Source organism: Streptomyces roseolus, from assembly GCF_014649855.1.
Classification (GTDB): domain Bacteria; phylum Actinomycetota; class Actinomycetes; order Streptomycetales; family Streptomycetaceae; genus Streptomyces; species Streptomyces roseolus.
Genome location: NZ_BMTV01000015.1, coordinates 141,535 through 183,754, shown reverse-complemented (window position 1 = coordinate 183,754; position 42,220 = coordinate 141,535). Strand labels below are relative to the sequence as shown.

General features: G+C 73.2%; 38 protein-coding genes, 1 tRNA gene and 3 pseudogenes (1 of these 42 cut by a window edge). 19 read left to right on the top strand and 23 right to left on the bottom strand.

The genetic code is table 11. The features are described 5' to 3' along the window. Window positions 1-83: 83 nt before the first annotated feature. From IE245_RS19645 to IE245_RS19630, 4 genes are all read right to left on the bottom strand, one after another. Window positions 84-626, bottom strand: a complete 543-nt coding sequence (locus IE245_RS19645; RefSeq protein ID WP_189949317.1) for an RNA 2'-phosphotransferase — start codon at window positions 624-626, stop codon at window positions 84-86. 96 nt (window positions 627-722) lie between these two features. Further along, the gene (locus IE245_RS19640) at window positions 723-1,664 is read right to left on the bottom strand and encodes a MerR family transcriptional regulator (protein WP_189949315.1); all 942 of its coding nucleotides are present in this window, start codon (window positions 1,662-1,664) and stop codon (window positions 723-725) included. A gap of 89 nt (window positions 1,665-1,753) precedes the next feature. Then, entirely contained in the window at window positions 1,754-3,553 is a 1,800-nt protein-coding gene (locus IE245_RS19635) for an SDR family oxidoreductase (RefSeq protein WP_189949314.1), read from the bottom strand. After that, the gene (locus IE245_RS19630) at window positions 3,553-4,398 is read right to left on the bottom strand and encodes a M24 family metallopeptidase (protein WP_189949311.1); all 846 of its coding nucleotides are present in this window, start codon (window positions 4,396-4,398) and stop codon (window positions 3,553-3,555) included. The genes IE245_RS19635 and IE245_RS19630 overlap by 1 nt, the downstream gene beginning before the upstream one ends. A 248-nt stretch (window positions 4,399-4,646) precedes the next feature. Here IE245_RS19630 and IE245_RS19625 point away from each other — a divergent pair, with 248 nt between their 5' ends. Genes IE245_RS19625 through IE245_RS19610 form a run of 4 tightly spaced genes read left to right on the top strand, consistent with a single transcriptional unit; the run spans window position 4,647 to window position 8,208 of the window. Further along, entirely contained in the window at window positions 4,647-5,612 is a 966-nt protein-coding gene (locus tag IE245_RS19625; protein WP_189949354.1) for an ABC transporter ATP-binding protein, read from the top strand. Further along, window positions 5,609-6,511, top strand: a complete 903-nt coding sequence (locus tag IE245_RS19620) for an ABC transporter permease (protein ID WP_189949309.1) — start codon at window positions 5,609-5,611, stop codon at window positions 6,509-6,511. Before IE245_RS19625 ends, IE245_RS19620 begins: the two co-directional genes overlap by 4 nt. Window positions 6,512-6,560: 49 nt before the next feature. After that, a complete protein-coding gene (locus IE245_RS19615) occupies window positions 6,561-7,472 on the top strand; it encodes an ABC transporter ATP-binding protein (protein WP_189949307.1) in 912 nt (303 codons plus the stop codon). A 16-nt stretch (window positions 7,473-7,488) separates the two neighbouring features. Next, a complete protein-coding gene (locus IE245_RS19610; protein WP_189949305.1) occupies window positions 7,489-8,208 on the top strand; it encodes an ABC transporter permease in 720 nt (239 codons plus the stop codon). Between the two features lie 19 nt (window positions 8,209-8,227). Here IE245_RS19610 and IE245_RS19605 read toward each other — a convergent pair whose 3' ends face one another. Then, window positions 8,228-9,499, bottom strand: a complete 1,272-nt coding sequence (locus IE245_RS19605; protein ID WP_189949303.1) for a CynX/NimT family MFS transporter — start codon at window positions 9,497-9,499, stop codon at window positions 8,228-8,230. Further along, a complete protein-coding gene (locus IE245_RS19600) occupies window positions 9,496-10,194 on the bottom strand; it encodes a FadR/GntR family transcriptional regulator (protein ID WP_189949301.1) in 699 nt (232 codons plus the stop codon). The genes IE245_RS19605 and IE245_RS19600 overlap by 4 nt, the downstream gene beginning before the upstream one ends. A 157-nt stretch (window positions 10,195-10,351) precedes the next feature. Between IE245_RS19600 and lpdA the strand changes: the two genes are divergently transcribed. Continuing rightward, entirely contained in the window at window positions 10,352-11,755 is a 1,404-nt protein-coding gene (gene lpdA / locus IE245_RS19595; protein ID WP_189949299.1) for a dihydrolipoyl dehydrogenase, read from the top strand. A 107-nt stretch (window positions 11,756-11,862) separates the two neighbouring features. After that, entirely contained in the window at window positions 11,863-12,480 is a 618-nt protein-coding gene (locus IE245_RS19590; RefSeq protein ID WP_229851402.1) for a rhomboid-like protein, read from the top strand. A 142-nt stretch (window positions 12,481-12,622) separates the two neighbouring features. Here IE245_RS19590 and IE245_RS19585 read toward each other — a convergent pair whose 3' ends face one another. The 9 genes from IE245_RS19585 to IE245_RS19545 all read right to left on the bottom strand — a co-directional run bounded on the left by IE245_RS19585 (window position 12,623) and on the right by IE245_RS19545 (window position 22,505). Further along, window positions 12,623-13,429, bottom strand: coding sequence for an HAD family hydrolase (locus IE245_RS19585; RefSeq protein ID WP_189949295.1), 807 nt, complete (start codon window positions 13,427-13,429; stop codon window positions 12,623-12,625). After that, window positions 13,426-14,715, bottom strand: a complete 1,290-nt coding sequence (gene serS / locus IE245_RS19580) for a serine--tRNA ligase (protein WP_189949293.1) — start codon at window positions 14,713-14,715, stop codon at window positions 13,426-13,428. The genes IE245_RS19585 and serS overlap by 4 nt, the downstream gene beginning before the upstream one ends. Window positions 14,716-15,180: 465 nt before the next feature. Continuing rightward, window positions 15,181-16,116, bottom strand: a complete 936-nt coding sequence (gene pheA, locus IE245_RS19575; protein ID WP_189949290.1) for a prephenate dehydratase — start codon at window positions 16,114-16,116, stop codon at window positions 15,181-15,183. 93 nt (window positions 16,117-16,209) lie between these two features. Beyond that, window positions 16,210-17,532 carry an iron uptake transporter deferrochelatase/peroxidase subunit gene (gene efeB / locus IE245_RS19570; RefSeq protein ID WP_189949289.1) on the bottom strand — a complete coding sequence of 441 codons (1,323 nt, stop codon included), beginning with the start codon at window positions 17,530-17,532 and terminating at the stop codon, window positions 16,210-16,212. Next, complete coding sequence (locus IE245_RS19565) at window positions 17,533-19,506, bottom strand: copper resistance CopC/CopD family protein (RefSeq protein ID WP_189949287.1); 1,974 nt, start codon at window positions 19,504-19,506, stop codon at window positions 17,533-17,535. It abuts the gene before it with no gap. A gap of 21 nt (window positions 19,507-19,527) precedes the next feature. Further along, window positions 19,528-19,980, bottom strand: coding sequence for a copper chaperone PCu(A)C (locus tag IE245_RS19560; protein WP_189949285.1), 453 nt, complete (start codon window positions 19,978-19,980; stop codon window positions 19,528-19,530). After that, on the bottom strand, window positions 19,977-20,711 hold the full coding sequence (locus IE245_RS19555; RefSeq protein WP_189949282.1) for an SCO family protein: 735 nt from the start codon (window positions 20,709-20,711) through the stop codon (window positions 19,977-19,979). The genes IE245_RS19560 and IE245_RS19555 overlap by 4 nt, the downstream gene beginning before the upstream one ends. A 128-nt stretch (window positions 20,712-20,839) precedes the next feature. Next, complete coding sequence (locus IE245_RS19550; RefSeq protein ID WP_189949280.1) at window positions 20,840-21,589, bottom strand: YcnI family copper-binding membrane protein; 750 nt, start codon at window positions 21,587-21,589, stop codon at window positions 20,840-20,842. 142 nt (window positions 21,590-21,731) lie between these two features. Further along, entirely contained in the window at window positions 21,732-22,505 is a 774-nt protein-coding gene (locus IE245_RS19545) for a hypothetical protein (protein ID WP_189949278.1), read from the bottom strand. A 283-nt stretch (window positions 22,506-22,788) separates the two neighbouring features. Here IE245_RS19545 and IE245_RS19540 point away from each other — a divergent pair, with 283 nt between their 5' ends. After that, entirely contained in the window at window positions 22,789-23,238 is a 450-nt protein-coding gene (locus IE245_RS19540) for an ATP-binding protein (protein ID WP_189949277.1), read from the top strand. Window positions 23,239-23,286: 48 nt separating this feature from the next. Here IE245_RS19540 and IE245_RS19535 read toward each other — a convergent pair whose 3' ends face one another. Continuing rightward, window positions 23,287-24,744, bottom strand: a complete 1,458-nt coding sequence (locus IE245_RS19535; RefSeq protein ID WP_189949275.1) for an aminopeptidase P family protein — start codon at window positions 24,742-24,744, stop codon at window positions 23,287-23,289. A 125-nt stretch (window positions 24,745-24,869) separates the two neighbouring features. Further along, on the bottom strand, window positions 24,870-26,363 hold the full coding sequence (locus IE245_RS19530; RefSeq protein ID WP_189949273.1) for a PP2C family protein-serine/threonine phosphatase: 1,494 nt from the start codon (window positions 26,361-26,363) through the stop codon (window positions 24,870-24,872). Window positions 26,364-26,855: 492 nt separating this feature from the next. Between IE245_RS19530 and IE245_RS37125 the strand changes: the two genes are divergently transcribed. Both IE245_RS37125 and IE245_RS19515 read left to right on the top strand, forming a co-directional pair. Then, the gene (locus IE245_RS37125; protein WP_229851401.1) at window positions 26,856-27,725 is read left to right on the top strand and encodes a bifunctional DNA primase/polymerase; all 870 of its coding nucleotides are present in this window, start codon (window positions 26,856-26,858) and stop codon (window positions 27,723-27,725) included. A gap of 151 nt (window positions 27,726-27,876) precedes the next feature. After that, window positions 27,877-28,545 carry a hypothetical protein gene (locus IE245_RS19515; protein ID WP_189949271.1) on the top strand — a complete coding sequence of 223 codons (669 nt, stop codon included), beginning with the start codon at window positions 27,877-27,879 and terminating at the stop codon, window positions 28,543-28,545. 218 nt (window positions 28,546-28,763) lie between these two features. Here the strand turns inward: IE245_RS19515 and IE245_RS19510 are convergent, their stop codons facing one another. From IE245_RS19510 to IE245_RS19500, 3 genes are all read right to left on the bottom strand, one after another. Beyond that, entirely contained in the window at window positions 28,764-29,741 is a 978-nt protein-coding gene (locus tag IE245_RS19510) for a DUF5926 family protein (protein ID WP_189949269.1), read from the bottom strand. A gap of 493 nt (window positions 29,742-30,234) precedes the next feature. Beyond that, entirely contained in the window at window positions 30,235-30,828 is a 594-nt protein-coding gene (locus IE245_RS19505) for an ATP-binding protein (RefSeq protein WP_373305354.1), read from the bottom strand. Between the two features lie 90 nt (window positions 30,829-30,918). Further along, window positions 30,919-31,758 (bottom strand): glycerophosphodiester phosphodiesterase, encoded by an 840-nt coding sequence (locus tag IE245_RS19500; RefSeq protein WP_189949267.1) that lies wholly within the window; start codon window positions 31,756-31,758, stop codon window positions 30,919-30,921. Between the two features lie 187 nt (window positions 31,759-31,945). Between IE245_RS19500 and IE245_RS19495 the strand changes: the two genes are divergently transcribed. Continuing rightward, window positions 31,946-33,475, top strand: a complete 1,530-nt coding sequence (locus tag IE245_RS19495; protein WP_189949265.1) for a S1C family serine protease — start codon at window positions 31,946-31,948, stop codon at window positions 33,473-33,475. 267 nt (window positions 33,476-33,742) lie between these two features. Here IE245_RS19495 and IE245_RS19490 read toward each other — a convergent pair whose 3' ends face one another. Together IE245_RS19490 and IE245_RS19485 are read right to left on the bottom strand one after the other, a co-directional pair. After that, the gene (locus IE245_RS19490) at window positions 33,743-33,985 is read right to left on the bottom strand and encodes a hypothetical protein (RefSeq protein WP_189949263.1); all 243 of its coding nucleotides are present in this window, start codon (window positions 33,983-33,985) and stop codon (window positions 33,743-33,745) included. Window positions 33,986-33,997: 12 nt separating this feature from the next. Continuing rightward, the gene (locus IE245_RS19485; RefSeq protein ID WP_189949261.1) at window positions 33,998-34,384 is read right to left on the bottom strand and encodes an MHYT domain-containing protein; all 387 of its coding nucleotides are present in this window, start codon (window positions 34,382-34,384) and stop codon (window positions 33,998-34,000) included. A 281-nt stretch (window positions 34,385-34,665) separates the two neighbouring features. Here IE245_RS19485 and IE245_RS19480 point away from each other — a divergent pair. Continuing rightward, window positions 34,666-34,752 (top strand) — tRNA-Ser (locus IE245_RS19480). A 184-nt stretch (window positions 34,753-34,936) separates the two neighbouring features. Beyond that, window positions 34,937-35,341 carry a hypothetical protein gene (locus IE245_RS19475; protein WP_189949258.1) on the top strand — a complete coding sequence of 135 codons (405 nt, stop codon included), beginning with the start codon at window positions 34,937-34,939 and terminating at the stop codon, window positions 35,339-35,341. 75 nt (window positions 35,342-35,416) lie between these two features. Here IE245_RS19475 and IE245_RS19470 read toward each other — a convergent pair whose 3' ends face one another. Further along, window positions 35,417-36,844, bottom strand: coding sequence for a hypothetical protein (locus IE245_RS19470; RefSeq protein ID WP_189949256.1), 1,428 nt, complete (start codon window positions 36,842-36,844; stop codon window positions 35,417-35,419). A 411-nt stretch (window positions 36,845-37,255) separates the two neighbouring features. Between IE245_RS19470 and IE245_RS19465 the strand changes: the two genes are divergently transcribed. The 7 genes and pseudogenes from IE245_RS19465 to IE245_RS19440 form a co-directional block, all read left to right on the top strand. Further along, window positions 37,256-37,798 (top strand): O-acetyl-ADP-ribose deacetylase, encoded by a 543-nt coding sequence (locus tag IE245_RS19465; RefSeq protein WP_189949254.1) that lies wholly within the window; start codon window positions 37,256-37,258, stop codon window positions 37,796-37,798. A gap of 528 nt (window positions 37,799-38,326) precedes the next feature. Then, the gene (locus tag IE245_RS19460; protein ID WP_189949252.1) at window positions 38,327-38,632 is read left to right on the top strand and encodes a hypothetical protein; all 306 of its coding nucleotides are present in this window, start codon (window positions 38,327-38,329) and stop codon (window positions 38,630-38,632) included. Window positions 38,633-38,810: 178 nt separating this feature from the next. Continuing rightward, window positions 38,811-39,542 (top strand): annotated as a pseudogene (locus IE245_RS37120) (acyl-CoA dehydrogenase family protein); the annotation flags it as partial. Beyond that, window positions 39,519-40,335 (top strand): annotated as a pseudogene (locus tag IE245_RS19455) (acyl-CoA dehydrogenase family protein); the annotation flags it as partial. The pseudogenes IE245_RS37120 and IE245_RS19455, both read left to right, overlap by 24 nt. Beyond that, a complete protein-coding gene (locus IE245_RS19450; protein ID WP_189949250.1) occupies window positions 40,332-40,730 on the top strand; it encodes a hotdog family protein in 399 nt (132 codons plus the stop codon). The pseudogene IE245_RS19455 and the gene IE245_RS19450, both read left to right, overlap by 4 nt. Then, window positions 40,727-41,894: pseudogene (locus IE245_RS19445) on the top strand (lipid-transfer protein). The gene IE245_RS19450 and the pseudogene IE245_RS19445 overlap by 4 nt, the downstream one beginning before the upstream one ends. 276 nt (window positions 41,895-42,170) lie before the next feature. Further along, window positions 42,171-42,220 carry the 5' portion of a SigE family RNA polymerase sigma factor gene (locus IE245_RS19440; RefSeq protein WP_189949248.1) on the top strand. The gene runs 562 nt beyond the window's last position, so the window shows 50 of its 612 coding nt (coding positions 1-50); its start codon is at window positions 42,171-42,173; the stop codon falls past the right edge of the window.

The window sequence follows — 42,220 nt, the reverse complement described above, 5'->3', positions numbered from 1 at the left end:
GGCTCGGCGGCTCGGCGGCTCGGCGGCTCGGCGGCTCGGCGGCTCGGCGGCACAGTGCCCCGGGGGCTCGGTCGCTCTGCCGCTCAGTCGGGGAAGCGGATGAACTCCGCCGGTACGGCCGCCGTCAGCCAGACCCCGTTGGCGCTGACCCGGAACTCGTGGCCCGCCCGGTGCATCGCCCCCGCGTCGACGCTCAGCACCACCGGCCGGCCCCGCCGCGCCCCGACCCGGGTCGCCGTCTCGCGGTCGGGGGAGAGGTGGACGTCGTGGCGTGCCATGGACCGCAGCCCTTCCGCCCGGATCGCGGGCAGCCGGGCGGCGACCGTACCGTGGTAGAGGTACGCGGGCGGTTCGGCGACCGGCAGGGCGAGGTCGACGCTGATCGTGTGTCCCTGGTTGGCCCGGATCCGGGTGCCCTCGACGGCGAACCGCCGTTTGTCGTTGGAGGCGACCACGTGGTCCAGCTCCGCGCGGTCGATCGGGAAGCCGTGGGCGGCCGCGGCGGCGAGCAGCGCGTCGATCTCGGTCCAGCCGCGCGCGTCCAGGACCAGGCCGATCCGCTCCGGCTGGTGCCGCAGGTGTTTCGAGAGGTACTTCGACACCTTCACCGTGCGACGTTCGTCCATCGTTCTTCCCCGTTCAGGTTTGATCCACAGCCAACATGAGTTATCCACAAGCCAGTTGAGGATTCTGTGGACAACTGCCCTGGCAGATCAAGCGCTTTATTGAACAGTGGGGGAATTGAAGGCATTTATCGTCAATGTATCCAATGTCCTTTTGTTGACCTCGCGTTCGGTCGCGGCCGTCACGAAGGCCGCGACGGCCTCCGGGCCGACCAGGGCCTGTACGGCCCGGATCGTGTCTGCCGGGACTTGCACCGGACGTGGCTCGTCGTCCCTCGATGCCGGGCCCTCGGGCGAGAGGTGGATCTGGAGATGACGGGTCGCCAGAATCCGCATGGCGCGCGCCAGTTCGGCGTCCACCGTCTGCTGGGCGAGCGGTCGGAGCCGCCGGACCATCGTCGCCGCCTCGGCCGCGTCCGAGTCCGTCGGCGGACGGTGCTCCAGATAGCGGGCGAAGACGTGCTCGGTGGTGAACTCCAGGAAACGGGAAGCTATGTGCTCGACCTGCTCCCGAAGTTCCCTCAGGTGACCGGTGATCGCGGAGAGCGGCACCCCCGCCGCGTGCAACTCCACGGCCACCGCCAGCTCTTGGGGGCTGGGTACCAGGTACTCCTCGGCCTCCCGGCCCGGGATCCGCTCCAGGACGCCGAGCTCGACCGCCTCCCGCACGGCGTCCTCGTCGGGGTCGCCGCCGAAGCGGGCGTCGAGCTCCGCGCGGGTGATCCGGGCCGCCTCCTCGTCCGTCCAGGGCCCCTGGACCTCCGCGACGAGCCCGAGCACCCCGCCGAGCCCCCGGCCGGTGTCCCACGCGTCGAGGAGTTCCTTGATCGAGGCCAGGGTGTAGCCCCGGTCCAGGAGGTCGGCGATCTGGCGCAGCCGGGCCAGATGGCTGTCCCCGTAGACGTTCGCCCTGCCCCGCCGCTCCGGGCGGGGCAGCAGGCCGCGGTCCTGGTAGGCGCGGATGGTCCGGACCGTGGCCCCGCTGTGATGGGCGAGGTCCTCGATCCGGTACTCCGCTCGCACTGCTGACTGCTCGGACATCCCGCTCCCACCGGCCGATCGTTCCACCCCGCGCGGGGCCCCTGCTGCGAGGGATCGTACGACCGTCCACCCGCCCGGGCCCCCCGCCGTTATGCCGGCGGCTGCCAGCGGGCCAGGGCGCGCAGCGCGCCGGGAGCCAGCCGGGAGAGGGCGTGGGCGCCCCGGGCCTCCGGGGTGACCGGCACGACCGCCCGGTCGTGCAGCACCGCGTCCAGGATCGCGTCCGCCACCTTCTCCGGAGGGTAGTTCCGGAGCCCGTACAGTCGCGAGGCCTTCTGCTGCCGCCGCTTCTCCTCCGCCGCGTCCGTGACCCCGGCGAAGCGGGCGGTCGCGGTGATGTTGGTGTTGACGATCCCGGGGCAGATCGCGCTCACGCCGATGGACCGGTCCGCCAGTTCGGCCCGCAGGCACTCGCTGAGCATCAGCACCGCCGCCTTCGAGGTGCTGTACGCCGGCAGCGCCCGGGAGGGCTGGAAAGCCGCCGCCGAGGCGGTGTTGACGATGTGGCCGCCCTGGCCGCGCGCCACCATCTGCGCCCCGAACACCCGGCACCCGTGGATCACGCCCCACAGGTTGACGTCCAGGACCCGCTTCCACTCCTCGCCGGTCGTCTCGAAGAAGGAGCCGGTGAGGCCGATCCCCGCGTTGTTGACCAGGACGTCGACGACCCCGTACTCCTCTGCCACCCGCGCCGCCAGCTTCTCCATCGCCTGCTCGTCGGAGACGTCCACGGCCTCACCCCACGCCTCCGGGGCGCCGATCAGCCGTGCCATCTCGGCCGTCCTGGCCGCTCCCTCGGCGTCCCGGTCGACCGCGACGACCCGGGCCCCGGCCTCCGCGAAGGCGAAGGCGGTGGCCCGCCCGATGCCGCTGGCGGCGCCGGTGACCAGCACCAGCTGGCCGCCGAACCGCTCCGCGCGCTCCGGCTTCACTCCGCTCTTCGCGGTCGACGCCGCCACCGGCCGGGGTGCCCGTGCCTCCGGCTCCTCGTGGGTGCGGACGAAGTCCGTGATCCACGCCGCCAGCTGGTCGGGGCGGGTACGCGGTACCCAGTGCTTCGCGGGCAGGGTGCGCCGCGTGAGGTCCGGCACCCAGGTGCCCAGGTCGTCGTAGAGCCGCTCGGAGAGGAAGGCGTCGCCGGTCGGGGTGATCAGCTGCACGGGCGCGTGCGCGAAGGCGTCGGGGCGCGGCCGGGAGAGGCGCGCCCGGACGTTGTCCCGGTAGAGCCAGGCGCCGGTGGCCGCGTCGTGGGGCAGCGAGGCCGTGGGGTAGTCGCCGGCCGGGACCTTCTCCAGCCGCTCCAGGAGCTTCGGCCAGCGCCTGCCCAGGGGGCCGCGCCAGGCGAGCTCCGGCAGGACCGGGGTGTGCAGCATGTACACGTACCAGGACTTGGCGCCCTGGCCGAGGAGCTGTCCGACCCGGCGCGGGGTGGGGCGGGTCATCCGGCTCTTGATCCAGTGCCCGAAGTGGTCGAGCGACGGACCCGACATGGAGGTGAAGGAGGCGATCCTGCCCTCGGTCCGCGGCACGGTGACGAACTCCCACGACTGCACCGAGCCCCAGTCGTGCCCGACGAGGTGGACCGGCCGGTCCGGGCTGACCGCGTCGGCGACGGCGAGGAAGTCGTCGGTCAGCTTCTCCAGGGTGAAGCCGCCGCGCAGCGGTGCCGGCGCCGTCGAACGCCCGTGGCCCCGCACGTCGTACAGCACGACGTGGAACTCCTCGGCGAGCCGCACCGCGACCTCGGACCAGACCTCCTTCGAGTCCGGGTAGCCGTGCACCAGCAGCACCGTCGGCCGGTCGGCGTCGCCGAGCTCGGCGACGCACAGCTCGATCCCGCCCGTACGGACCCGGCGCTCACGCGCCCCCTCGAGTCCCGCGCCCGCCATCACACCGCTCCTTCGTTCCACCGCCGCACGTGCGGCAGGTCGTCGTCCAGCCAGAACGCGCTCTGCTCGGGGTCCCTGGAGTCGGTGACGACCAGGATCTCCTCGAACTTCGCGCCCGTACCCCGGAATCCGAGGTGCGGCTCGACCGCCCAGAGGCCCGGTGCGGGCGGGTGGTCGGAGAACTTGTAGGGGGACCACAGCGGCGACCAGCCGTCCCGGTGGCCGTGCACGGCGTCGCTCAGCAGGCCTTTGAGGGACTGGGTGCCGAAGCCGAACAGGGTGGGGGCGAACCGCCGCTCCTTCACCCGGTCGATCTTGTGGGCGATCACGCCGAAGGGATAGGCCCGGTGCCGGTTGGCGTATCCCTGGCGGACCATGAGCCGGTCCACGTCCTCGTATATCTCGCGCAGGCTGCGGCGCTCGCGCACCTCGCGGAGGATCAGCTCGCGGTGCTCGCGCAGATCGGCGAGGAGCTTGTCGTGCAGCGGGTTGAGCCCGAGGCAGCCGCTGTAGCCGATGTCGGCCGTGTACCCCTTGTGGACGGGCGCCATGTCAAGGATGAACGGCATCCCCGGCTCCAGGCGCTTGTCGGTGGGGAAGAACTGCAGCGGGATCTTGAAGTCGACGAAGGCGGTGCGGTCCCCGAACCAGGCGAAGGGACGGTGGAACCAGTCCTTCACCCCACGCTCGTACAGCCACTCGCGCTGCATCCGGGCCGCCTCGCGCTCGGTCACACCCGGCCTGAGCTGGGCCGCGACCGCTTCCGCGCAGGCGTAGGAGAGCTGCTGTACCTCCCTGAACCCCCGTAGTTCCGCGGTCAGTTCGCTTGCCACTGCTGAGGTCATGCCACCCGCCCGTCCCGTGTGAGCGCTTGGTCGCCCTACGCGTCCGTAACTTGACACCGATGAATGTGACAATGCCCGGCGGCTACGTCAAGGGGTGTGTACGAGACCCTGTGGAAAACTCCGTCCCCGAGACCGCGACGACTTTCGTCGCGACGCCTCTCGGGGTTCGTACGCCGGAAGTCGGAGAGGGATCGATCCGTAGGGCTGACGACGGCTGTGGCGCGCGCCACTACCGTCGAAGCGTGACTGTGATCGCCACCGAAAGCCTCAGCAAGCGGTTCCCCCGGGTGACCGCTCTCGACCGGCTCTCCCTGGACATCGGGCCCGGTGTGACCGGACTGGTGGGTGCCAACGGAGCCGGCAAGTCCACGATGATCAAGATCCTGCTCGGCCTCTCCCCCGCCACGGAGGGCCGCGCCGAGGTACTGGGCCTCGACGTCTCGACGCACGGCCCCGAGATCCGCGAGCGCGTCGGGTACATGCCCGAGCACGACTGCCTGCCGCCGGACGTCTCGGCCACCGAGTTCGTCGTCCACATGGCGCGGATGTCCGGCCTGCCGCCGACCGCCGCCCGCGAGCGGACGGCCGACACCCTGCGCCACGTCGGCCTGTACGAGGAGCGCTACCGCCCCATCGGCGGCTACTCGACCGGCATGAAGCAGCGGGTGAAGCTGGCCCAGGCCCTGGTCCACGACCCGAGGCTGGTCCTCCTCGACGAGCCGACCAACGGCCTCGACCCGGTCGGCCGCGACGAGATGCTCGGCCTGATCCGCCGCGTCTGGACCGACTTCGGCATCTCCGTGCTCGTCACCTCCCACCTCCTCGGCGAGCTGGAGCGGACCTGCGACCACGTCGTCGTCATCGACGGCGGCAAGCTGCTGCGGTCCAGCTCCACCAGCGACTTCACCCGCACCACCACGACCCTGGCGGTCGAGGTCACCGACTCCGACGCCCACCCGGACGGCACCGCCGCCCTCCGCGAGGCCCTCGTCGCCGCCGGCGTCACCCTCCACGCGGGCGTGGAGGACGGCCTGCCCGGCGCCGGGCACATCCTCCTCCTGGAGGCCCCCGGCGAGGAGACGTACGACCTGGTGCGCGACACCGTCGCCGGCCTCGGACTCGGCCTGGTCCGCATGGAGCAGCGCCGCCACCACATCGCCGAGGTCTTCCGTCCCGAGGCAGCCGCGCAGCACGAGGAGGTCAAGGCCCGATGAGCACCCCCGCCCCCGGGGCCGCCCCCGACACCACCCGGATCCACAACATCGGATACCGGTCCTACGACGGTCCGAGGCTCGGCCGCTCCTACGCCCGCCGCTCGCTCTTCTCGCAGTCCCTGCGCGGGGCGTACGGCCTGGGCCGCAGCGCCAAGTCGAAGGTGCTGCCGATGCTGCTCTTCGCGGTGATGTGCGCGCCCGCGCTGATCAGCGTGGCGATCTCGGTGTACATCAAGGCCGACAAGCTCCCCATGGAGTACACCCAGTACGCGGTCTACCTCCAGCTCGTCATCGCCGTCTACCTCGCCTCCCAGGCCCCGCAGTCGGTCTCCCGCGACCTCCGCTTCCGCACGGTGCCGTTGTACTTCTCGCGTCCCATCGAGCGCGTCGACTACGTGCTCGCCAAGTACGGGGCGATGGCCTCGGCGCTCTTCATCCTCACCGCCGCCCCGCTGGTGATCATGTGGATCGGCTCGATGCTGGCCAAGATGGACTTCGCCGAGCAGGCCAAGCTCTTCGGCCAGGGGCTCGTCTCCGTCGCGGTCCTCTCGGTGCTCTTCGGCGGCATCGGCCTGGTCATGGCCGCGCTCACCCCGCGCCGCGGCTTCGGCGTCGCCGCCGTGATCGCCGTCCTCACCATCTCCTACGGCGCGGTCTCCACCCTCCAGGGCATCTCCTACGCCACCGAGAACACCGACGCCATCGCCTGGCTCGGTCTCTTCTCGCCCCTCACCCTGATCATCGGCCTGCAGAACGCCTTCCTCGGCGCTCCCGCCTCCTTCCCCGGCGAGGTGCCGGTGGGGGCCGGGACCGGCGTGGTCTACCTCGTGGTGGTCCTCGGCCTCATCGCCGCCTGCTACGGCATCCTGATGGCCCGCTACCGGAAGGTCGGCCTGTGAGCGCCCTCCCGTCGCCCGCCACCACCCCTCTAAGGAATGGGCCGCGCCCATGAGCACTCTCACCATCGACCACGTCTCCCGCTGGTTCGGCAACGTCGTCGCCGTCAACGACGTCACGATGTCGATCGGCCCCGGCGTCACCGGCCTCCTCGGCCCCAACGGCGCCGGGAAGTCCACCCTCATCAACATGATGGGCGGCTTCCTCGACCCCTCCACGGGCAGCGTGACCCTGGACGGCGAGCCGGTCTGGCGCAACGAGTCGGTCTACCGCTCCATCGGCGTCGTCCCCGAGCGGGAGGCGATGTACGACTTCCTCACCGGCCGCGAGTTCGTGGTGGCCAACGCGGAGCTCCAGGGCCTCGGCGCGGCGGAGGCCCGGAAGGCCCTCGCGACCGTCGAGATGGAGCACGCGCAGGACCGGAAGATCGCCACGTACAGCAAGGGCATGCGGCAGCGCGTGAAGATGGCCTCGGCCCTCGTCCACGAGCCGTCCGTGCTGCTGCTCGACGAGCCGTTCAACGGCATGGACCCGCGCCAGCGGATGCAGCTCATGGAACTGCTGCGCCGGATGGGCGCCGAGGGCCGCACGGTCCTGTTCTCCTCGCACATCCTGGAGGAGGTCGAGCAGCTCGCCTCGCACATCGAGGTGATCGTCGCCGGCCGGCACGCCGCCTCCGGCGACTTCCGCCGGATCCGCCGCCTGATGACCGACCGGCCGCACCGCTATCTGATCCGCTCCAGCGACGACCGGGCGCTCGCCGCCGCGCTGATCGCCGACCCGTCCACGGCCGGCATCGAGGTCGACGTGGTGGAGGGCGGACTGCGGATCCAGGCCGTCGACTTCGGACGGTTCACCGAGCTGCTGCCACAGGTGGCACGCGCGCGTGGGATCCGGCTGCTGACGGTCTCGCCGTCCGACGAGTCCCTCGAATCCGTCTTCTCGTATCTCGTCGCGGCCTGAAAGGAGCACGACCCCGATGTACGACCCCACGGTCGCCCGGCTCACCTACCGGGCCCTCCTCGGCCGCCGCCGGGCGGCGATCCTGTTCCTGCTGCCCGGGCTGCTCCTGCTCATCGCCACGGCCGTCCGCGTCATCAACGGCGCGGACGACCAGGTCGCGGCCGACCTCCTCGGCGGCTTCGCGCTCGCCACGATGGTGCCGCTGATCGGCGTCATCGCGGGCACGGGCGCGATCGGCCCGGAGATCGACGACGGCTCGATCGTCTATCTGCTCTCCAAGCCGGTGAAGCGCCCGACGATCATCATGACCAAGCTGATCGTGGCCATCGCCGTGACCATGGCCTTCTCGGCCGTGCCCACCCTGATCGCCGGCTTCATCCTGAACGGCAACGGCCAGCAGGTCGCCGTCGCCTACACGGTCGCCGCGCTGGTCGCCTCCATCGCGTACAGCGCGCTCTTCCTGCTGCTCGGCACGATCAGCCGGCACGCCGTGGTGATCGGCCTCGTCTACGCCCTGGTCTGGGAGGCGCTCTTCGGCTCCCTGATCGCCGGCGCCCGCACCCTCAGCGTCCAGCAGTGGGCGCTGGCGCTCGCCGAGAAGGTCACCGGCGAGGGGCTGATCAGCTCGGACGTGGCCCTGCCGACGGCGGCGGTCCTCCTGGTCGCCGTCACCCTCGGCGCCACCTGGTTCGCCGGCCACAAGCTGCGCACGCTGACGCTGGCCGGCGAGGAGTAGGGCACCTCCGGGCGGAGCCTCAGACGGTGCGGTCGCGGGCGGCGAGCAGGCCGACGCCCGCGGCCGCCGCGCACACCCCGAGGACCAGCGCGATCGGCACCGTCCACGAGCCGGTCGCCTGGTGCAGGGCCCCGGCCGCGAGCGGACCGGCGGCGGCCAGCAGGTAGCCGACCGTCTGCGCCATCCCGGAGAGCCGGGCGGCCGTCGGGGCGTCCCCGGTCCGCAGCACGATCAGGGTCAGGGCGAGCCCCAGGGCCCCGCCCTGGCCGATGCCGAGGACCGCGGCCCAGAGCCAGGCTCCCTCGGCCGGGGCGACGAGCAGCCCCGCGTACCCGGCCGCGACCATCGCCGTCACCAGCACCACCAGGGGGCGCTGGCTGCGCCTGCGGCCCGCGAGCAGCGGCACCACGAAGGCCCCGGCGATCTGGATGAGGTTGTTGAAGGCGAAGACCACGCCGGCCTCGGAGCGGCTCATCCCGTGGTCGGTCAAGATCGTCGGCATCCAGGCGATGAGCACGTACGACCAGACCGACTGCAGGCCCATGAAGAGGGTCACCTGCCAGGCGAGCGCCGAGCGCCACACGCGCGTGGGCGCGGTGCCGGAGGCCGGGACGGCCCGTACCTCGTGCCCGGTACGGCCCCGGGCGATCAGCGCCTGCGGCAGCCAGCCCACCGCCGCCACGACGGCGAGCAGCGACCAGAAGCCGAGCGAGCCCTGCCAACCGCCGCCGAGGGCCTCCTCCAGGGGCACGGCCGCAGCCGCGGCGATCGTGGCCCCGGCGACCATGGCCCCCGTGTAGACGGAGGTCATCGCGGCCGCCCGGTCCGGGAAGTCCCGCTTGACGATCCCCGGCATCAGCACGTTGAGCAGGGCGATCGCGGTGCCGACCAGGACGCCGCCGCCGTACAGCGCCAGGACCGACGGCAGCAGGCGCGCCAGGATGCCGACGGCGAGCAGCAGCAGTGCGGCGAGGACGGTCCGTTCGGCGCCGAAGCGGCGGCCGAGCCACGGGGCGGCGAGCGCGCCGAGCCCCAGGAAGAGCACCGGGATCGACGTGATCAGGGAGCCGGCGGTCGAGGACAGGCCGAAGTGCCCGGCGATCTCGCCGACCAGCGGCGCCACGCTCGCCAGAGCGACCCGCATGTTGAGCGAGGCGAGCACGATGCCGACGAGCAGCAGCACCGGGTGGGCGAGCAGCGCCCGCCGGGCGGCCGTCCCCGCCGCGGAGGGCCGTACGTCCGCCTCGGCGTCGACGAGCACGCGCGCGTGGTCCGTCTCCGTGCCCCTCATGCCCGCGTCCCGTCGGCGCGCTCCGTCATGAGCGCCGCCACGGTCTCCGCCGGTATCCGCAGCAGCTCGCGGGCCTGCCGTTCGGCGGCGTCCGCGTCGCCCGCCTCGACGGCGGCGACCAGGGCCTCGTGGGCGTCGATGTCGACCGGCGGCATCGCGCGGTCGCCGAGCGCCTCGACGAGCACCTCGTGCACCTGGGTGGAGAAGAAGCGGTAGACCTCGATGAAGGCGGCGTTGTGGGTGGCGCCGACCACGGCGAGGTGGAAGGCGAGGTCGGCGTCCGCGTCCCGGTCGCCCTCCTCGCGGAGGGTGGTCAGGGCGGCGCGCAGCCGGAGCAGGTCGTGGGTGTCCCGCCGCTCCGCCGCCAGCCGGGCCGCCTCGGCCTCCAGGGCGGTCCGCACTTCCAGCACGTCCCGGGCGCCGGCGTGCCGGACCCCGCGCAGGACGGCGGCCGGGTCGGCGGTGGAGCGGACGAAGGTGCCGTTGCCCTGCCGGGACTCCAGGAGCCCGGCGTGGACGAGGACCCGGACCGCCTCCCGGACGGTGTTGCGGCCGACGCCGAGCTGCTGGGCGAGCTCGTGCTCGGTGGGGATGCGGTCGCCGACGGTCCACTCGCCCTCCGCGAGCTGGGCCCGCAGCTGTTCCACCGCGGAGTCCACCAGCGAGGTCCGCCCCGCCGCTCTCAGTGCCGCCATCCGTCCCGTACCTCCCGATCCGATCGATCACCCGGTTGCCCAGTCATCCTACAACTCGTCCACAGGTGTGGCGGATCTCCCCGGCCCTGCGCGGACGACCGGACTACTGTGGGCTCGTACGTGCACCGAACACCCTCACCACCTTCGGGAGTCAGTCATGTCAGACCGCTTCGACGTCGTCGTACTCGGAGCTGGCCCCGGCGGCTACGTCGCCGCCATCCGCGCCGCCCAGCTGGGCAAGCGGGTCGCGGTCGTCGAGGAGAAGTACTGGGGCGGTGTCTGCCTGAACGTCGGCTGCATCCCCACCAAGGCGCTGCTCCGCAACGCCGAACTGGCGCACATCTTCAACCACGAGGCCAAGACCTTCGGCATCAAGGTCGACGGCTCGGTGACCTTCGACTACGGCGACGCCTACCGCCGCAGCCGCTCGGTCGCGGACGGCCGCGTCAAGGGCGTCCACTTCCTGATGAAGAAGAACGGCATCACGGAGTTCGACGGCCGGGGCACCTTCCTCGACGCGAACACCCTCCAGGTGGCGAAGGCCGACGGCACCACGCAGACGATCACCTTCGACAACTGCATCATCGCCACCGGTGCCAGCCCGCGCCTGCTGCCCGGCACCGCGCTGAGCGACCGCGTCGTCTCGTACGAGCAGCAGATCCTCGCCGAGGACGCCCCGAAGTCGATCATCATCGCCGGCGCCGGCGCGATCGGCATCGAGTTCGCGTACGTGCTGAACAACTACGGCACCAAGGTCACCATCGTCGAGTTCCTCGACCGGATGGCCCCGCTGGAGGACGAGGAGGTGTCGAAGGAGCTGGCGAAGCAGTACCGCAAGCTCGGCATCGACGTCCTCACCTCGACCCGCGTCGACGCCATCGACGAGTCCGGCCCGCAGGTCCGCGTCACCGTCACCGGCAAGGACGGCGCCAGCAAGGTCCTGGAGGCCGACAAGGTCCTCCAGGCCATCGGCTTCGCGCCGAACGTCACCGGCTACGGCCTGGAGGCCGCCGGTGTCGCCCTCACCGAGCGCGGCGCCATCGACGTGGACGGCCGCAGCCGCACCTCGGTCCCGCACATCTACGCCATCGGCGACGTCACCGCGAAGCTGATGCTCGCGCACACCGCCGAGGCCATGGGCGTCATCGCCGCCGAGACCATCGCGGGTGCCGAGACCATGGAGCTCGACTACGCGATGATCCCGCGCGCGACCTACTGCCAGCCGCAGATCGCCAGCTTCGGCTACACCGAGGCGCAGGCCCGTGAGAAGGGCTACGACGTCAAGGTCGCCAAGTTCCCCTTCATGGCGAACGGCAAGGCGCACGGCCTCGGCGACTCCACCGGCTTCGTCAAGATCGTCGCCGACGCCAAGTACGGCGAGATCGTCGGCGCCCACCTGATCGGCCCGGACGTCACCGAGCTGCTGCCCGAGCTGACCCTGGCCCAGCAGTGGGACCTCACCGTCCACGAGGTCGCGCGGAACGTCCACGCCCACCCGACCCTGGGCGAGGCCGTCAAGGAAGCGATCCACGGCATCGCCGGCCACATGATCAACTTCTGAGGCCCCGCCGGGCCTCACCGGGCCCGGCGGTCCCGGGTGATAGGCACGGACAGGTGCCGAGCGAAACCACTCCGGGTGGCGAACCGTCCCGACCGATCAGGTCGTGGGTGCGTTCGTCACCCGGTACGCATCTCTGGCTCGCGGTCATCGCGATCACCAGCCTCGTCCTCGCCCTCTCGCCCGACGGCTTCGAGACCTATCTGCTGCACCGCAACAGCAGCAACCTCCACCAGCTCGCCCGTCACCCGGTCCGCGCCCTGCTCGGCAGCGCCCTCTGGATCCAGGATCCGGCCGCACTGGCCTTCTACGTGCTCCTCTTCGAGCTCTTCCACGCCCCCGTGGAGCGCTGGCTGGGCACGCCCAAGTGGCTCTTCACGGTGGCCACCGCCCACATCGCCGCCACACTCGTCAGCCAGCAGGTCGTCCTCTACGCGATCACCCACCACGACGTGCCCCGCAGCATGGCGCACGTCGTCGACATCGGCGTCAGCTACGGCCTCGCCGCCTCCGCGGGGATCCTCGCCCACCGCGTCCCCCGGCCCTGGCGATGGCTCTACCTCACCGCCGTCGTGGTCTTCTTCCTCGTCCCGCTGCTCACGGACCGCACCTTCACCGACCTCGGGCACGCCCTCTCGCTCGCCATCGGCCTCGCCTGCCACCCGCTCACCCGGCACCCGGCGCACGGAAAACCGTTCGCGGACGAACGCCCGCCCGGCGCACACTAGTTGTGCGGGGGAAACGGGGGATCCCCCGGTGGCGGCCGCTTCGAGCGCGCGGATCTCCGGTCCGCGCGGGCCGCGACCGACGAAGGCCCGCTCCCTCAAGGAGCGGGCCTTCGTACGGAGTTCCCGGTGGTACGGACGCGGATCAGCCCGCCAGCAGTCGCTCCAGGACGACCGCGATGCCGTCCTCCTCGTTGGAGTCGGTCACCTCGTCCGCGACCGCCCGCAGCTCCTCGTGCGCGTTGCCCATCGCGACTCCGTGCGCGGCCCAGCCGAACATCGGGATGTCGTTGGGCATGTCGCCGAAGGCGATGGTCTCCGCCGCCTTCACGCCCAGCCGGCGCGCCGCCAGCGACAGGCCGGTGGCCTTGCTCAGGCCGAGCGGCAGGATCTCCACGATCCCCGGGCCCGCCATGACCACGTCGACGAGGCCGCCGACGGTGGCGCGCGCGACGGCCGTCAGCTCGTCGTCGCCCAGCGTCGGGTGCTGGAGGTAGAGCTTGGTGAGCGGCGCCGCCCACACCTCGGCCGGGTCCTCGTACGGCACGTACGGCAGCGGGCCCTCCTGGGCCCGGTAGCCGGGGCCCACCAGGACCTCGCCCTCCAGGCCGTCCCGGCTCGCGGCCAGAGCCAGCGGACCGATCTCCGCCTCGATCTTGGACAGCGCGAGTCCGGCGAGCTGCCGGTCCAGGGTGAGGGAGGTCAGCAGCCGGTGCTCGCCGGCGTGGTAGACCTGCGCGCCCTGGCCGCACACCGCGATGCCCTCGTAGCCGAGGTCGTCGAGGATGTGACGGGTCCAGGGCACCGCCCGGCCGGTGACGACGATGTGCGCGGCGCCCGCCGCCGTCACCGCGGCGAGTGCCTCCCGGGTGCGGTCCGAGACGGACTCGTCGGCCCGCAGCAGCGTGCCGTCGAGGTCCGTCGCGACCAAGCGGTAGGGGAAGGCGCTCACTTGGCGATCGGCTCCAGGACCTCGCGCCCGCCCAGGTACGGCCGGAGGACCTCCGGGACGCGCACCGAACCGTCGGCGAGCTGGTGGTTCTCCAGGATGGCGACGATGGTGCGCGGGACGGCGCACAGCGTGCCGTTCAGCGTGGCGAGCGGCTGGACGGTCTTCTTTCCGCCCTGCTCCTCGCGCATGCGGACCGAGAGGCGGCGGGCCTGGAAGCCGTCGCAGTTGGACGCCGAGGTCAGCTCGCGGTACTTGCCCTGGGTGGGGATCCACGCCTCGCAGTCGAACTTGCGGGAGGCGGAGGCGCCGAGGTCGCCGGTGGCGACGTCGATGACCTGGAAGGGCAGCTCCAGGGAGGTGAGCCACTGCTTCTCCCAGTCCAGGAGTCGCTTGTGCTCGTTCTCCGCGTCCTCGGGCGCGACGTACGAGAACATCTCGACCTTGTCGAACTGGTGGACGCGGAAGATGCCGCGGGTGTCCTTGCCGTACGTGCCGGCCTCGCGGCGGAAGCAGGGCGAGAAGCCCGCGTACCGCAGCGGCAGCTTGTCGGCGTCGATGATCTCGTCCATGTGGTACGCGGCGAGCGGGACCTCGGAGGTGCCGACCAGGTAGTAGTCGTCCTTCTCCAGGTGGTACACGTTCTCCGCGGCCTGGCCGAGGAAGCCGGTGCCCTCCATGGCGCGCGGGCGGACCAGCGCGGGGGTGAGCATCGGGATGAAGCCGGCCTCGGTGGCCTGCGCGATGGCGGCGTTGACCAGCGCGAGCTCCAGGAGCGCGCCGACGCCGGTCAGGTAGTAGAAGCGCGAGCCGGAGACCTTGGCGCCGCGCTCGACGTCGATGGCGCCCAGCGCCTCGCCGAGCTCCAGGTGGTCCTTGGGCGCGAAGCCCTCGGCGGCGAAGTCGCGGATGGTGCCGTGCGTCTCCAGGACGACGAAGTCCTCCTCGCCGCCGACCGGCACGTCCTCGTGGACGATGTTGCCGAGCCGGAGGAGGAGCGCACGGGCCGTCTCGTCGGCCTCGTTCTGCTCGGCCTCGGCGGCCTTGACGTCGGTCTTGAGCTGTTCGGCGCGCTGGAGGAGCTCGGCGCGCTCCTCGGGGGTGGCCTTGGGGATCAGCTTTCCGAGCGCCTTCTGCTCGGAACGGAGCTCGTCGAAGCGGACGCCGGACGACCTGCGCCGCTCATCGGCGGAGAGCAGGGCGTCGACGAGGCCGACGTCCTCTCCACGGGCGCGCTGGGAGGCGCGAACACGGTCGGGGTCCTCACGGAGCAGGCGAAGGTCAATCACCCCACCAGGCTACCGGTGTGTGCTCGCGCGCCCTCACCGGATAAAAGAGGGCGTGTTGATATGCCCGAATTGAGGGTCTTGGTGAGGTCCTGGGAATTCCCGGGAATCGAGTTATCCACAGGGTGTGAGGAAGTTCTGTGGATTCAGGCCCCGCTGCCTCCGAATTGCGTGATCAAACGCGATTCTCCCACTCATTTCGAGGGGAATCCCTCCCTCTGAAGAGTGAGTGGCCTGGGCCCGTTCTGACGTGGACAACGGCGGGGCCTGTGGATGGAGTCCACGCGCGCGAGGGGTGATGAGGGTGATTTGTCGACCTTGTCGGGAGCAGGTGTCGACTTGTCCCCAGCTTGCGCACCAAGCCTGTGGATAAGTGAGGGGGAAACCAAAAAATATGCAGGTAGGACTAACAGTGCCTACCTGTGGACGAACGAGCGCACCCACCGCGCCGTTCGGTCACTATCGCGGTCAGGCCCTTCCGTCCTGGGCCCTCGCCAGCCAGTCGGAGGCAGCCGTGAACTCTTCGTCCGAGGTCCCCCGCCGCAGCGGCCTGACGTCCGCGCGGGAGGCGCCCGCCCGCGGATACGAGCCGAGGAAGCGCACCTCGGGGCAGATCCGCTTCAGACCCATCAGCGCCTCGGCGACGCGCCGGTCCGAGACATGGCCCTCGGCGTCGACGGCGAAGCAGTAGTTCCCGATCCCCGCCCCCGTCGGCCGGGACTGGATCAGCATCAGGTTCACCCCACGCACCGCGAACTCCTGGAGGAGTTCCAGAAGGGCACCCGGATGATCGTCACCCAGCCACAGCACCACCGAGGTCTTGTCCGCGCCGGTCGGCGCCGCCGGCCGGGCGGGGCGGCCCACGAGCACGAACCGCGTCTCCGCGTTCTCCGCGTCGTGGATCTCCTTGACCAGTGCCTCCAGGCCGTACGTCGCCGCCGCGAACTCACCCGCGAAGGCCGCGTCGAACCGCCCCTCCTGCACCAGCCGGGCACCGTCCGCGTTGGACGCCGCCGATTCCCACACCGCCTCCGGGAGGTGCTTGCGCAGCCACTTGCGCACCTGCGGCTGGGCCACCGGATGGCCCGTGACCGTCTTGACGTCCGACAGCGCGGTCCCGGGCCGCACGAGCAGCGCGAAGGAGATCGGCAGCAGCACCTCGCGGTAGATCATCAGCCGCTCGCCGGAGGCCAGCTCGTCGAGGGTCGCCGTCACCCCGCCCTCGACCGAGTTCTCGATCGGGACGAGCGCGGCGGCCGCCTCCCCGTTCCGCACGGCGTCGAGCGCGGCCGGGACCGAGACCATGGGGACGAGTTCCCGCGTCGCCGCCTCGGGCAGGCTCCGCAGCGCGGCCTCCGTGAACGTGCCTTCGGGGCCGAGGTAGGTGTACCGAGTGGCGGACATACCGTCACCCTAATGCGCCTCGGCGCCCTGCCCCGCCCCGTCTCAGCCCTCGACCCGCACCGGGCCCCGGCCGCCGGGCCCCTCGGGCCGGCCTCAGGACTCCAGCAGCCGCTGGCCGACGTACTCGCCCTCGGCCGCCCCGCCCGGTACGGCGTAGAGACCGCTCGACTCGTGCCGGATGAAGGGCGACAGCGCGTCGCCCCGGTCGAGCTTCCGCTGCACCGGTACGAAGCCGCGCAGCGGGTCGGCCTGCCAGCAGATGAAAAGGAGGCCGGCGTCCGGGGCGCCGTCCGCGCCGATCCCGTCGTGGAAGGAGAAGGGACGGCGCAGCATGGCCGCACCGCCGTTCTGTTCGGGGGCGGAGATCCGGGCGTGGGCGTTGCCGGGGATGACCGGCTTCCCGTCCGGGCCCAGCTTGTCCAGGTCCAGCGGAGTCGTCTCCGAGCCGCCCGAGAGCGGCGCCCCGTCCGCCTTGCGGCGGCCGATGACCTGCTCCTGCTTCTCCCGCGCCAGCCCCTCCCAGTCGTCCAGGAGCATCCGGATCCGCCGCACGACCGCGTAGGAGCCGCCCGCCATCCAGTCCTGCGCGCCGGTCGCCCCGATCGGGACGAAGATCCGCCGGTCGAAGTCGGGGTCGGTGGTCTTCGGATTGTTGGTGCCGTCGACCTGCCCCATCAGGTTCCGGGCCGTCATCGGGCGCGCGGTCGCCCCGGCGGAGCGGTTGAAGCCGTTCATCTGCCAGCGGACCCGGGCCGCGTCCCCGGCGTCCTTCTGGATCGCGCGCAGCGCGTGGAAGGCGACCAGGGCGTCGTCCGCCCCGATCTGCACCCACAGATCGCCTTCCGAGCGCTTCGGGTCGACCGCGTCGGAGGAGAAGGCGGGCAGCGGGTCGAGCTGCGCCGGGCGCCGGGCGGCGAGCCCGGTCCGGTCGAAGAAGGTGCGGCCGAAGCCGAAGGTGACCGTGAGGGAGGACGGGCCCGCGTCCAGCGCGATCCCGGTGTCCTCGGGCGGGGCTTCCCCCGCCATCAGCGTCCGCGCCGTCGCCGACCAGCGACGCAGCAGCGCGGCGGCCTCCCGGCGCCCGGCGCCCGGCACGAGGTCGAAGGCGACCAGATGGCCCCGCGACTGGAGCGGGGTGGTGATCCCGGGCTGATGCCTCCCGTGGAACCCCACCTCGGTGGCGCCCACCGAGGCGAGGGCGCGGGAGCCGCCCGCTCCGGGCACGGCGGTGCCGTCCTTCGAGACGGCCGTCGCGATGCCGGCGCCGCCGGCGGCGCCGATCACCAGGCCGGCCGCGCCCGCCGCGCCGACGGTGCCGAGCAGCCGGCGCCGGGAGATGTCGAGGTGGCCGCTGTCGGTGCCGGGGGCGGGGGCACCATCGGGCGCGGGGCCGGTCACGGGGTTGCTCACGGTCATTCAGCCGATCTTGACGTTCTTCTCGATGGTGGTCTGGTCGATCTCGGACGTACGGACCGTCACCTGGATCCGCCATTCGCCGGGCAGCGGGAGCTGGACGCCGCTCGCGCTCCAGTGCCCGGTCTGGATCCGGTCGGGGGCGACGGGCAGCGGGCCGACGCCCTTCTCCTCCAGGGTGAGGTTCACCTTGATCTCGGGGACGTCCAGCGGCTTGCCGTTGGGGCGCTCCACGAAGAGGTGCAGGGCGTTGGCGCCGGTGCGGCCCGGGTCGAGGCTGAGCCGGACGACGCCCTCGCCGTCCACGCCGCCGGTGTCGAAGGGGAGGCGGATGTCGACCGGGCGGTCGGGCACCGCGGCCGAGCCGGCCGTCGTCCCGCCGTTCCGGGCGGCCTCCTCCTCGGTGCGGCCGGGTTCGGTGGAGGTGAGGACGGTGGTCACGGCGAGCAGGACGACGGCCACGGCGGCCTCGGTGACCACCGAGCGGCGCAGTCCGGTCCGCTCGGGGTCCGCGTCCCGCTCCTTCTTCCGCCGGGCGGTGGCCACGGCGGCCCGCTGCCGGGCGAGCTGGGCCGCCCGCTCGGGATCCGGCCCGTCCTCGGGAGCGGACCCCTCCGTGCCGCTCCCCTCCGTGCCCGTCTCGTCCGTGCCCGTCTCCTCCTGACGGTCCTCCTCCGCGGGCTCCTCCTGAAGGTGCTGCTCACGCTCCTCTCCCTCGGCCCGCGTCACCGTCCGTTCCGCCAGGCGACGGGTCCAGCGGCGGGATATCCAGGCGATGCCGACGAGGACGGCCATCAGACCGATCTTCACCAGGAGCAGCTGCCCGTACCGGGTGCCGGTGAGCGCCGACCAGGAGCCGACCTGGCGCCAGGACTGGTAGAGGCCGGTGGCCACCAGGGCGGCGACCGAGACGAAGGCGACCCGGGAGAAGCGCTCGACGGCCGCGCGCTCCACGGAGGGCGTCCGGTAGAGGGCGACGAGCAGGGTGGTGAGGCCGCCGAGCCACGCGGCGACCGCCAGCAGGTGCAGGATGTCGACCGGCATGGCGATGCCGGGCTGGATGCCGGTGGAGGCGTGCTCGGCGAGCGCCCAGGTGCCGGCGATGCCCGCGGCGACCACGGTGCCGCCGAGGCCCAGGCCGAAGGCGAGGTCCTTGCGCTCCTTGGGGTCGGTGCGCCGGGCGTACGCGCCGAAGAGGACGGCGACGAAGAGCGCCGCAGCCCCGAGCAGCAGCAGCCGGGAGGTGAGCGCGGCCCCGGTCTTGGTCTGGAGCACGGCCTGGAGCCCGGCCAGGTCGAAGACGTCGGCGAGCCGGCCGGAGCCGGTGTACGGGCCGCGCAGCAGCAGCATGACCAGGGTGGCGCCGGTGAGGGTCAGCCAGCCCCGGACCACGGTCCGCTGCACGGGCCGGACGCCCGCGCCGCGCGGCCAGCACAGCAGCACGAAGGCGCCGCCGCCGACGAGGACGGCGAAGCCCGCGTACGACAGATAGCGCGCGATCCCGTAGAGGGCGCCGACGACCCCGCCGCCGACCGACTGCTCGGGCAGCGCGACCGAGGTGGCGGAGGGGGCGCCGATGGAGAAGGTGAAGGCACCGGCGATGGGGTGGCTGTCGGCGGAGACGGTCTGCCAGGCGACGGTGTAGGTGCCGTCCGGCAGACCGGCCCGCAGGGCCACGCCGTACTTGACGACGGCGCCGCTGCACAGGTCGATGATCTCGCCGGTGTCGGCGCGCCGGCCCGAGGGGTCGAGGACCCGGATCGAGTCGGCGCTCATCGCGACCTGTTCCGAGAAGGTGAGGCCGACCTCCTTGGGGGCGGTGGCGACCACCGCCCCGTCGCCGGGGTCGCTCCCGGTCAGCGCCGCGTGCGCGGAGGCGGGGGCGGCGCCGGCGAGGAGCACGCCCAGGAGCGCGGCCGCGAGGACGAGCAGCCGGGCCAGGGCGCTGCCGAGGCGGGGGGCGGTGGTTGTCGTCACTGTGTCACTCCGTCAACGAGCTCAGTGCTGCTGCGGGTTGTGGTTGGTGGCCTCGACGGGCAGCTCGACCGTGATCGGGTCGGCCTTCTCGAAGTGCAGCTCGACGCTGACCTTCTCGCCCTGCTTCGGCTTCTTCTTCAGCTCCATGAACATGAGGTGGTTGCCGCCCCGGGCCAGCTTCAGCTCCCCGTTGGCGGGGATGTCGAAGGCCTTCACCATCTGCATCTTCTGGTTCTTCGTCTCGTGCATCGTGACGTCGTCCGAGAGCGGGCTGGTGACCGAGGTGAGCTTGTCGGCGGTGTCGCCGGCGTTCTCGATGGTGAGGAAGCCGCCGGCCATGTCCGTCACGGGCTGGGGCATGTACGCGCCGCTGACCTTCAGCTCGGGCTTTCCGCCGTCGGACGAGCACCCGGCGAGCGCGAGGGCGGCGGCGAGCGCCACGGAGGCGGACAGGGCGGTGGTGCGGCGGGTCACGGGTTCTCCCCCTTGATGATCTTCGGCAGGTCCTTGGCGTAGTCGTCGACGGTGGCGTCCTCCCCGTACAGGACATAGCCCTGGTCGGTGGTGGGGGAGAAGGCGACGACCTGGGCGCCGTGCATGGAGACGACGGTGCCGTCCTTCTCCTTCTTCGGCGGGTCGATGCCGATGCCGATCGAGCGGGCGCCCGCCTGGATCGTCGCGAAGTCGCCGGTGAGCCCGGTGAAGGACGGGTCGCCGAAGCCCGGCAGCCACTTGGCCAGCGAGGCGGCCGTGTCCCGCTCGGGATCGGTGGTGACGAAGACGACCTGGAGCTTGTCCTGGTCGGCCTTGGGGAGCTGCTTCTTGGCGATGGCGATGTTGCTCATCGTCAGCGGGCACACGTCGGGGCAGTTGGTGTAGCCGAAGTAGATGAGCGTCGGCTTGCCCTTGGTGCGCTCGCGCAGGTCGTAACGCTCGCCCTTGGTGTCGGTGAGCACGAGGTCGGGCTTGGTGAAGGGCCGGTCGAGGACGGTGGCGGCCCGGGCCTTCTCGGTGACGCCCTCGATCTGGGCGACCCCGGAGGACGAGGCGTCCTTCGGGTCGTCGCCGCCGAGGCCGACCGCGGCGGTGATGCCGAGGGCGGCGACGATCGCGACGGCGGCGACGATCAGCGGGGTGCGCCGTCCGGGGCGGCCTGTGGTGCCGTCCCCGCCGCTCTGCGACGGGGACGTCTTCTCTGTGGACATGCGGTGAGTGTCTTTCGGAGTACGGGAGGTGCGGATCTGGCCGGCTGTGCCCGGCACGCCGGGATGCCGGGCACACCAGGCGTACCAGGTGTGCCGCGGCGTGCCGGGCATGCCGGCCGGGGTGTGCCTCAGGCCGAGCGGCGGCGGCCGGCGAGGACGCCGAAGGCGACGCCGGCGATGCCGACGAGAATGCCGATGACGCCGAGGACACGGGCCGTGGTGTCGCTGGAGGAGGCGGATGCGGTCTCGGTGTGGGCGCCGGCCCCGTCCTCGTGGCCGGCCTTCGCGTCCGCCGCGGCGGAGGACGGGGCGGCGGGCGTGGCGCCGCCGCCGTGGTGGTCGGCGCCGGCGGCCGAGAGCTTCAGGACCGGGGCCGGGTTCTGCGGCTCCTCGGAGCCCTTCTGCTCCTCGATCCAGCGCACGACCTCGTCGTTGTCGTAGGTCTGGACGGCCTTGAGGACGAGCTGGTCGGCGTCCTCCGGCAGCTGGCCGAGGGAGAGCGGGAACTGCTGGAACTGGCCGGGGCCGATCTTCGAGCCGTCCGCGGTCCAGGTCACCTTGGAGACGGCCTCGTTGATCTGCTTGCCGTGCAGCGTCAGCGGCTTGTCCAGCTTGGCCTTGGTGACCTCGGCCTTCCAGCCGGGGACCGGCTGCGGCATGACGGAGGCGAGCGGGTGGTCGAGCGGGAAGCTGACCTCCAGCTTCACGGTGGAGGCGTTGTCGCGCTCGTTCGGGACCTTGATGTTCACGGTCGCGTAGCCGCCCTTGGCGGCCTCGCCCTGGGGCTGCACGCTCACGTGGGCGAAGGCCGTGCCCGACAGGAGGACGACGGAGGCCGCGGCGGTGCCGGCGGCGAGGGCGACGCGGGACAGGTTCATGGAAGACACTCCGGCTCGGTGGAGGGGCCCTGGCGGGCCCGCGAGAGAAGGCGGTCCGGTCCGGCGGCCCGCGGCGCCACGGGCGGACCCGGGCGGAGGGGCGCGGACGGGCGCGGCCCCGCTCCCCGTGGAGCGGACCGCGTCAGGCTGCGAGGACGCAGGCGGCGGCCGGCGGGCCGCGGCGGATCACCGAGTGCTGGAGTGCCCCGGCCACCGGCGGCGGCGGGGAGTCGAGGGCGGTGCGGAGCAGGCCGCGGGGACCGGCCGGGGCCAGCGCCGCCAGGCCGGCGAGCAGGGCCCGGACGAGGCGGAGCGCGGCGCGCAGGGAGCGTACGGGGACGGCCTCGGCGAGTTCGCCGGCGCGCTGCTCGGAGAGCTCGACGAGCCGGACCAGGGCCAGGTCGCCCCGGCGCAGCAGCCAGCCGGCCACCAAGGCGGCGAGCAGGTGCCCGAGGGCCATGGGCAGGCCGGGCAGCAGCGCGTCGGCGGGTGCGGCCCCGTGCGCGCCCGCGTGGGCGGACGCGGCGGCCGGGTCGATCCCGGCCCGGCTGAGGATCCCGGCGGCGTCGCCGGGGGTGAGGTTGGCCGCGCCCGAGCCGCAGACGAGCTTGGCCGCCATGCGGACGAGCGCGTCGTCGGCCTGGGCGCTCAGCGCGAGCTGCCGCTGTCCGAGGCCGAAGAGGAGGTGGAGCCCTAGCTGTCCGCCCGCCAGGGTGGCGACGACGAAGCCGAGCGAGCGCTCGCGCCCGGTGAGCAGGACCGTGACCCCGAAGACGCCGAGGAAGCCGGCGAGGAGGGTCCACAGGGCGATGCCCGCGCAGGCGGCGAGGGCGTGTCCCAGCGCGGACAGCACGACGCAGACCGCGGTGAACACCGCGGCCCTCAGCAGCCGTGGAGCGAGCGCGGGGGCAGACATGGCGGCCCCATCATCGCACCAGGGCCCCCGCCCGCAGGAGGCAGGTCCGCAAGGTCGGTCTTGGGGGTGTTCGGTAGGACATGCGCCGGGAGGTGCGCCGGCGGACGTGCCGGGCGGTACGCCGGGACGCGCCGCGGCAGCCGGGGGACCGGGCCGGACATACACCGGGGCCCGGCCCCCTCGCTTCCGCCGAACGGGCGCTCTTGACGCTTCCGGGCGCTTACGGACCGCCGCGCGCGGCAATAGCTAGGGGTATGTCGAGCCGCTGCCGGGAGGCTGGAGCATGAGCATCTGGTGGTCACTCCATCTGCGGCGCGAGGCCGCGAGCGTGCCGCTCGCCCGGCGCCTGTTCCTCGGCACCATGGAGACGGCCGGGGTCGATCCCGACGTCTCCTACGAGCTGTCGGTCGCCCTGACCGAGGCGTGTGCCAACGCGGTCGAGCACGGTGGCGGCACCGCCGCGGGCCGGGCCTCGGAGGCGTACCGGGTGACGGCCTTCCTCGACGGCGAGACCTGCCGCATCGAGGTCGCCGACGCGGGCCCGGGCTTCCCCGGGTCGCCGCCGGCGCCCGCCCGGGCCGCCCGGCCGGACGCCGAGAGCGGCCGCGGCCTGCGCCTGATCGAGGAGCTCTCGGACCACGTCCACTTCGGCCGCTCGGGCCGGGGCGGCGCGGTGGTCAGCTTCGACAAGATCCTGAAGTGGAAGGACAGCCCGTCCCTCCTGCTGGCCTGAACCGTGAGAAGGGCCCCTCGAAAGGGGCCCTTCCCCCGTGCGGCGGCGTCAGCCCTTCAGGCCGGCCATCCACGCCTCGACCTCGTCGGACCGGCGGGGCAGCTGGTCCGAGAGGTTCCGGTTGCCGTCCTCCGTGACGAGGATGTCGTCCTCGATCCGGACGCCGATGCCGCGGTACTCCTCCGGCACGGTCAGGTCGTCGGCCTGGAAGTAGAGCCCCGGCTCGACGGTCAGGCACATGCCCGGCTCCAGGGTGGTGTCGACGTACGCCTCGGTACGCGCGGCGGCGCAGTCGTGGACGTCCATGCCGAGCATGTGGCCGGTGCCGTGCAGGGTCCAGCGGCGCTGGAGGCCCAGCTCCAGGACGCGGTCGGCCGGGCCCTCGACGAGGCCCCACTCGACGAGCTTCTCGGCGAGCACCCGCTGGGCGGCGTCGTGGAAGTCGCGGTAGGCGGCGCCGGGCTTCACCGCGGCGATGCCCGCCTCCTGCGCCTCGTACACGGCGTCGTAGATCTTGCGCTGGACGTCGGTGTACCGGCCGTTGATCGGCAGGGTGCGGGTGACGTCCGCGGTGTAGAGCTCGGTGGTCTCGACGCCGGCGTCGAGCAGGAGCAGGTCGCCGGAGCGGACGGCGCCGTCGTTGCGGACCCAGTGGAGGGTGCAGGCGTGCGGGCCGGCGGCGGCGATGGTGCCGTAGCCGACGTCGTTGCCCTCGACGCGGGCGCGGAGGAAGAAGGTGCCCTCGATGTAGCGCTCGCTGGTGGCCTCGGCCTTGTCGAGGACCTTCACGACGTCCTCGAAGCCGCGGGCGGTGGCGGCGCAGGCCTTCTCCAGCTCGGCGATCTCGAAGTCGTCCTTGACGAGCCGGGCCTCGGAGAGGAAGACCCGCAGCTCCTCGTCGCGCTCGGCGGTGACCTTGTCGGTGAGGGCGGCCTCGATGCCGGCGTCGTGACCGCGCACGGCGCGGACCGGGCCGGTGGCCTCGGCGAGGGCGGCGGCCAGCTCGCGGACGTCCTTCGCCGGAAGGCCGAGCAGCTGCTCCGCCTCGGCGAGGGAGTGGCGGCGGCCGACCCACAGCTCGCCCATGCCGTCGAGCCAGAACTCGCCGTTCTCACGGTTCGAGCGGGGCAGCAGGTAGATCGTGGCGTCGTGGCCGGTCGCGGTCGGCTCCAGGACGAGGACGCCGTCGTGGGTCTGGTCGCCGGTGAGGTACGCGTACTCGGTGGAGGCGCGGAAGCTGTACTCGGTGTCGTTCGACCGGGTCTTCAGGTTGCCCGCCGGGATCACCAGGCGCTCGCCCGGGAAGCGGGCGGAGAGCGCGGCGCGCCGGGCGGCGGTCCGCTCGGCCTGCGGGATCGGCGCGAGGCCGGTCAGCTCCGTGTCGGCCCAGCCGGACTTCATGCTCTCGGCGAGCTCGTCGGAAACGCCTTGGTACAGGCCGTTCTTCCGCTGCTTGATCGGCTCCTCGGCCTCGTCCGGGGTCTCCGGAGTGAGCTCTTCGGCCACGGGTCTGCCTCCTCTTGGTACGACACTGAACCCCCTCCATCGTACGGTCGTACGGAAGGGGGCCCAGGGCCGGAAGGCCCGTTACCGCGCGGTCACCGGTGCGATCGCACCGGTGACCGGTGCGCTCAGTCGAAGCGGGCGGCGAGCAGCACCACGTCCTCGCCCTCCACCGCCGGGTCGAGCCCGTCCGGGAGCACGGTCCGCAGGACGTGGTCGGCGATTGCGCCAGGATCGTCCCGGTCCGTCCGGGAAACGCTCGCGGCGGCGGCGTGGAGCCGGGCGAAGGCGCGGTCGACGGGGTCGCCGGTACGCCGCAGCAGCCCGTCCGTGTACAGCAGCACCGTTTCTCCTGGTGCGGGGGACAGCTCCACGCTGGGCGCCTCCCAGCAGGAGAGCATCCCGAGCGGGGCGGAGAGGGAGGTCTCCACGTACTCGGTGCGGCGCTCGCCGATCAGCAGCGGCGGGGCGTGGCCGGCACCGGCCAGGACGAGACGGCGGCGGGCCGGCTCGGCGTAGGCGAAAAGGGCGGTGGCCGAGCGGGCCGGCTCGGTGAGCCGGAGTAGCAGCTCCAGGTCGGAGAGGACGGCGACCGGGTCCTCCCCCTCCATCACCGCGTACGCGCGCAGCGAGGCGCGCAGCCGTCCCATCGCGGCCAGCGCGCTGGGGCCGGTGCCGGAGACGGAGCCGACGGAGAGCCCGAGGGCGCCCTCGGGCAGCGGCAGGGCGTCGTACCAGTCGCCGCCGCCCCGGGGGCCGGTGCCGTGACGGGCGGCGAGGCGGACTCCGGGGACGCGGGGGAGCCGGCTCGGGAGCAGTTCCTCGGCGACGGTGGAGACCTGGACGCGGGCGCGCTCGACCTGGAGGAGGCGGCCGAGGTGCTCGGTGGCGAAGCGGCCGTAGAGGCCGATGAGGTGGCGCTGCCGGTCGGTGGGGGCGGCCGGCTCGTCGTAGAGCCAGACGACGGCGCCGAGCCGGCCGGCCTCCTCGGTGGCGAGGGGGAGGGCGTAGCTGGCGGCGTAGCCGAGGCGTGCGGCCACCTCGCGGTGGCGGGGGTCGAGGCCTTCCTCGGTGCGGACGTCGTGGATGGCGATGGGCTCCGGGACGCGGCCCGGATCCGACGGGTCGGGGAGCCCGTCGAGGAGGCGGCCGTAGCCGGTGGCGCCGCGGGGGACGGTCTCGATGGTGCCGAGGTCGGCGTGGGCGAGGCCGAGGCCGATGGTGGTGGCGGGGCCGAGGCCGTCGGCGGGCTCGAGGACGGCCATGCCGCGGCGGGCGCCGACGAGGGCGGCTCCCGCACCGAGGAGTTCGTGGAGGGCCTCGTCGAGGGCCGCGGTCCTGATGAGCCGCTCGGTGAGTTCGTGGAGGGTGGTGAGGTCGGAGACCCAGCCGGCCAGGCGGTCCGTGATCAGGGCGCCGGGCGCGGGAGTCGCGTCGACGGGCGCCGCGGCGGCGGGGACGCCCGCGAGGGGCGCCTTAGTGTGCGGGGGCGCGGGAACTGTGGAGTCGATTCCGGCCACTTTCGGAAGGTGCTGCTGCAGGTGTTTCGGCAGGTGCGGGGAGCTCATCTCGGTCGGCTTTCCGACCGGTGCGTTTGACGCCATGGCATCGCAAACCCCCATGTCATATTGCGCCGCTCGATGTCTCCACATGTACACGCACCCGAGGAGCGATGTCCAGCATCGTCCCCATGGGACTTGTGGTGTCCAGGTGGCGTCCGGCGAGCTCGTGCACAGGGGTTGAAGTGGGCTGGAAGTTGGCCGAAAATTGCCCCCGGTGTGCACCATTTGCGGTCGACTGGCGTCGTTTGAAAGCGCGTCATTCTGAGCGTGTGGGGTACGTAATCGATGACAGGCAGGGGCAGTTGACGGCGCCCCGGGATCGAGAAGCGGAACCCCGGCGTCGTACGTGCCGCAGGCCGCAGTCCCACCCCCGCGTGGCGGGGATCGTTCTGAACCGGCTTCGACCTGACTGTGACCCGGCCCCGTTCCGGCCGGCCCCGCCCCCGAGCGGGGCGACGCACCGCCGACGCTGTACGCGCTGATACGCACGGTGAAGAGATCTGCACGTGGTGTGATGTGGATTCGGCGTTCAACGGAAAGGAACGAGCGCTCATGCGCGAGATCCTCGGAAGGCGACGCAGGCTCCGGTTCCGGCGCAAGGAGAGGACCGCACGGCAGGACGCGGCGGTCACCTTCGCGGTCGAGTGGGACTGGCCCGTTCTGCCGGGAGTGGGCCTGGCGGAGCCCGCCGGCAGGGCGAAGACCTCCGTCCGCGGCGGCCTGCGGGCCGTCTCCGGCGCGTCCAGAGCGGAGCGGTCCGGCGCGGGCCGTGCGGAGAAGTCCGGTGACGGTCGTGCGGCGGGCCGTGCGGAGAAGCCCGGTACCGCTGGCGTGGTGGGCCGTGCGGAGAAGCCCGGTGACGGGCGTACGGCCGAGCGGTCCGGCGGCGCCGGGCCGGTGTGCGCCTGTCCCGACCCGGAGTGCGTGGTCCCCGGCGCCCACCCCTTCGACCCGGGCCTGCTGGCCGCCACCACCGACGAGCGGATGATCCGCTGGTGGTGGACCCGGCGCCCGGACGCCCCCGTCCTGCTGGCCACCGGCGGCCGCGCCCCCTGCGCGGTGAGCCTGCCGGCGCCCGCGGGCGCCCGTGCCCTGCGGGAGCTCGACGCGATGGGCATGCGGCTCGGCCCGGTGGTGGCGACGCCGACCCGCTGGTCGATCCTGGTCGCCCCGTACGGCCTCGAACGGCTCGGCGAGCTGCTGTACGCGAAGGACAGCGTGCCCAGCTCGCTGCGGTTCCACGGAGAGGGCGGCTATCTGCTGATGCCGCCGTCCACGGCGGGCACCGGGCGGGTCCGCTGGGAGCGGGAGCCGCTCGCCGGCTCGGCCCGCCCCTGGCTGCCGGACGTGGAGGCGGTCGTCGACGCCCTGGTCGCGGCGAGCACGGCCACCCCCGGCGGCGGAAGCCGGCTCGCCTACTGACCGTTCACCCGAACGGGTGCGTCCCGGGCCGACGCGTACGGGAATCCGGCGCGCGGCCCGCCGGGGGCCCGTCCGGCGCGGGTAGGTTCGGCCCACCGTCCGTGATCGTTCCCGGCCCGGGACCGGTCCCCGAACAGAGCAGGTGGGTCGCATGAGTCGGCTGGGTCCGGCGCACCTCCGCATGGCCGGCCTCGGCACCGTCGTCGCGATCGCCGTCCTCGTCCCGCCGGCCGCCACGGCGGGCCGGCCGGACGAAGCACCGCCGTCGACGTCCCGCGCTCCGGCGCACCACGCTCCCGACGGCCGGGCGCCGGCGGGCGACGCCAAGCCGGGCGGCGTGGCCGGAGAGCTCCTGGGCGAACTGGGGCTCGGCGGGGAGGAGCGGACCGGCGAGAGCGCGCGGCCCGTCGCCCCGAAGGAGGCGCCCCCGTCGGCGAGCGCCGCCGCAGAGGCCGCCGGGACGCCCGAGCGGGTCAGCCGCTGCGGTCCCGAAGTCGCCTCCCCCGAGGGCGTCGAGGCACAGACCTGCGTCCTGTCCGAGGGCCCGGACGTCTGGGCGCGCACCTACTACCGCAATGCCACCGGCCGCGAGATCGACGCGATTCTGACCCTCATGGCGCCCGGGGGCCGGACGGTCCAGGTGCGGTGCCCGGTCCCCGCGCGGGACGAGCCGGGCACCTGCGAGACCCCGAGGGAGCCGGGCACGGGCGCCGCTCGCGCGCATACGGCGGTGGCGGAATTCGCGGGGAAGGAAGAAGGCGGCGGGGCGCCGCTGCTGCTCCGCTCGGGCAGCAACACGGCCGAGGACGAAGCGAGTTGAGCAACCGCCACGGCGCGACGGCGGGGCGGGCATGGAAACGCCCGGTCGCTGGCGACGGGGGATGCACCAGCGACCGGGCTCCCAGAACGGTAACAAGAGATCTGCGGTTCGCAAATTCGATCTCGGTTATTCGGACAGGGATTTACCGCTCCGTAGGTTCCGCTGTGGCGGAAGTCACCGACTGATCGGTCTGTCAGTCACCGATACCACCTGGGGTATCAGCTGAGAGTGACCTGACGGTTCGTGAGGCCGCCGCGGGCACGACGCTCCTCGGCGGTGAGCGGGGTCTCCACGGCGAGCGCCTCGGCCAGTCGCCCGGCGAACTCGGCGGCGGGCTTCTCGCACTGCTCGGCGGTCATCGCCGACGGCAGGTCCCACACCGGGACCATCAGGCCGTGGGCGCGGAAGGAGCCGACGAGACGGGTGTCGGGGCCGAGCGAGGTGGCGCCGGCGACCTGGAGGCGGGCGAGCGCGTCGAGGAGCTTCTCCTCGGGGTGCGGCATGACCCAGCGCAGGTGGTTCTTGTCCGGGGTCTCGCACCAGTAGGCGGCGTCGACCGAGGCCAGCTTCTCCGTCGGGATCGCGGCGGCGTTGGCCCGCTCCAGGGAGGCGGCGACCTCGGGGTCGGCGCCGTCCGCCGACGCGGGGATCCAGAACTCGAAGCCCGTGTGGACCTCGGGCTCGAAGGGCGCGTCCGTGTCGAGCAGGTCCTGGAGGCGCGGGCCCTCGGGCTCGACGCGGCGCGGCGGCACCGGGTTGCCGGGCGCGGTCTCCAGCGCGCGCTGGAGGGTGTCGGCGAGGTCGCGGGACAGGTCGCCGGAGGTGCCGTCGTTCTGCAGGGCGAGCAGGACGGAGCCGTCGTCGCGGCGGAGCGCGGGCCAGGCCATCGGCAGGACCGTCGCCAGCGTCACCGACGGGACGCCCTCGGGCAGTCCGCCCTTGAGGGTGAGCGGCACGGTGGCGGCGGGCACCAGCTCGCGCAGCGCGACCAGGTCGCACTCGCCGGGCAGGCCCTCGAAGGGGCGCTGGACGTGCTCGGTCGCGGCGTGCGCGGCGGCCCGGCCGTGGCACGCCTTGTAGCGGCGGCCCGAACCGCACGGGCACGGCTCGCGCGCGCCGACGACCGGGATCTCCCCGTTCGTGACCTGTGCCTGGCCGCTCTTGCCGGCCTTCGTCTGGGGGCGCTTCTTGGCCATGGTGTGGCTTTCTCCCGATCGCGGTGCTGTGTCGGGCGCGAGCCTAGCCGTCCGGACGCCGCCGCAAGCCCAGCCGTGCCCTGACCACCCGGCATATCGGATGCGGTCCCCGCCCCCGGGCCGGCTACGGGCTCCGCCGGGGAGGGAGCCGGTTCGGAGCCGCCCCCGGGGCCGTAGCCGTGAACCGGCCGGAAACGCACCCCTCGCCCCCGCCCGCACCGGCGGACCGGAACGGGGGCCCGGTGCACGCCCGCCGACAGACCCGGACGGCGGCGCGGCGGCAGACCGGGCCGACGGTCCGCGGAGCGACCAGGACGGCGGTCCGTGGGCAGACCAGGGCGGCGGCCCATGGAGCGACCAGGGCGGCGGCTCCGTCGACGGACCGACCGGTGGCTCCGTCGGCGGATCCGACCGGCGGTCCCGCCGACAGGTCGGCAGTGGCCGCCCGAGGCGGCTGTCCGAGTGGCCGCCCGTCCGCCCGGGGGCCGTCGCCTCAGTCCAGGTCGTCGTAGGCGTCGAGGAGGTCGAAGCCGGAGCCTCCGGTGCCGACCCGGGTCGCGAAGTCCTCGCGGCGGTGGCCCTCCGTGACGATCACCCAGACCGTGACCTCACCCGTCGCGCTGTCGCGCACGCCCCAGTCCTGGGCCAGGGCGCCGATGATGTTGAGCCCGCGTCCGCCGCGTGCCGTGACCGAGGGCGTCGACGGGACGGGTCTCGTGGGACCGCCTCCGTCCGTGACCTCGACCGTCAGCCCGCCCGACGGATCGAGCCGCCAGGCCGCCAGCACGTCGCCCTCACCCCGGTCCGCCCGGCCCAGCGGCCTGCCGTGCCGGTAGGCGTTGCTGAGCAGTTCGGACAGGATCAGGACAGCGTCGTCGACGACCGATTCCGACACCCCGCTGCGGTACAGCTCGTCCCGCATCCGGTGTCGCGCTTCCCCCACGCCCGCAGGGCCATGGGGTACGGCCATGCTCGACGACGTGGGCACCTTCTGTGCCACCACCAACGCCACCCCCGAGACCTCCTTCGCCCCACGCCATCGTGTGGATGCCCCGGTGACCACGTCCGGAAACCGCCTGTTCCGGATGGGGTGGAGCACAAGTGACGATCGCGTACGCGCCGAACGCGCCGGTGCACTCCCCCCGACCGCCCCCGGCGGGGCGTCCGGTGCCGTGGTTCAGGCGCGCCCGAGGTGTTCGAGGACGGCCTTGGGCCGGTTGGTGATGATCGCGTCGACGCCGAGGCGCAGGCAGAGTTCGACGTCCTCAGGGTCGTCCACGGTCCAGACGTGGACCTGGTGGCCGGCCTTCTGCAGGCGCAGGATGACGGCCGGATGGTGGCGGACGATCCGGATGGAGGGACCGGCCACGCGCGCGCCCGCGGGGAGGCGCCCGTCGCGGAGCCGGGGGGTGACGAACTGGGTGAGCGAGACGGTCGGGAGCGTCGGAGCGGCGGCGCTGATCCGGTGCAGGGAGCGGGCCGAGAAGCTCATGATCCGCACCGGGGACTCCTCGGCCGCCACGGGCGCGTGCAGGCCGAAACGCTTCAGGAGCGCGAGGAGCCGGTCCTCGACCTGGCCCGCCCACCGGGTGGGGTGTTTGGTCTCGATGGCGAGCTCGACCCGCCGGCCCGCGTCGGAGACCAGCTCCAGGAGCCGCTCCAGGGTGAGGACCGAGGTGTGCTCGGGGTCGCCCCAGTCGGGGAGCTCGGCGGGCGCGCCGGAGTCCTCGCGCTCCTTGAACCTCTTCCAGGCGCCGAAGTCCAGCGCGGAGAGGTCGGCGAGTTCGAGCGTGGAGACGGCGCCGCGGCCGTTCGAGGTACGGTCGACGCGGCGGTCGTGGACGCAGACCAGGTGCCCGTCGGCCGTGAGCCGTACGTCGCACTCCAGGGCGTCGGCGCCGTCCTCGATGGCCTTCACGTAGGCGGCCAGGGTGTGTTCCGGCGCGTCCTCCGAGGCTCCTCGGTGGGCGACGACCTGGACGGGGCCGGGGTGCGGTTGCTGCCGTGCGTGGGTCACCGCGTCATGGTGCCATTGGCAAGGCGGACGGGGCACACCGGACCTGTCCGTTCTGTGCGGATATAAAGAAGGGGGCGCGTTCGCACAGCTCCGCCTTACCGCGGCCTGACGCCTGGTGGGAAAAGCTGTGCCCAGCACCCTGGAGCGACCGTCACCGTCCCCACGCCGTGAACGAGGAGAGCGAGCTGTGAGCACCGAGAACGAGGGCACCGAGGTTCCGGCGGACCCGACTGCCCCGTCCGCCCCCGCCACGCCGCCCGCCCCCGCCACCCCGCCGCCCGCCGCGCAGCCGGCCGCGCAGGCTCCGCACCAGCAGCACCAGCAGCACCAGCAGCCCCAGGAGTCCCCGCAGCCCGCGGCGCCGGCCGGCGCGGACGCGACGACCCGGATCCAGCCGCCGGTCCCGCCCGCGCCTCCGGCCTCCGTGCCCGCGCCTCCGGCCGCCGCGCCCTCGGCGGCGGCCGGTGCCCCCGCTCCCCCGTACGCGCCCGTGCACGCCCCCGAGCACGCGGCGGCGGCCGCCGGGGGCGGCGGCTGGCCGCCGGCGCCTCCGGCCGTTCCGTCCTGGGGCGAGCCGGTCCCGGCCCCGCCCGCGCCGCGCAAGCGCACCGGCGGGCTCGTCGCCGCCGTCCTGGCGGCGGCGCTCGTCGCCGGCGGCATCGGCGGCGGCATCGGGTACTGGGCGGCCCAGAGCGAGGACGGCGGCCCGGCGTCCACGACCGTCTCCTCCGGCGAGGCCCCCGCCTCCTTCAAGCGGGAGCCGGGCACGGTCGCGGCGGTCGCCGCGAAGGCGCTGCCGAGCGTGGTCACCATCCAGGCCAAGTCGGGCGGCGTGCAGGGCGAGGGCGGCACCGGTACCGGTTTCGTCTACGACCAGGAAGGCCACATCGTCACCAACAACCACGTGGTGGCGTCGGCGGCGGAGGGCGGCACGCTCTCCGCGACCTTCTCGGACGGGCGGGCGTACGACGCCGAGGTCGTCGGCCGGGCCGAGGGCTACGACGTGGCCGTGATCAAGCTCAAGAAGGCCCCGGAGGGGCTGAAGCCGCTGCCGCTGGGCGACTCGGACAAGGTGGCGGTCGGCGACTCGACGATCGCGATCGGCGCGCCCTTCGGTCTCTCCAACACGGTGACGACCGGCATCATCAGCGCCAAGAACCGCCCGGTGGCCTCGGGCGACGGCGGCGGCAGCAACTCGTACATGAGCGCTCTGCAGACGGACGCCTCGATCAACCCCGGCAACTCGGGCGGTCCGCTCCTCGACGCGGCCGGCGCGGTGATCGGCATCAACTCGGCGATCCAGTCCACCGGCGGCGGCTACGGCCAGTCGCAGGCGGGCTCCATCGGCCTCGGCTTCGCGATCCCGGTGAACCAGGCGAAGACGGTGGCCGAGCAGCTGATCAAGACCGGCAAGCCGGTCTACCCGGTGATCGGCGCGACCGTGAACATGAACGACAAGGGCGAGGGCGCGCGGATCGCCGAGCAGGGCGCGGGCGGCACGGAGGCGGTGACGCCGAGCGGCCCGGCGGCCAAGGCGGGCCTGCGGCCCGGCGACGTCATCACGGCCTTCGGCGACCACCCCATCGACAGCGGCCCGTCGCTCATCAGCGAGATCTGGACGCACAAGCCGGGCGACTCCGTGGAGATCACCTACGAGCGCGACGGCAGGACGGCGACGACGACGGTGGTCCTCGGCGAGCGCACCGGCGACAGTTGACGCACGCGCGCGTAGGGGCACGGAAACGGCGCCGGGGAGCACCCCGGCGCCGTTTCCGTGCCCCTCGGGCTCAGCGGCTCCGGCTCTCCCGGCTGCGGCTTCCGGCCGGGGCTTCCGGCGCCGATGCCGACGCCCCGGTCGTCGTCGGCGTCCAGGCCGCTCCGGAGGTCGCCGATGTCGATGCGCGGAGCCGGCCGACGGGCTCGTCCTCGCCCGGGGTGAGCATCGGGTCGAGCACGACGACGGCGGCGGCCAGGACGAGGAAGGTCAGCGGGCGACGAGCAGCGACCGCACGTCGAGGGCGGAGGAGCCGTCGCCCGCGGTGGCGTGGGCGCCGAGGGCGACCGTGACGCCGAGGGCGGCCGTGCCGGTGTCGTGCACGCCGGTCACGGCGATGCCCATGATCACGCCGGCCCCGAGGCCGGCGAGGAAGCCGCGGACCGAGACGGCGGCCCAGAGGGCGGCGGTCGCGGCGACGACGGCGATGAGGACGGAGAAGCGCGACGACACCGGGCCGGCACGTCACGGACCGTTCATCCGCATGGCGGCCGTGCCCAGGTAGTGCGTGCCCGCCACGCCGAGGCCGGTGAAGAGGCCGGCGGCGAGCAGCGGGACCGGCCGCGCGCCGCGGCAGCCCACGGTGAAGACGCCGGCGCCGACGACGAGCGTCGCCACGAGCAGGCTGAGGAAGGTCAGCGTGCCGTCGTGCGAGATGTCCGTCTCGCTCACCTGGAAGCCGGGCATCGCGATGAAGCGCATGGTCCAGATCCCGCACCCGATCGACGCCGCCCCGAGCGCCGGCCACCCGGGCCTCCGGGTCCGCCCGGTCGCGAGCGACCGCACGGTGCGGCGCGGCCCCGGCGCGCTGCCCAGGCAGGCCGTCACCTGGCCCGCGAGTGGCGTGGCCATGCCATAACTGAACCCGTCGATCGTGCCCTGCGCCCTGCGACCCTCTGTTCTTCTCGAGAAACGTGGAGATGCCGTGGAGGGGACTCCGACCCGGCGATCGCGGCGGCCTCCAGGCACCTACGGCATGACGGCGACATGACGGCGGCATTCCGGGCATATCGGACAACCCCTTGCGAACCCCCTGCGACCCCCCGCGAACCCCCCACCCCGTCCTGCGGCCCGCCGCCCCCTCCCCCACCCGGTACGCTGTAGCCGCTCCGCCCCAAACGGTCCGGAGCGAGGGTGGGTTGCCCGAGCGGCCTAAGGGAACGGTCTTGAAAACCGTCGAGGCAGCGATGTCTCCGTGGGTTCAAATCCCACACCCACCGCTCAACAGAGGGCCCCCGACCGGAAGATCCGGCCGGGGGCCCTCGCGTGTGGCGAACACCGCGGCGCACCCCAGCCCCCCGTGGCCCCCCGTGGTCACCCGGTCGTCCCGGCGCATGAGGGGCGCGCGGCCGGAAGTCCTAGGATCCGCCGGGAGAGAAGAGCGCGGCGTGATCGGGGTACTTCATGGAGGAAGACGAAGCGCGGTACGTCCGCTTCCAGGGCACGGAACGGCACGAGCGGGGGCACTTCCCCGGAGTCTTCGTGCTCGCGAACGAGCTTGCGGCACAGGGCAGGTTGACCGACGAGCAGTACCGCTTCTGGAGAACGAACAGCGACTGGTACGACACCCGCTACCCCAACCCGACGCATGCTGATCCACGGGTGTACGACCCCGCGGTGAACCCTGGTGCCGTCGCCTGGTTCAAGAAGTCTGCTGTCGACCTCATCGGGCGGGTGGACGGGTACCTGGAGCTCCTGGCCGCGCACGGGGTGGAGTGCCTGCGGCTGGAGTCCTCGAACCCCGGCCGGATCATCTATGAGGACGAGCACCAGATCGTGGTCGTGCCCGCGGGGGCGAGCACCGGTTGATCCGGGCGGAGCCGGTCGGCCCGCCTCCCGCCCCGCCGCTCTCCCGGCGCCACACCCACCGGCCGGGCCGGCGGGTCAGGGGTGAGGGTGGCTGCGGGCCTGCGGGCTGTTCAGGCAGAGGGCGATGTTGCGGACCGCGGCGGTGAGTTCCTCGATCACCCGGGCCGCCTGCTCCGCGTTGTGGAAGACCGGCGGAGACGTGAGGGAGCGGCTCAGTTCCTCCGCGGCCCGCACGGCGGGCGCGGTGTCCGGGACGGTCATCGGGGCGGAAGACGGCGCGGGCGCGGCCGCCTGAGCGGTGTGGGAGGCCTGAGCGGTGTGGGCGACCTGGACGCTCTGGGCGGCCTGGGCGGCCTGGGCGGGCGATGGGGCCGAGGGGTACGGGTCGGGCTCCGGGCGGTAGTCGTCGAAGGCGGGCGAGAAGGCTCCGGAACCGGTGACCAGGGAGGAGTGCGCCTCCTCCTGGGGGTACGGCGCCGGGGACCCCTGGCCGTGCGGCGCCCCCATGGACCCTTGGCCGTGTGCGGAGGGGGCTCCCTGCCCGTGCGCCGGCGGAACTCCCTGGCTGTGCGCCGCCATCGGCGCCTGGCCGTGAGGGGCCACGGGATTCTGGCCGTGCGGTGCCATCGGCGCCTGGCCGTGGGGTGCCGTGGGGTTCTGGCCGTGGGGTGCCATCGGCGTCTGGCCGTGGGGGGCCGCGGGGTTCTGTCCGTGCGCGGTCACGAGGGCGGAGGCCGGGTCCTGGTCGGCACGGGGCTGGGGCAGGAAGAAGTGGTCGAAGCCGGGGAAGGCCGGGGTGGGCGGGTGCGCGGCGGGCTGGGGGTGCGCGGCCTGCCACTGGGCCCGGTAGAGGGCCACCTGGTCCTCGCAGGCGGCCCGGGCGTGGAAGACGGCGGTGTCCTCCCCCAGGTCCGGGTACCAGAGGTTGGGGCCGGGGAAGCGTACGGTCCGCATGCGCGGCTTGATCAGCTCGGCGCACCCCATGCAGCAGCCCTCCGGCACGATGAGCGGGATGCCGCCGCTCTGCTCCGGGAGGCGGGGGCCGCCCTCGGGGCTGTACTCCCCGTGGCGGCAGGGCGGCAGCTCGCCGCAGGACCGGCAGACGGCGTAGTGCTCGGGAAGGACCCGCCAGTCCTGGCTGGCGGGGGCGCACCAGTGCTTCGGCGCGGAGCGGGGCAGGTTGTCGTCGCGGAGGACGAGGACCACCGGGCGCTTGTAGAAGCCGGCCCGGTCGGAAGCCGGCTTGACCGGCTGGTTGTTGACCCGCCGCAGTTCGTTGGCGTGCCACCACAGTTCCATGTGGTCGCGCCACGCCTTCTCGTAGGCCTCCGGCCAGTGGTCGTTGGGGTAGCCGGTGATCTCCAGGACGCGCCACGCCCGCCGGTCGAGCACGACGATGGCGTCGGCCCGCAGCCGCAGATGGGTCCCCTCGTCCCCCTCGTCCGGCCAGTCGTGGCGGCCGATGAGGGTGGGCTGGTCCGGGAGCCACCTGCGAATCTGCATGACACGCTCCTAGGCGACGAGACGGCGTGGTTTCAACTGGGGCAGTAGGTGAAATTCTGGATAATTTAGGCGCGGGTGTGGGGTTAGACACGCGCTTTTCTCTTTCTGATTCAGAGCGAAAACACCCGTTGGACCGGCCATTTCGTTCTTCCCGCCGGGCGGGGGCCGTGGAAGCCGGTCCCGGGGCCGGTGGCTTCGGACCCGGTGCGACGGGGGCCGCAACACCCACTCGTACGTGTGACATCACTTCCTTCACATTGGCTCGTAGGTATGCATTGCCCCCGGTCCCCGCCGTTCCGAGGCCCGGGAAGGGGCCCGCGGACCCGCGGAGTGGGGTAAAAGCGGCTGCCCGCTCCGGCCGCGAGCCGTGAGGATGGGCGGTCCGAAGTCCCAGGAGCCGAGGAGGGCGACGTGGTGCGGATCGTGTTGGTGCGGGGGGACATCACCGAGGTGGCGGTGGACGCGGTGGTCAACGCCGCGAACTCCTCGCTGCTCGGGGGCGGAGGAGTCGACGGTGCCATCCACCGGAGGGGCGGGCCGGAGATCCTCGCCGCCTGCCGGGAACCGCGCCGCTCGCACTACGGCAAGGGCCTGCCGACCGGGCGGGCGGTGGCGACCACGGCCGGCCGGCTGCCGGCGCGGCACGTGATCCACACCGTGGGACCGGTCTGGTCGCAGGGCGAGGACCGGTCGGAGCTGCTGGCCTCCTGCTACCGGGAGTCCCTGCGGGTGGCGGACGAACTGGGTGACCGTACGGTCGCCTTCCCGGCCGTCTCCACGGGCGTCTACGGCTGGCCGCTCGGGGACGGCGCGCGGATCGCGATCGAGGCCGTGCGGGCGGCGGACACCGAGGTCGAGGAGGTGCGGTTCGTGCTCTTCGACGCGACCGCGTACGCCGCTTTCGAGGCGGCGGTCGGGGACGCGGGCGGGGACGCGGTCGGGGAGGCGGGCTGAGCCGGGGGCGCGGGCGGGACCGTGGACGGAGAAGGAGAAGGAGAAGGAGAGGGGGAGGGGAACGGAAGACGGAAACCGGGAGTCGGGGGCGCCGGGACGCGGGGGAGACGGGTGCTTCTGAGCGGAGGCTTCGGCTCGAAATCCCTTTCCCCGACAGCGAGGCGCGTTCGAGCGGTGTGGGGCGCCGCGGGTGCTCCCGGTCCGGTTTGTCGGGGGTTCTGACGGAACGCTTCCTCCCTTGCGGCGCAACGGATCCGGGGTGATTTCGCGGGCGCCGTCCGCTGTGAGCTGGGGGTTTCTCGGCGACGAAGGGTTTATCGGCTTGTCCTCACGCTTGCGGGGGAATCGGGCGCTCCGGGGTGGTTCGCCGGGGATTCGGTGGGCAACTCTGGATTCGCGACGTCGAGCAGTAGAGCGACCGGGGCGGTAGGCCAACTTCCCAGGTCAGGGCCGGAGTTCACGGCCCGCTTTCAGCAGAACCGCATTTCCGTGCACAGCAGACTGGCTTCAGTTCCCGGAGGAACAGACATGGCAAGCATCCGTACCGCCCGCATCGCCGCCGCCGTCGTGGCCCTGCCGCTCGCCGCAGCCCTCTTCGGCGGCGTGGCGCAGGCCGACAACGGCGGTTTCGCGGACGACGGATCGAACACGAGCGTCGCCACGATCATCGGCAGCGGCGTGGGTGGCGACAACAACGGCAACTCCACCACCACGCAGCAGGTGGCGACCGGCTCCGGTGCCTCCAACCAGAACAACACGGCGAGCGTGAACGGCTCCGCCTTCACCCACATCTCGCAGGCGAACAACACGGTCAACTTCCTCCCGTGGTGGTGACCGGTCCACGGGCCCGGCCCGAGGGGGCGTGACCGCGGTGTGAACGGCGGCCCGCGCGACGGCACTTCGGTGCCGCTCGCGCGGGCCGCCTCGCCGTTTCGGCCGGGGTGTCTTGACAGGGCGAAGCGACTTGACGGACAGTCAGAAACCTTCGTCGTCCCCTCCGGGAGGCCGTCCCGTGCACCTCGCCCCGACCGAGCGGCAGCTCCGGCTGTGCGCCGAACTCCGCGCGTACTTCCGCGAGACGATGCCCGACGGGCCGCCGCCCGCGAGCGACGGCGCCGCGCAGCGCCGGCTGCTGCGGAGGATCGGCGCCGACGGTCTCCTGGGCCTCGGCCGGCCGGAGGAGTACGGCGGCCAGGGCCGCGGCGCCGACGAGCAGTTCGTCTTCTTCGACGAGGCGTACCGGGCCGGCGCGCCCGTCTCGATGGTCACGCTCAACACGGTGGGACCCACCCTCATGCGGTACGGCACCGAGGAGCAGAAGGCCGCCCTCCTGCCGGGGATCCTGCGCGGGGAGTGCGTCTTCGCGATCGGCTGCAGCGAGCCCGAGGCCGGTACGGACCTGGCCTCGCTGCGGACCCGGGCGGTCCGCGGCGGCGACACCCGGGTCGTCGACGGGCAGAAGGTCTTCACCTCCAACGCGCAGAACGCCGAATGGATCTGGCTCGCCTGCCGCACCGACCCCGAGGCGCCCCCGCACCGGGGCATCTCCCTCCTCCTCGTCCCCACCGACGCCCCGGGGTTCTCCTGGACCCCGATCGAGACCGTCGGCGGGCTCACCACCACCGCGACCCACTACGACGGGATCCGGGCCCCGGCCGGGAACCTCGTCGGGGAGGAGAACGGCGGCTGGGGGCTGATCACCGAACAGCTCAACCACGAACGGGTCGCGCTCGCCGCGACCGGGGCGTACGGGATCCTCGCCGTCGCCCGGCACGGCACCGAGGAGCAGCGCGCCCGTCTCCTGCCGGGGCTGCGGGACGGGACCGTCGTCGCGACGGGCGCCTTCCCCGCCACCGGCGCGGTCACGGCGCGCGCCGGGCGGCTCACCGGGACCGTCGGCCGGGTGCCGTGGCTGCGGGACGCCACCCACCTCCTCGTTCCGGACGCGTACCGGACGCTGTGGCTGGTGCGGACCGAGGACGCCGCCGCCGTCGAACCGGTCGAACTGACCGCTCCCTGGTCGGCGGAGCGGCCGGTGCTCGACGGGACGCCCGCCGAGCGGCTGGGGGACGGGACGGGACCGGAGGCGTACGAGGACGTGCTCCCCGCCGCCCGACCGCCTTCGCCGGTCTCCAGGCGGGCGTCTGCGCCGGTTCGCTGGCCCGGGCCGTCGCGTACACCTCCGTGCGGGAGCAGTCCGGGTGGCCGCTCGCCACCCGGCAGGCGGTCCAACTGCGCGCGGCCGACGCCCACATGGACACCGAGCCATCCGGGTCACCGCCCACGAGGCGGCCTGGCGGTCCGACGCCGGCCTCGACAGCGCCGCGGCGGCGCTGACCGCCGCCTGGTGGGCCCCGGAGGCCGGCAAGCGGGTCGTGCACAGCGGCCAGCACCTGCACGGCGGGACGGGTGCCGACCTCGACCACCCCGTCCACCGGCACTTCCCGTGGGGTCGGCAGCTCGACGCCTACCTGGGCCACGGCACCGCGCTCCTCGCCGAACTCGGCGACGTGCTCGCGGAGGAGGGTTCGTCATGAGGGCCGGTGACGCGCTGCCGCCGCTGGAGATCCCCGTCGCCCGCACCCTGATCGTGGCCGGGGCCGTCGCCTCCCGCGACGACCAGGACGTGCACCACGACGCCGAGGCCGCCCGGGAGAAGGGCTCCCCGGACGTCTTCATGAACATCCTGACCGCCAACGGCCCCGTCGGCCGGTACGTCACCGACCACTTCGGACCGCGGGCGGTGCTCCGCAAGGTCGCCATCCGCCCCGGCGCCCCCAACCATCCCGGGGACACGATGACGCTGACCGGCACGGTGGCCGAGGTGGCCGGCGGGCCGGAGGGCACCGTCACCGCCCTCGTCCGGATCGCCGGGGCCAACGGCCTCGGCCACCACGTCACCGGCACGGTCACCGTGGAGGTGCCCCGATGAGCCTGCTCCGCCCCGACGGCCTCGGCGGCCGGGCGGCCGCCGGCGGGCATCGGCGCCACCGAGTTCTCCAAGGACTCCGGCCGCAGCGAGCTCTCCCTCGCCGTCGAGGCGGTCCGCGCCTCCCTCGACGACGCCGGGCTCGCCCCCGGGGACGTGGACGGACCCGTCACCTTCACCATGGACACCAACCCCGAGATCACCGTCGCCCAGGCGGCCGGCATCGGCGAGCTCACCTTCTTCTCCCGCGTCCACCACGGCGGCGTGGCCGCCTGCGCCACCGTCCAGCAGGCCGCGCTCGCCGTCGCGGCCGGCGTCGCCGAGGTCGTCGTCTGCTACCGGGCCTTCAACGAGCGGTCGGGCCGCCGCTTCGGCTCCGGAGTGCAGCGGCGCGAGCCCTCCGCCGAGGGCGCCGCGCTCGGCCGGCAGCTGCCCTTCGGGCTGCTCACCCCCGCCTCCCGGGTCGCCATGGCCGCCCAGCGCTACCTCCACGTGTACGGGCTCACGCCGGAGGTGTTCGGGCACGTCGCCGTCACCGACCGTCGGTACGCGGCGAAGAACCCCGCCGCGTACTTCCACGGCAAGCCGATCACCCTCGCCGACCACGCCGCCTCCCGCTGGATCGCGGAGCCGCTCCGCCTCCTCGTCTGCTGCCAGGAGACCGACGGCGGCCAGGCGATCGTCGTCACCACCGCCGAGCGCTCCCGCGACCTGCGGCACCCGCCCGCCGTCGTCCTCGCGGCGGCGCAGGGAGCGGGCCGCAAGCAGGAGGCCCTGACGAGCTTCTACCGGGACGGACTGACCGGCCTCCCCGAGACGGGCGTCGTGGCACGGCAGTTGTGGCGGACGTCCGGGCTGCGCCCGGCCGACGTCGATGTGAGCATCCTCTACGACCACTTCACCCCCTTCGTGCTCATGCAGCTGGAGGAGTTCGGCTTCTGCGGGCCGGGCGAGGGCGGGGACTTCGTGGCGGCGGGCGCACTGCCGATCAACACCCACGGGGGCCAGCTGGGCGAGGCGTACCTCCACGGGATGAACGGCATCGCGGAGGCGGTGCGGCAGCTGCGCGGCACCTCCGTGAACCAGGTCCCCGGCGCGGCCCGGGCCCTGGTCACCGCCGGCACGGGCGTCCCGACCTCGGGGCTGGTCCTCGGCACGGACACCTGAGCGGACGCGGGGGCGGGCACGCGGAGGGGGACACGGGCGGACGCGGGGGCGGGCACGCGGAGGGGGACACGGGCGGACGCGGGGGCGGGCACGCGGACGGACCCACGGGCGGGCACCGTACGCGCGCCGCCGTCGCCCCCGCCGACCCTGACCCCCGGGTGACGGCGGCTCCACCCAGAGGAGGTGGGGGCACCCCGAGGACTCCGACCTGAGGGGGAGCCGGGTTCGGGACCTGGGGCCGATCCGCCCGGACCCCGCCGCTCCTAGCGTGGAACCATGACTCCGCCACCCACTGGCCCCGTCTGCGCCGGCGCCTCCACGGCCGC

Coding starts and splice junctions, on each gene's coding strand:
- IE245_RS19645 (WP_189949317.1), bottom strand. CDS start 626: ATGGACGAACGTCGCACGGTGAAGGTGTCGAAGTACCTCTCGAAACAC.
- IE245_RS19640 (WP_189949315.1), bottom strand. CDS start 1,664: ATGTCCGAGCAGTCAGCAGTGCGAGCGGAGTACCGGATCGAGGACCTC.
- IE245_RS19635 (WP_189949314.1), bottom strand. CDS start 3,553: ATGGCGGGCGCGGGACTCGAGGGGGCGCGTGAGCGCCGGGTCCGTACG.
- IE245_RS19630 (WP_189949311.1), bottom strand. CDS start 4,398: ATGACCTCAGCAGTGGCAAGCGAACTGACCGCGGAACTACGGGGGTTC.
- IE245_RS19620 (WP_189949309.1), top strand. CDS start 5,609: ATGAGCACCCCCGCCCCCGGGGCCGCCCCCGACACCACCCGGATCCAC.
- IE245_RS19615 (WP_189949307.1), top strand. CDS start 6,561: ATGAGCACTCTCACCATCGACCACGTCTCCCGCTGGTTCGGCAACGTC.
- IE245_RS19610 (WP_189949305.1), top strand. CDS start 7,489: ATGTACGACCCCACGGTCGCCCGGCTCACCTACCGGGCCCTCCTCGGC.
- IE245_RS19605 (WP_189949303.1), bottom strand. CDS start 9,499: ATGAGGGGCACGGAGACGGACCACGCGCGCGTGCTCGTCGACGCCGAG.
- IE245_RS19600 (WP_189949301.1), bottom strand. CDS start 10,194: ATGGCGGCACTGAGAGCGGCGGGGCGGACCTCGCTGGTGGACTCCGCG.
- lpdA (WP_189949299.1), top strand. CDS start 10,352: ATGTCAGACCGCTTCGACGTCGTCGTACTCGGAGCTGGCCCCGGCGGC.
- pheA (WP_189949290.1), bottom strand. CDS start 16,116: ATGTCCGCCACTCGGTACACCTACCTCGGCCCCGAAGGCACGTTCACG.
- efeB (WP_189949289.1), bottom strand. CDS start 17,532: ATGACCGTGAGCAACCCCGTGACCGGCCCCGCGCCCGATGGTGCCCCC.
- IE245_RS19555 (WP_189949282.1), bottom strand. CDS start 20,711: ATGTCCACAGAGAAGACGTCCCCGTCGCAGAGCGGCGGGGACGGCACC.
- IE245_RS19550 (WP_189949280.1), bottom strand. CDS start 21,589: ATGAACCTGTCCCGCGTCGCCCTCGCCGCCGGCACCGCCGCGGCCTCC.
- IE245_RS19545 (WP_189949278.1), bottom strand. CDS start 22,505: ATGTCTGCCCCCGCGCTCGCTCCACGGCTGCTGAGGGCCGCGGTGTTC.
- IE245_RS19540 (WP_189949277.1), top strand. CDS start 22,789: ATGAGCATCTGGTGGTCACTCCATCTGCGGCGCGAGGCCGCGAGCGTG.
- IE245_RS19530 (WP_189949273.1), bottom strand. CDS start 26,363: ATGGGGGTTTGCGATGCCATGGCGTCAAACGCACCGGTCGGAAAGCCG.
- IE245_RS37125 (WP_229851401.1), top strand. CDS start 26,856: ATGCGCGAGATCCTCGGAAGGCGACGCAGGCTCCGGTTCCGGCGCAAG.
- IE245_RS19515 (WP_189949271.1), top strand. CDS start 27,877: ATGAGTCGGCTGGGTCCGGCGCACCTCCGCATGGCCGGCCTCGGCACC.
- IE245_RS19510 (WP_189949269.1), bottom strand. CDS start 29,741: ATGGCCAAGAAGCGCCCCCAGACGAAGGCCGGCAAGAGCGGCCAGGCA.
- IE245_RS19485 (WP_189949261.1), bottom strand. CDS start 34,384: ATGGCCACGCCACTCGCGGGCCAGGTGACGGCCTGCCTGGGCAGCGCG.
- IE245_RS19475 (WP_189949258.1), top strand. CDS start 34,937: ATGGAGGAAGACGAAGCGCGGTACGTCCGCTTCCAGGGCACGGAACGG.
- IE245_RS19470 (WP_189949256.1), bottom strand. CDS start 36,844: ATGCAGATTCGCAGGTGGCTCCCGGACCAGCCCACCCTCATCGGCCGC.
- IE245_RS19460 (WP_189949252.1), top strand. CDS start 38,327: ATGGCAAGCATCCGTACCGCCCGCATCGCCGCCGCCGTCGTGGCCCTG.
- IE245_RS19450 (WP_189949250.1), top strand. CDS start 40,332: ATGAGGGCCGGTGACGCGCTGCCGCCGCTGGAGATCCCCGTCGCCCGC.